Genomic DNA, 54,611 nt, shown 5'->3' with positions numbered 1-54,611 from the left:
TGGCGCAGGCACGACGTATGTCGCACCGGCCGAGGGTATCGTGACGCTTGCCGCGCAGAGCCCGTTCAGCCTCGAAGGCCGACTGCTGATGCTCGACCATGGCATGGGCCTCAACAGTGCCTTTCTCCATGCCTCCGAACTTCTGGTGCGCGAAGGGGACAAGGTTGCCCAGGGCACGCCGCTGGGCCGAATCGGTGCCACCGGTCGTGCGACCGGCCCGCACCTGCATTGGTCGATGAAATGGCAGGCCAGTCGGATCGACCCGCTGCTTTTTCTTCCTGACCAGACGTAGGCCGCATTCACGGCCCTTTGCGCAGGTAGCCCTCATCACCGGCGGTTCGTTTTCCTTTTATGCCCGGTTGCCGATGGAACGAAACCGCCATCGGGATTCTGGTATCAGCTGCAACGCCTTTATCCCTATGTTCGCAGCGTTGTTTCACCCGAAACCGTCACCTTTGAAATTAATGGCAAGTGAATGGGGTGGGAGTGTAATTTCTGTGCATCACCCGTAAGTTACGGAAATCCGGCCTTACCTTACCTGACCCAAAGGCGGTGTGGCAGTTTCGCTACACATGTTTCGGATTCATTTCGTAACTGACAATCGTGTTTTGATGGTCCCGATCATTTCAGCCAAACAGATGCATCTTGCCCGTTTGCCAAGGGGGCCCAAGCTTCGCTCCAAAGCGCGTTGTTAGGGTTTTGGCGATACGGGAAAGGGCCTGCACAGCTCTTGCTGGCTGTGCAGGATTCAGGACAAAAGGGACTGGACACGTGAACATCAAAACCTTCTCTGCGCTCCGTGCGAGCGCCGCGCCCTTGGCGCTGGTCGTCGCCGGTTTCGCCGGCTCGGCCGCCTTCGTCGCGCCCGCCATGGCGCAGGACTTTACGTACGCTACCGCCAGCGGCCAGATCGTCGGTGAAGACGATGCCCCGCTCGCCGGTGCAACGGTAGAAATCAAGTCGAACGATCAGGGCTTTACCCGTTCGGTGACCACCGACTCCGCCGGTGGCTATCGCATCCCGACCCTGCCGCAAGGCACCTACACGTTCACGATCACCGCTGACGGGTACCAGACCTTCACCGATCCCGCCGTCCGCATCACTCAGTCGGAAGGCGGCAACTCCTTCCGCCTGGTCCGCGTCGGTGCCGCCACGGCTTCTGCCGACGGATCGATCGTCGTCACCGGCCAGCGCATCCGCGTTTCGGACTTTGACCGCACCACCACCGGCCAGGTCATCTCGGTCGCAGACGTCGCGGCGCGCGTCCCCGTCGCTCGTGATCTGACCTCGATCATCCTGCTTGCTCCCGGCACCAGCCAAGGTGACAGCGCGTTCGGCAACCTGCCGAGCATCTCGGGCGGTTCGGTTTCGGAAAACACCTTCTTCATCAACGGCCTCAACGTCACGGACTTCCGCGAGGGACTCGGCTCGGTCGAAGTGCCGTTTGAGTTCTACCAGACGGTCGAAGTCAAGAACGGCGGTGTCCCCGCAGAGTTCGGTCGCTTTACCGGCGGCTTCGTCAACGCGATCACTAAGTCGGGTTCGAACCAGTTCCACGGCGGCTTGCTCGTCAACTGGGAACCCGATGGGCTGTTCGAAGACCGCAAGAACACCCTGATCGACCGTAACGATCAAGACACCCGCGAGACGATCCAGACGATCTTCAACCTGTCGGGTCCGATCATCAAGGACAAGTTGTTCTTCTACGGCTTCTACCAGCACAACTACATCAAGTCGGGCGACACGCTGCTGACGGTCAACCCGAACCAGACCGAGCCCGATCCCAACAACCCCAATGCACGTCGCGCAATCGCGCCGTACAGCACGGGTCTGCGTCGCGAGCAGCGCAGCATGCGTTCGCCCTTCTACGGCGGCAAGATCGACTTCCTGCCGTTCGAAGGCCATCGCCTCGAGTTCACCTACTTCAACTCGAGTTTTGACCGCACGCTCGACAGCTACAGCATCGTCGACGCAAACGGTGGCACCTATGACAGCCGCACTGATGGCGTGCCGCAGCGTGGCGCGTTCCAGAGCCGCGCACTTCTTCAGGGCGGTGGTGAAAACTACATCGGTCGTTACACCGGCCAGCTGACCGACTTCCTCACTATTTCGGGTGCCTACGGCAAGAACAAGCGTCGTGACGTCGTCGGTTCGACCACGCCGGACGCTCCGGGCATCGCCGACACCGCCGGTCTTGGCGCAGTGGGCAATGCGGTCAACGCGCTCGACGAGAACTACGATACCCGAGAGTTCTACCGTGCCGACGCGGAAGTCTTCGTGAACCTGCTCGGCGAACACCACTTCAAGGCTGGCTACGACCGCGAAAACCTGACGACGGACGCGACAACCAGCTACACCGGCAACGTTTTCTATACCTACGTCCGCACGCCCGCAGACTCGGGTGACATTTACGTTCCTACCCCGAACACGCTCTATGTCACTGCGCGTACATTCGTGAACGGCGGCGTGTTCAAGTCGCGCAACGAAGCGTTCTACCTGCAGGACAGCTGGTCGCTGCTCGACAACCGCCTGCAGCTCAACCTCGGCATCCGCAACGATCGCTTCGAGAACAAGAACGTGGTGGGTGCAACCTACTACAAGTCGGGCAACCAGTGGGCACCGCGCCTTGCGTTCACTGCCGACCCGTTCGGTGACAAGCGCACCAAGGTTTACGGTTCGTATGGCCGGTACTTCCTGCCGATCGTCGCCAACACCAACATCCGCCTTGCCGGTGCAGAACTCGACTACACCCGCTACAACCTGCTCAACGGGTTGAACGCGGATGGCACGCCGATCGTCGGCGCGCCGGTTCTTGGCTTCGAAGATGCGGTTGCTTGCCCGGATACCGGGATCAAGAACTGCGACATCATCTCCGATGGCGAGGCGACCCCGACGGAGGCCACCGTTTCGAAGAGCCTTAAGCCGCAGTCGGTTGACGAGTTCGTTCTCGGTATCGAACAACAGCTCGGCAGCGGCGTCCGCGTCGGCCTGTTCGGTCAGTATCGCAAGCTCAACGACTCGCTTGAAGACATCGCGATCGACGCCGCCGTTCTCAAGTACTGCGCCGACAACAAGCTGACCGGCTGTGGCAGCACCTGGACTGGCTTCCACCAGTACGTGCTGGCAAACCCGGGCCGCGACGCCACGATCACCCTGTCCGATCCGGTCAACGGTGAATCGACGCTGCGCACAGTGAACTTCACGGCTGCCCAGCTCGGCTATCCGAAGGCCAAGCGCACCTACAAGGCGATCACGGCCACCTTCGACCGCGATTTCGACGGCGTATGGAGCCTCTCGGCTTCGTATACCTGGTCCGAATCGAAGGGGAATATCGAAGGCGGCATCCGTTCGGACAACGGGCAGACTGACTCGGGCCTGACCACCGCGTTCGACCAGCCGGGCCTTACCGACGGTACTTTCGGCTTCCTGCCAAGCCACAATGCCCACAAGTTCAAGGTATTTGGTTCGTACCAGATCGGTGACTGGCTTACGCTGGGTGCGCAGTTCCAGGCGATCTCGCCGCGCAAGTTTGGCTGTATCGGCCGCGTGCCACGGGTTCGTGATCCGTTTGCCGGTGCCTATGGTGCAGCAGGCTTCTACTGCAACACCGACGACAGTGGCAACGTGATCACCGATCCGAGCAAGGCTGCGGTTAATACAACCAGCGCGACAACCCTGAAGCTGACCCCGCGTGGTTCGCAGCTTCAGTCGGACTGGAACGTCTTCACCAACCTGTCGGCCGTGTTCAAGCTGCCGACCGACGCGGTGGATGCCAGCTTCCGTGTGGACGTGTTCAACGTGTTCAACCAGAAGGGCGTTCTCGACCTCCGCGAATTGGGCACGCAGAGCAACGGCAATCCGCGTGGCGACTACGGTACTCCCCTGTCGTACCAGCAGCCGCGTTACTTCCGCTTCCAGTTCGGCGTGAACTTCTGATCTGGATTGAAGTATCGATAACACATGGAGGGGTGGCTTCGGCCACCCCTCTTTTTTGTGCCGACACCACGTTTGACTTCGCTTGTTTCCGCCAATCCTGTAGCTACTCCACATGTCGATGAAGCCGATGACCGAAGCTGAAGCCGTCGCTCAGCTGCGCCGCTTTGTGGCAGCGCTTGAAGCAGGGGATCGCCGCACTGCCAACACCGCGGCGTTCGCCCTGATCGCCGCCCGGCCGCCGCTCGGCGACCGCTGGCAGCTCATTGCAAGGGTGATGCAGACCAATGGCGAAATCTCGGCCGCGAGCGCCGCCATGCAGTCCTTTGTCGACCATCATCGCGGGCACCCGCAGGTAGCTTACCTGCAGGCTGCCATGCTGGCGCAGTGCGGCCGGCTCGAACAGGCCTGGTCCGTCATCCGCAACGTGCCACCCTCGGTACCCGATCCTTCGCAGAACGGCTTCCTACGGGGCACCATAGCCCTGAACCTCGGGCTGACCGATCTGGCCGAAAGCATCCTTCAGGCAACGCTCGATGCCAACCCGGCACTCGGCCAAGCCATGCTCGCGCTGGTCTCTGCGCGCAAACGCAACTCGGGCGACCCGGTGGGCGAACGCATCCTCCAGTCCGCCCCTCTCATGCGCAGCGCTCCTGCGATCGAGCAGTCACATTTCCACTTTGCTGCCGGACGGGTCCATTTCGACCGGAACGAAACAGATGCAGCCTTCGACCATTTCGCTCAGGGCGCGGCTATCGCAAGTACCGAACGCCCTTACGAGGCGAAAGCCGATGCGCGAGAAGCTGAAGCCTGCCGCGACGGTTTCGACCGTGCGTTCGTCGCCGACATCAACGCCGGCATCACTATCGACACCAGCCAGCCCATCTTCGTCACCGGCCTGCCGCGCTCGGGCACGACGCTGGTCGAACAGATTCTCGTTAGCCATTCGGAGGTCTCAGGCGGGGAAGAACTGGGCCGCATGGCGATCCTTCAGCGCGATCTGGGTTCACTCGGGGCAGCGGGCCTCAACGCCTATCTCGCGAGAAGCGGCAAGGCTGATGATCTTGCAGCACTCTACCTCCACCTCGGGCAGGAGCGGTTCGGCCAGCAGGGGCGCTTCGTCGACAAGGCGCTCAATACCAGCCGCTTCATGGGCCTGATCGCGGCACTCCTGCCGCAAGCGCCAGTGATCTGGCTGCGCCGCGATCCCGTCGATTGCGCATGGTCCGCGTTCCGCACCTACTTCATCCACGGCCTTGACTGGTCATGGAAGCTTGAGGACATCGCCAGCCACTTCGCGCTGGAAGACCAGTTGTTCCAGCACTGGTCGGAGATGTTCCCGGAGAGGATTCTCGTCGTCGATTACCAGACCCTTGTCCGTTCCCCGAAAACCGAGATCCCGCGCATCCTGCAGCATTGTCGGCTCGCCGCAGAGCCGCAGGTGTTCCGCCCACACGAGACCAAACGCGTTGTTTCAACGGCCAGCGCTATGCAGGTGCGCGAACCGATGAATACAGGCGCAATCGGCGCGGCGGATCCTTACCGCGCTCACTTGGCGCCGTTCATCAAGCGTTATTCCGCGATCACCGCGGCAGCACCCGCCACGCCTTGACCCCGCCAGCGGCCGGCATGGGCACCGGCTGGAGCCAGGGCGGAGTCCTGCCGGACATGAGGTGGGCAATGAACCCGTCAGGTGCCTTCTCCGCATAGAACCGCGCCTCGCTACCGCCGGGGCAAATCACCACCATGGCCGCCCCGCGTCGCGCCATGATCAGCCGCGCCGCTTCGTCCGGTCCCAGAAAAGCCTCGATCACATCGCGAATGGCGGTGTCTGCACGGTGGTGGGCCGTCGCGATGACCTTGTGCCGGGTCATGACCAGCAGGGTCGGCCCGATGTCGAGCCCCGTGAGCAGCGTCTGCGGGGGAATTGCTTCCAGTGCTGGCACGGCCTTGGAGAAATCGCAGCCAAGGGCCACCTCGCCCTGCGCCCGGCCTGCTGAAGCCTGTCCTACCGGGGCAAGCAGCCGCGCCGCCTGATCCACCAGCACGCCCGGCAAGAGCAGCGTGACCATTACCACCACCCTGCCCATGCGGCGGACCAGCAGGGAATCCTGCCGCCAGCGGGCGAACTGCTCTGCAACCTGCCAAGCCGCAGGCACGGTCGCAAAAAGACACGATACTCCCGATGCGCGCGCCACCAGCAGGCCGACCGGCGTCGCGCCAAGCAGCAGCAGCGCGTAGTCGAGCCAGAACAGCTGCGCCGCGCGGTCCGCCGCGCGCCTGAAAAGCCGCAGGCAGGCAATCAGGCCAAACAGCGGCAGCAGGATGATGGTTGCCGCAAAACCCGGCTCCTGCCGCCACACCGGCAGGCCCTCGAGCACGGAATCGAGCCATACCTTGCGCACCAGCGGATCGACCGAAGCGAAAGCGTCTCCGGCAAGGCAACGGGGAGCCCAGACCGCAGCAATGCCGATAGCCCCTGCTCCGATCAGGCACACGGCAAGCAGGCTAACCAACGGCGGGCGGTCGCGTAGCTGCCGCAGGACGATCGCTACGCCGCCCCCCATCCACAACAGCGCCGCGACATGGACAGGCGAAACGGCATCGCAATGCTGCGCCTGATCGGCAAGGCCCCGCGTTGCCAGGAACAGGGCAAGGCTCGCCACGGACAGGCTCAGCAGATACTTAATCAGCCACTCGCCCTGGCCTCGCCACAGGCGCAAGGTGCAAAGCCCGCCGACGATCACGGCCAGAGGCAGCGATTCGAGCGATATCGCCAGTGCCAATGCCAGCGCCGCTCCGGCCACGGCCGCGCCCATCCGGGGCGTAGAGGCGAACAGGCCGTTCAATGCAACCAGCGCAAGCACGAACTGCATGGCGTGGTGATCTATCCGCAACGGCATCATGCGGAAGGACGCCGGCACAACCGCTGCCACCAGCAGGGCTGCGACGATACCGATGCGCGGGCCAAACTGTCTTGCCGCCAGCCGCGCGGCGAGCGCCATTGCCGCCAGAAGGTTCAGCAGCGGCACAATGACGATCGCTATGCTCTCTGCCAGCCCCTGCCCCAACAGCGGACGCAACAGCAGGATCATTGCCGCGATCGGGATGTCGACAACGCGGGTCCAGTGCATCGCCACGCCATCGGGCGGCGCAATGCGGTATTGGCGAAGGTCGAACCAGGCCTGCCCGCCCAGCAGGTCGCGGACCTGCTGCAGGCGCAGCGCATCATCGCCGTCGACGAAATTCGCCGGCGACAGCCTGCCACCGCTACCAACCAGCATCAGCAGGCTGATCGCAACCCAAGCCAGCAACACGCCGCGCCAGGGAATCGCAACGCTGCGCTCTCCCGGCGATTGGCCGGAATTGCGGTAGCTCACTGGAAGACAACCCGCTTTCTGAGCAGCCATGTCGTCATGAAGCTTGCCCCCACGGCGATAAGCTTCGACAAGCGCGAATCAAGACCGAGCGCGGCACCGGCTCCGACGATCAGGGTCGTCAGCGCCAGCCCGACAAGGGCCGAGCCAACGAACAGCGCTTTCTGCCGCGTGCGCGCGCCGCGCTCTGCGGCCACCGTATCGGTAAAGACCGTGCGACTCGAAAGCAGCCAGTGCGCTACTATGCCTAGCGAATAGCCGCTCGCCGAAGCGATCACCGGTGCAATCCCCACCGCCAGCAGGGCAAGGAACGAGCCGACGTCCACGGCCAGCGCCCCGACGCTGGCGAGCAGGTAGCGCAGGAGCACCACGCGGCGCAGGCGATCGATCATCGGCAGGATCGTCCCGGTCATCTGTGGCGGCACCGTTCGGTTCAGGCGGCCTTCGCCGCAGCCTTTTCAGGCACGATCCGCGCAGGAACGTCGCGAACCGATGCCAGTGCCGCTGCCTGGTCTTCGCTGGGTGCCACGCGCGCCGGCAGGGTTCCCTGCGATCCCTCGTTGCCCGCCTCGTGGTACTCGGCATCCTCGTTCACGCACCAGGTATCATAGATCCGCGCGCCCGCCGCAATATTTTCCACGGTCAGCATCGCGGTCATCATCGCGTGGTCCTGGTTGTTGTAGCGGTGCATGCCATTGCGGCCCACCATGTGCAGTGTGGGATGGGCAGCTTCCAGTTCGGTGCGCATGGCGGCCACGTTGGCGGCATATTCGTCGTCATAGACCGGATAGGCCTTCTCCTGACGCACGACCACGCCGCCGATCACCTTTTCCGGGCTGACAAGTCCGAGGATCGCCATTTCCTGCTTGGCCAGTTCGATGAGTTCCTCGTCCGAGGAGTCCCACAGCGCGTCGCCCTCGAAACAGAAGTATTCCAGTCCGACGCAGGCCACGCTCTCGTCGGGCACCATTTCCGGCGACCACGAACGGAAGTTCTGGATGCGGCCGACCTTCACCTTGCTGTCGTGGATGTAGATCCAGTTGTCGGGGAACAGCTCCTCGGAACGGATCTTGAGCGCCACCGTCAGGAAGTCGCGATACTTGAGGCGACTGGCCTGGAGGGTCGTGGCGGGCAGTGGATGCAGGCGCGCGGCCAGCTCGCGCATCGGCGCCGAGCTGATGGCGTGGGCCGCCTCGATCACCAAATCGCCATCTGGCCCCTTCGCAGACAGGCGCCATCCGCCCGCGCCATCCGCAGCAAGCTGCTTGAAGGCATGGCCCATCAGCACTTCACCCTTGCCACTGCCCACGATCCTGTCACGCGCGGCATCCCACATCATGCCGGGGCCCAGACGCGGATAGCGGAAGGTTTCGAGCAGGGTCTTGGTCTGCATGCCGTCGTTCGGGCGCCTGTTCAGGCCGAGACTGCGCTTCAGCCCGTCGATGACCGCCCCCCACAGCGACAGTCCCTTGATCCGCTGGGCAGCCCAGTCTGCGCTCATCTCGTCGCAGGGCATGCCCCAGACCTTCTCGGTGTAGGTCTTGAAGAAGATCGAATAGAGCTTCTGCCCGAACTGATTCACGGTCCAGTCCTCGAAGCTCTTTACATTGCGGTTCGGAAAGGCCTTGGCTTTTGCAAAGCTCGCCATGCACAGCGTCGATCGCACCAGGCCAAGGTTCCACAGCGCCTCGAACGCGCGCAGCGGGTACGAGTAGAACTTGCCCTCGTAATAGATCCGGCTCATCCGCGGGCGCTGGATGAAATCATCGGGCAGTATCTCGTTCCACAGATCGACGACCTGCTGGCTCTTGGAGAAGAAGCGGTGCCCGCCGATGTCGAAACGGTAGCCTTCATGCTCGACCGTCCGGCTTATGCCGCCGACATAGGTCTGGTCCTTTTCGATGATGGCGACGCTGAAACCCCGCTTGGTGAGGAGGTAGCCCGCCGTCAGCCCGGCTGGCCCCGCGCCGATGATCGCGACATCCACCTTGCGGCTGCCAGAACCGTTTGCGTGGCCATCGGCCGCCATCGTCCCGTTAACCATCAAAACCCCCGTTTCAACGCTTTTCGCGTGGGTCAGACGTGAAGGAAAATGGATAAGGGATGGTTAATGACGGCCGGTCATTCGGCAAAGATTTGCCGTTCCCAGTCAACCGCTGTCAGACGTTCCGCAGCCGTCCGTCGGAGTTGGGCATCGCAGGATCGCTGCCCTGCAAGGGCGCCGCGATCCGCGCGAGTTCGTCCATCTTGAAGGTCTGTTCGAAGAGAAGCCCGTAACGCGGGTGGCTGCGCCAGCGCACTTTGGCGTAGATCGGGGGCAGAACTTCCGTTTCCAGCCGGACGAGCTCGTTCATGAGAAGCCACTTGTCGCACTCGATGCACGCGCCCTGCTGCGAAATGTCCTGGAATGCGACATGTACTGCATCGCCTCCGGAATGCAGGATTGCATCAAGATGGATGCGCAGTCGGACCTGTCGCTTGGGGAAAGTTCCGTGGCTTTCGTCAAGCAGACGCTCGATCTCGATGTCGTTCAGGAAACGGAAGCCCGCGTATTCGCCTTCACTCCAGATCTGCTCGATCGGATAGCGATCGCCGTTGCTCATTTCGATGGCCAGCGATCCACAAGGGGGCAGCGGGTTGAACAAGCGGATCTTGAGGCCGCTCGTCGAAGCATCGCGGATGACACAGAGGAATTCGCGTTCGCCATCCAGAATCAACTTGGCGGCACGGATCAGCAGGGTGAAACGCGGCGCGGCGCGTTGTTCCGCTCCGGCTTCCGCGTCCTTAGGCACTTGATCGTCGTCTGCCTGGGCCAAGCCCGATCCCCCGTGCACGTGAAGCCGCGCCGGAGCGCACGCATGCCCCGGCAAGAATCAGTATTAGCACGTAATTCCTACCGCGGAGTTACCAAGCAAATTACGGAATGACTTGGATTTTTACAGACATGTAAACAAACGCTATAAATGTGTAGCCAGACTCGTCATCAAGTCCGGGCAAACAATTACAAAGCAAAGGATCATGGTGCGGACGGCGGGACTCGAACCCGCACGATCAAGGATCAAGGGATTTTAAGTCCCCGGCGTCTACCATTCCGCCACGTCCGCAACTGTTGGCAGGTCAGGTTAAGGCCCTGAATGCTGCAACTCGTGCAAGTCGCGCCTGCCACAGCACAAAGGGCGCGGCAACGCCTGTTGCCGCGCCCTTGCTGAATTTCCGGTCGAAAGCTCAGTCGGCGTTGAGCCGTTGCCGCATTTCCTTGCCTGCCTTGAAATAGGGCACGCGCTTGCCCGGTACTTCGACGGTCTCGCCGGTTCGCGGGTTGCGGCCCTTCCGGGCATCGCGTTCGCGCGTGGAGAACGCGCCGAAACCACGAAGTTCGACACGCCCACCATCGGCCAGTCGCTTGGCAATCTCATCGAAGAAAACGTCGACAACCCGTTCGATTTCTTCGCTGCGCATGCCAGGACTTTCCTTGGCGAGAGCCTGCAGCAGCTCCGATCTTATCATTCTTTCCCTCCGCCGAGCGACCATGCGGCCACCCCCCGATTTTCTACGATCCCTGTGCCCAAACCCCCGTATGAGCACATTCTAACATCCTGCCACGCCCAACCGGTCATGACAATCGTTTCATATTACTCAAAGTGGCCAAAAATGGACCGTTTCAGGCGATTTCCGCTACGTCGGCCAGGCTGAGGCCGAGCAGGCGCATCCGCGCCGCGACTGCGGGCCATTCATCTTGCAGGAAAGATTCGCGCTCCCGCTGGCGCAAGGCTTCAACGGCACCGGGTGCTACGAACATCCCAACGCCGCGCTGGACAATCACCAAGCCTTCATCCTGAAACTGCTGATAGGCCTTGGCCACGGTCAGGGGATTGGCGCCCTGTTCGGCCGCATAGGCTCGTACCGACGGCAGCATGGCGCCCTCCGCATAGCGACCGTCAAGGATCGCCGCACAGATTTCGTCGCGAAGGCGGAGGTAGACCGGGCGGCTTGCCTGGCTGGTGTTCATGCCCATGGTGCCATAGTGCCATAATACAGCGCAGCACACAACGGCTCGTTGCGGCAGGGCTCCGGGCACGCTCCTGCCGCTTTGCGACATTGGTTGCGATTGAAAATAGTTTCTTGCCATCGCGACACGTGGCACTAAGGCGGAAATTTGCCGTGCGGGACAGGCGCGGCAGTGCAAAAAGCTCACACAGCAACGACGGGATCGCTCGCCGGCATGGCCCAAGAAGACACGAACTTCGCACGAACCACGACAACTGGCGAGTGGTTCGGCCATCCACCGCAATTGAAGCGCCTGTTCACGACCGAAATGTGGGAACGCTTCGGCTATTACGGCATGAGAGCGATCCTCACGCTCTATCTCGCCAAGCACTTCCTCTTCAACGATACCACCAGCACCGGAATATACGGTGGCTTCACCGCACTCGTCTATCTGACCCCGCTGATCGGCGGACTGATTGCCGATCGTTACCTGGGCTCCAAACGCTCGGTGAAATTCGGCGCGATCCTGATGGCGGTCGGCTACTTCATGCTCTGCTTCGGGGGCGAGGCGGCCAAGCCTTACGCGACGGTCGAAGGCCAGCGCTATGAGGTGACCGTCACAGAGACCGCCGGCAGCGAAGTGCGTTCGGTCGAAATGAGCGGCCAACGCCTCGAGATCGTCGGAAACGACGACAAGTCTGTCTCGCTCAAGACGGCTGACGGGGTCGAGGCAAAGCGCATCGCGCCTGGCGGATTCCAGTCGGACGGCGAACGCTCGCAGCTGCACATCGCGATACTGCTCGTCGGCCTCTCGCTGGTCACGGTCGGCAACGGCTTCTTCAAACCCAACATTTCCACAATCGTCGGCTCGCTCTATGCCGATGGTGACCGCCGCCGCGATGCCGGATTCACGATCTTTTACATGGGCATCAACCTGGGCTCGCTGATCTCGCAGTTCTTCTGCCCGATTCTCGCCGAATCCGTGGGCTGGTGGGCAGGATTTGGCCTTGCTGCCATCGGCATGACGTTGTCGTGGGTCCTGTTCCAGTTCGATGGCGGCAGGCTCGATGGCTATGGCGAGCGTCCCGCCGGGGCCGATCCGCGCAAGGACTGGCTCATCTACGGTACCGCGCTGGTCTGCGTGCCGCTGTTCTTCTTCCTGTTCACCAACCTGATGGCCTATGTCGCGCCAGAGCCGGGCAAGGGACTGCTCGGGTATCTCCTCGGCCTGCCGATCATGGGCAAGCTGATGTTCGGCACCTTTCTTCTCGCCGTTCCCGGCATCCTGATCTGGGCGCTGGCATCGGGCAGCCGCGTCGAATTCCAGATGATGGTCGCGGCCATGGTGCTGATCGTTTTCAACACCGTGTTCTGGACCCTGTTCGAGCAGGCCGGCTCTTCGCTGACCCTGTTTGCCGAGCGCAACACCGTGCTCGAAGTGGGCTGGACTCGCGGTCTTTTCGCGTTCTTCAACGCCTATCCGTTCACCTACTACCTGTTCTTCGCGCTCCTGCTGGGCGGACTGGGCTGGCTGCTCACCTGGTTCTTCGGCAATGGTGAACCGGCAGCAACCAGGCGCAAGATGGGTGCTGGCTTCGCCCTGGTGATGACGGCCGGCTTCATCGGCATGGTCTATGCCCGGGCCAGGGGCTTTGCCACCGATGAGGTCTACGTCATGCCCGCGGGCCAGACGCAGATCTTCAATGCCCTGTTCATCGTCGCGCTGGCGCCGGTGTTCGGCGCAATGTGGAATGCGATGGCCCGGCGCGGCGTCGAACCTTCGATCCCGGTCAAGTTCGCCCTGGCGCTAATGGGCGTGGGCGCGGGCTTCCTGCTGCTGGTGTGGGGCGCGCAGTTTGCCGATGCGCAGTTCAAGGTCGGACTCGTCTGGCTTGCTGGCCTGTACCTGGTCCACTCGATGGCCGAGCTGTGCATTTCGCCGGTGGGTCTGTCGATGATCACCAAGTTGTCCATGGCCCGCATCGTCGGCATGATGATGGGGGTGTGGTTCCTGTCGATCGCGGTGGCGCAGTACGTTGCCGGGATGGTCGCGCAGGTGGCCAGCGTCGAAACCGTCGGCGGCCAGGTCACCAATCTCAAGGTCAGCCTCGATACCTACGTGGGTGTCTTCACGACGATCGGCTGGATATCGATCGGCATCGGCGCCGTGCTTCTCGTCGTCGCGGTGCCGCTCAGGAAGCTGATGCACGGGGTGGCTTGATATTCTCCCTTATGGCGGGAACCGTTCGAACGTGAGAATGTTTCTGCAGGGGTTTGCTTTGGCCAACTTGAGAGTATCATCAGGGTAACGCGGGCGTTGGTCGAAAACGGCAACGGGGGCCGCGGATTGGGGGACAGTTCATGGATCATGCGTTGATCCAACTGATTGTGGCGACAACTGCTTTCGTTTTTTCGCATTTCGTGATGTCAGGGCCAATTCGTTCGCGCCTTCAGTCGATGATGGGCGCGCAAGGATTCCTGTTGTTCTATTCCTTGGTCTCGCTCTGCGCACTGGCCTGGGCGATCGTCACCTTTGACCGCGTCAAGGCGGGAACGCCGCTATGGGATGGCATGGCCGCCGGTCCCTGGGTGGTGGCCAGCCTGCTCACGATAACCGGCACAGCGTTCCTGCTGCCATCGTTCGTGCGCAATCCTGCGCTGGTCGGCAAGAATGCCGCCGGTGTCGGCACGTGGATTCCGGTCGGCGTATTCAGGATCACCCGGCATCCGATGATGTGGGGCATTGCGCTATGGGCGCTCGGTCACATCGTCGCTTCGCCGACGCCTCGTGTCCTTGTCTTCATGTCAGGCCTGATCGTGCTGGCGCTGCTCGGCTCGCACTTCCAGGACAAGCGCAAGGTCGCCCAGAACAAGCGCGAATTCCTGCCATGGCAGCGCCGCACCAGCTTCTGGCCCCGTCTGCAGGAACTCGGCGGCCTGCGCCTTGCCTGGGTCCTTGCCTTCTTCGTCTGGTTCATCGCCACGTGGCTGCACTACCACCTGTTCGGCATTCCTGCCGGACTGTGGATGTGGATCGGCTGAACGTGCGATAATCCGCCGGCACGATGTGGTCGTGCCGGCCGCAACTCCTGCGTCAGGCCCGCGCTTCGTTCACGCCGGCAGAGTTGTGCCGCAGTGCCTTGAGCACGGTATCGACGATATGCGGCGCATTGAGGCCCGCGGTGTCGTACTGCTTGTCCGGCGCATCGTGGTCCTGGAATACGTCGGGAAGGCGCATCGTGCGGATCTTGAGGCCGCCATCGGTCAGCCCTTCGTCGCTCGCCATCGTCAGCACGTGTGCGCCAAGGCCGCCGACCGCGCCTTCCTCGATCGTCACGACAACCTCGTGCGTGGCCATCAACTGGCGGATCAGATCGGTGTCGAGCGGCTTGGCAAAGCGCAAGTCTGCAACCGTCGTCGAGAGCCCCTTGGCCTCGAGCTGGTCCGCGGCCTTCAATGCCTCGGCCAGACGGGTGCCGAGCGAAAGCAGCGCCACCTTCGAGCCCGAGCGCACGATGCGCCCCTTGCCGATCTCGAGCAGCTCCGGCTCGTCCGGCAGCGCCACGCCCGTGCCATTGCCGCGCGGATAGCGGAACGCGATCGGGCCGCTGTCATGGCGGGCGGCGGTATAGGTCATGTGGACCAGTTCCGCCTCGTCCGCCGCCGCCATCACCACCATGTTCGGCAGGGTGGCGAGGTAGGTGATGTCGAACGATCCGGCATGGGTAGCGCCGTCGGCACCCACCAGCCCGGCGCGGTCGATGGCAAAGCGGACCGGCAGATTCTGGATCGCCACGTCATGCACGACCTGGTCGAAAGCACGCTGCAGGAAGGTCGAATAGATCGCGCAGAACGGGCGCATGCCTTCTGCCGCCAGACCTGCCGCGAAAGTCACGGCGTGCTGCTCGGCAATGCCGACGTCGAAGGTGCGCGTCGGGTGCGCCTTGGCAAACTTGTCGACGCCCGTGCCGCTCGGCATGGCCGCCGTGATCGCGCAGATCGTCGGGTCGGTTTCCGCAAGCTTCGCCAGCGTCTCGCCGAACACGTTCTGGTAGGCCGGAGCACCGGGCTTGGCCTTGACCTGCTCGCCGGTGACCACGTCGAACTTCTGCACCCCGTGGTACTTGTCCGCCGCCTGTTCGGCCGGCGCATAGCCCTTGCCCTTCTGCGTCACGACATGGACGAGGCATGGCCCTTCGGCCGCATCGCGCACGTTCTCCAGCACCGGGATCAGCTGGTCGATGTTGTGCCCGTCAAGCGGGCCGACATAGTAGAAGCCCAGCTCCTCGAACAGCGTCCCGCCCATGGCCATGCCCCGCGCGAACTCGTCGGTCTTGCGCGCGGCGGTGTGCAGCGGGCGCGGCAGCTTGCGCGAAAGCTTGCGCGCGATCTCGCGCAGGCCCAGGAACTGGCGCGAGGATACCAACCGCGCCAGATAGGCCGAAAGCCCGCCAACCGGCGGCGCGATCGACATGTCGTTGTCATTGAGGATGACGACAAGCCTGTTCCCCGCCTCGCCGGCGTTGTTCATCGCCTCGTAGGCCATCCCTGCGCTCATCGCGCCGTCGCCGATCACGGCAATGCCCTTGCCCGGACGGTTGCTCAGCTTGTTGGCAATAGCAAAGCCCAGCGCCGCCGAGATCGAGGTACTCGAGTGTGCAGTGCCGAACGGGTCGTATTCGCTTTCGCTGCGCTTGGTGAAGCCCGAAAGCCCGCCACCCTGCCGCAAGGTGCGGATGCGGTCGCGCCGGCCGGTGATGATCTTGTGCGGATAGGCCTGGTGGCCCACGTCCCACACCAGCTTGTCCTGCGGCGTGTTGAACACATAGTGGATCGCCACGGTCAGTTCGACAACGCCAAGGCCCGATCCGAGATGTCCGCCGGTGGTGCCCACGGCAGAAACCATCTCGGTCCGCAATTCGTCCGAAAGCTGGCGAAGCTGCGAAGGTGCGAGCTTGCGTAGATCGTCTGGTGTCTTGACCGTGTCGAGCAGCGGCGTTGCCGGTTCTGAATTCATCCCTCCGCCCTTACACCGATGCTTTGGCGCTGTCGAACGGGATCATGTTGCCACGGCCTTCCCGAAGGTCCGTGGCGCGCGGCGCCCCAGCATGAGCGAGGATGCGATCAGCGCCACCGCCGCAATCACGAAGGCATAGCCCGGCGCTGCAAGATCCCCGCTTTGCCCGATGTACCGGGTGAGCAGCACGGGAGTCAGCCCGAAAGTCACCGCCACCACCAGGCCATAGCCGATGCCGACCAGCCCGGCGCGATGCCGCTTGGGCGTGATCTCGACAAACGCGGCATAGGCAACCGCTGCCGAAACCGTCGCCATCAGCAGGAGCAAAGCCGCTGCAAGGGCAAGTTGTCCAAGCGACCCGCCCGCTATGCCCCAGCGGAACAGCGGCAGCGAAACCAGCGCCGCCAGCACTGCGGTGACAAAGTTCACCTTCTGCCGCCCGATCCTGTCACCCAGCCAGCCACCGGCCAGCAGCCCGACGATCTGCGTGCCCGCCGCCGCCATCTGCAGCAGATAGCCGTTCGTCACCGGAATCTTGAGGAACGTCACTGCATAGACGAACAGGAAATCCCCGGTCGCGCCCGCCAGCAGGAATCCGAACACGCCAAGCAGCGCCGCCGCATAGGCCGCAACGTCAAGTTCGGTCACCACGTTCGGCCCGGTCTCCGGCAAGTGCAGCGTCTCGTCCAGCCGCCGCCGCAGAATGAAGGCCAGCGGCACTATCCCTGCACCGATCGCAAAGGCGATGCGCCAGCCATAGGCATCAAGCTCGGCCGGCGTCAGCGCGCTCGCCAGCACCAGCCCGACAAGGCCGCTGCCCAGGACGCCGATGCGCATGGCGACCAGTTGCAGCGCCACCAGCATCCCGCGGCGCTCGGGCGGGGAGCTTTCGGCGAGGAACGCCGTGGTCGGCCCCACATCGCCGCCTGCCGCAAGCCCCTGCAGCAGCCGGAATGCCACCACGAGAATTGGCGCCCAGATGCCGATGCTCGCATAGCTTGGCGTCAGTGCCAGTCCGATTGCGCTGAAGCCCATCAGCGCGAATGTCGCCAGCATCGTCGGTCGGCGTCCCACCTTGTCACCGAGCAGTCCGAACAGGATCGCGCCCAGCGGCCGAGCGCCAAAACCGGCACCGGCCGTCATCAGCGTCAACAGCAGCGCACTGCCCGGCGCACCTGCGGGGAACATCACCCGCGAGACATTCACCGCGAAGAAGCTAAAGCTCAGGAAATCGTAGAATTCCAGCGCATTTCCGGAAATGACGGCGGCGAACTGCTTCCGCGTCGGCAGGTGCCGTGGCTCTCTCGCCTGATCGTCCATGTCGCCCTCTCCCCCAATCAGGCAAACCAGCTTTCGCCGATCAATCCTCGCTGGCGCACTCCGCGCAATGGCCGCGAATCTCCACGACCGGTCGCACTTCGGCAAAGCCTGCTGCCTGCGCCGCTAGGCGCAGCGCGCCCGTGAGCGCATCGTCATCGCTGTGCACGGCCTTGCCGCACAAGTCGCAGATCAGGAAGATGCAGTCATGCCGGCAGCCCGGATGCGTGTTGGCAACATAGGCATTGGCGCTTTCCACCCTGCGCGCCAGATTGGTGCGCACGAACAGGTCGAGAATGCGATAGACCGAATTGGCCGCCACGCGCTTGCCCCGCCGCGTGCCGACGCTCTCGGCGATGTCATAGGCCGACGCCGGCTTTTCGTGCGCCGCCAGCGCCTCGAACACGTCGGCGCGCATTTCGGTCCACTGCTCTCCTGAGGCTGTCAGCGCTTCACGCGCGGCCTCGATCAGCTTGTCGCCTGCGAAATCGTGATGATGGTGCCCGGACATCGGTCCTAGATAGGCACGACCGCGCGCTCGCGCAAATCAGTTCCGCGTGAAGCCGACCTTGTAAAGATCAGGGAACAGTCGCTTGAGGTTGGCCACCTTCGGCGCGTCCCACCGCTTGATATAGCCGTGGTCGGGATTGTTGGCGGCAAAGTCCTGATGATAGCCTTCCGCCGGGTAGAACGCCTTGTAGGGCTCGATCGTGGTGACGATCGGCTGCTTCCACAGGCCGGACTTCTTCAACTGACCAAGATAGGCCGCAGCAACGCGCGCCTGTTCCTTGTCCATCGGCACCAGCGCATTGCGATACTGCGAGCCGTGGTCCGGCCCCTGGTAATTGAGCTGCGTCGGATCTGCCCCCACGGCAAAGAATACCCGCAAGAGCTGGTCGTAGCGGATCTTCGCGGGGTCATAGGTCACGCGCACCGCCTCCGCGTGGCCGGTCCGTCCTGAGCCGACGACGTCGTAGATCGCCGTGTTCTTCGCGCCGCCGTGATAGCCCGAGACCACGCTGCTGACGCCCTTGAGATGGCTGAAAACCGCTTCGATTCCCCAGAAGCACCCGCCTGCGAAAACGGCGGTCTTCTTGCCCGCCGGCTCGTTTGCCTGCACCGTCGCCGCAGGCGTCGCCACCGCGCCTTCGGCCTGTGCGGGTTGCTGGCACGATGCGGTAAAGATCCCCACCGCCAGTGCTGCGGAGAGGATCGGGCGGCGCATCTTAATGCGAAGCCTGTTCGCTGGCGTGTTCAAGATCCGGCGTCGCCAGTGCGGTGGTTCCGGCCGAAATGCCCATGACAGCGGCACCCATCAGGAACCCGAAGGCAAGCGAACGGAAGAAATCAGGCTTGAACAGGCCCATGGCATTCGGCTTTCACAAATCGTCTTGGCGTCCCGAACGCGATGCCTCGAGTCGCCTGAATCTCTGGTGACGCCCTGCACAGGGTTTCGTTCAGGTGATGTGACAATCTATGAACCGTTCACCAGCTGCGACGAACCGTTAGTCGCGCAACTGCACCCATACCGGAGCGTGGTCGCTGGCCTTCTCGCGGCCACGGTATTCCTTGTCGACGCCTGCTGCCACGAGTCGGTCGGCCAGTTCGGGCGAGAGCAGGGCGTGATCGATGCGGAAGCCATGGTCGCGCTGCCAAGCACCGGCCTGGTAATCCCAGAACGTCCACACCCCGCCCTGCGGATTGAAGGTGTCGATCGCGTCGGTCCAGCCGTCGTTGAGCAGGCGGCGGTAGGCATCGCGTGATTCGGGCTGCATCAGCGCATCGCTGGCCATCGCCTTGACCGAGAAGGTGTCCTTGTCCTCGGGGATCACGTTGTAATCGCCGATCACCACTGCAGGCACGTCCTCCGCCATGATCTCGGCCATGCGCCTGCGCAGGCGCTCCATCCAGCGGAGCTTGTAATCGAACTTCGGGCCTGGCTGCGGATTGCCGTTGGGCAAGTAGATGCACACCACGCGAATGCCGAAGACATCGGCCTCAAGATAGCGTGAATGCTCGTCCTCGGGCTCTCCGGCAAGACCGCGCTGCACTTCCACGGGCGCCTGCCCATCGGCGAGGATCGCCACGCCGTTGAAGCCCTTCTGCCCGTGCCAGATCGCGTGATAGCCGATCTTCTCGAACTCGGCGGCGGGAAAGCCTTCGTCCTGCGTCTTGATTTCCTGAAGGCAGGCAACCGAGGGCCGCGTTTCCTCCAGCCATTCGAGCAGGCGGGGAAGGCGGGCCTTGATCCCGTTGATGTTGAACGATGCGACCTTGATCATATCGCGAAGCTGGCGCCACAGCCGCATCCCGAAGCTGCTTGGGGATTGCTCACCCGGAACGCCGCGCCGCCAAGCGATTCCACGTATTCCACGACGCTGCCTTCCAGCAGCCCCAGGCTGACCTCGTCGACCACCAGCCGCACGCCGTCGGTCTCGGCGATCAGGTCGCCATCCTCTGGCGCCTCGGCCAGGCCGAACTTGTACTGGAAGCCCGAACAGCCCCCGCCTTCGACCGAAAGCCGCAGGATCGCGGGCTTGCCCTGCTTTTGCGCAATGGTGGCAACGCGAGCGGCGGCGCTCGGGGCGAGGGTGACCTGTGTTTCGCTCATGGCGCCAAGATAGGGGCGCAATGCCCAAACCTCAACGCCAGAAACCCAAGGTTAGGACCCTAGCGGTTCCGCTCGTCCTCGAGCCGGTCCTCGATCGATTCATCGTGGCCGGTCCCGCTGGACAGGAACACCAGCCCCATCAATGCCGCCATCAGCATGATCGTCAGCCAGACTCCCAATGCCGAGGCGATATAGAGGTGGATCGAGACGAAGCCGATCTGGATGTAGAGCACCGTGAGCACCACGCCGACGACGGCCGTGCTGAACAGCGCCATCCAGTTCATGATCTGCCGGTAACGGGCCCAGGCAAATCGTGCATTTTCAGGATCATCGAGCGGGGAATGTCCAGCCATGGCAAAGTCCTTTGGCGATCGAAGATGGTGCGCGCAACGGCTTTGACAATGGCCACCAAGATGGCATGATCCTTATGGGAGACCAGGCGGCCCGAAAAGACGCCCGAAGGCGCAAGTCGGCCGCATCACGCAGGAGGATGCCATGACGATTGCGCAAGTCATTCAGGGAAGAGGGGAAGTCTGGAGCGTGTCGGCCGACGCGCAGGTCTCCGACGCGATCGACATGCTCGCCCACCACCGCATCGGCGCCCTTCCGGTCAGCGATGGCGAGAGCGGCGTGGCGGGAATCTTTTCCGAACGCGACATGATCCGCTGCCTGCACAAGCATGGCGAGGCGGCGCTGCACATGAAGGTGCGCGACATGATGACGGCGCCCGTAGTCACCGTTTCGCCGCAGACGTCGGTGATGGAGGCGCTGGCCCTGATGACCCAGCGCCGCTTCCGCCATCTGCCTGTCGTGGAAGGAAATCGCATGGTCGCCTTCGTCTCGATCGGAGACCTCGTGAAGCACCGGCTCGACAAGATCGAGGCTGAGGCGGACGCGATGCGGGTCTATATCCAGCAGGCCTGAAGCATTTCCAACTCACGGGGGCAGAACGGCAACTCCCCCCGAACTCACCCCCATCTCCCCCCTGACTCCTGGGCACTTTCGCCCTGCAAACGGGCATCTCGTATTTCACGTGAAACACTCTAGGCTTCCCTGATTGATAGGGAAATCCGACATGCACCTGACCCGCCGTTCGCTCCTCGCCGGAGCCGCCGCCGCGACTGCCTCGCTCTCGATCTCGATCCGCGCGCAAGTCCTCCCGCCCCCAGGCTTCGCCACGCCGACTGGCACCTTCCCGTTCGCACCGGAAGTCTATCGCGAGCGCCGGGCGAAGCTCATGGCCACGCTCAAGGATGGCGTGGCAGTGATCCATGGGGCAGAGCGCGAACGGACCAGCGGGCCGGTAAGCCCGCCGTTCTATCAGTCCGGTGATTTTGCGTGGCTGACCGGCATCGTCGACGAACCCGGCGCGGTGCTGGTGCTTGCCCCGGCAGAGCGGACCTACAGGGAATTCCTGTTGCTGCCCTCGCGCGACGTGGAGACCGAGCGCTGGGATGTCGAGCGCCTGCCGCTGGGCTCGCTGATCGAACAACGCACGGGAATTCAGCGGGTCAGACGCACTTCGGGGCTGGACGGCCTCGTCACGCAGCTAGCGGCACGGAGCCGGACGCTGCATTTCATGGGGCCGATCACCAGCGCTTCGGCCCCGGTGCCGCCGGCGATGGAACTCTATGGCCGGGTGATGAGCCACGTTCCCGGCTGCACGATGAAGGACCAGAGTGCGCTGCTTCCTGCCCTGCGCACCGTCAAGGAACCGCGTGAGCTGGAGCTGATGCGCAAGGCGCTTGCCGCGACGCAGGCCGGGCATCTCGCCGCGATGAAGGCGGTGCGCCCCGGCATGACCGAGCGCCAGCTGACCGCGGTGCTGGAAGACGGCTTCCGTCAGAGCGGGGGCGAGGGGCTGTCCTACGATTCGATCGTGGCGACCGGCCGCAATGCCGCTTCGCTGCACTATGCCCACGGCAATGCCCTGATCGGTGCGCAGGACCTGGTGCTGATCGACGCCGCCGCCTCGGTCGGCAGTTACGCCTGCGATATCACGCGCACCTTCCCGGCCTCGGGCAGGTTCACCACGCCGCAGCGCGCGGATTACGAACTGGTCATGGCGGCGCAGGACGCGGCGGCCAGGCTGTTGAAACCCGGCGTGATTCACGAGGACATGACCGAGGCCGTCTATGCCCTGTTCCGCAAAGCCGGGCGGATTGACGAGTTCACGCATGGCCTTGGCCATTTCGTCGGCCTCGATGTCCATGACGCGGGCGACTATGCCAAGCCGATCCCGGCGGGCGCGGTCATCACCATCGAACCGGGGCTCTACAACCAGCAGATGAACCAGGGCATCCGCATCGAGGACCTCTACCTCGTCACCCCCACCGGCTGCGAACGCCTGAGCACCGGCATCCCGCGCACCGTGGCCGAGATCGAAGCATTCATGGCGCGGTAGGCCCCGACCGTTCCGGCGCAAAAATCGGCACTCCCATTGTCCGATTCCGCTTGCGCCGCCCGCCCCTGTTGCCATGATCTGCGGTCAATAGGGGAGTTCCTGGGATGGGTGGGCTGCTGGCCCCCGAGAATCTGCCGTTTGCCGTGGCGCTGGCCCTGCTGGTGCTGCTGGTCATCGTGCAAGTTACGGGTATATCGGACTTTCTTGGCGACGCGGATGGGCATGATGCGGACCTTGACGCAGGTTCGGCGCTGGCCAGCGTGACGGGCTTGGGCGCGCTGCCGTTCATCGTCTGGCTATCGTTCTTCCTCGCGACCTTCGGGCTCGTCGGCCTGTCGCTGCAGGAACTGGTGGCCTCGTTTTTCGGCGCTCCCTTCGGCCCCGGCGCGGCGACCGCGATGGGTCTTGTGGCGGCCTCGCCGGTCAACACCGTGGTGACCCGGCTGGCTGGCCGCGTCTGGCCGCATGACGAGACAACCGCCGTTCCGGTCGATGCGCTGCTCGGGCGCAAGGGCATCATCCACATCGGCCGCGCCACCCGTGGCAGCGCGGCGCGGGCGCAGGTGCGCGACGTGCACGGACAGCTCCACCTCGTCATGGTCGAACCGCACGAGGACAGCGCGATGCTCGGCGAGGGCTGCGAGGTGCTGCTCGTCCACCGCGAGGGCGAGACGTTCTACGCCGTGCCGGTCGATGGCCCGCTGCGCCTTGCCGACTGACCTTCCTTCAGGATTTCTTCCTCTTCGGAGACTGACATGAACCAGCTTGTTCCCATCGGCATCTATGCGGGCACCGGCCTTGCGCTCCTGCTGGTGATCGCTTTCACGCTGACCCGGCTCTATCGCCGCGCGACCAAGGAAGTGGGCTTCGTGCGCACCGGCTTCGGCGGTGAGAAGGTGGTGATCAACGGCGGCGCGCTGGTGCTGCCGGTGCTGCACGAAACGATGCCGGTGAACATGAACACCGTGCGCCTTGCCGTGGAGCGCAAGAACACCGATGCGCTGATCACGCTCGACCGGTTGCGGATCGATGTGAAGGCCGAGTTCTACGTGCGCGTCCGCCCCGATGCCGGTGCCATCGCCATGGCCGCGCAGACGCTGGGCATGCGCACGATGCAGCCCGAAGCCTTGAAGGATCTGGTCGAAGGGAAGTTCGTCGACGCGCTGCGCTCGGTCGCGGCGGGCATGACGATGAACCAGTTGCACGAACAGCGCGCCGACTTCGTCCAGAAGGTGCAGCAGGTCTCCTCGAACGACCTCGCCATGAACGGGCTGGAGCTGGAATCGGTCTCACTGACCGGGCTCGACCAGACCAGCATCGAACACTTCAACGCCAACAATGCTTTCGACGCCGAGGGCCTGACCAAGCTGACCGAGCAGATCGAACTGCGCAAGAAGGCGCGCAACGACATCGAGCAGGACACGCGGGTGCAGATCGAGATGAAGAATCTCGAAGCCGAGCAGCAGTCCCTGAAGATCAAGCGCGACAACGAATTCGCCCGACTGGAGCAGGAGCGCGAGATCGAGATGCGTCGGGCCGAGCAGGCGGCGGAAGTGGCGCGCGAGCAGTCCTTGCGCAATCAGGAAGCGGAAGCTGCGCGGATCGAGGCGAAGAAGCTGGTCGACAGCCAGCAGATCGAGGCCGATCGTGCGGTGCAGCAGGCGCGGATCGCGCAGCAGCAGGCCATCGAGATCGCCCGGCAGGAGCAGCAGATCGCGATCCAGAACAAGAGCCGCCAGGAAAGCCAGGCCAAGGCCGAAGCCGACGAGGCCCGCGCCAAGGCCGTTGCCGCCGAGGAACAGGTCGTCACTTCGCGCGAGACCGAAGTTGCCGAGCGCGGCAAGCGCATCGAGCTGATCGAAGCGGCCAAGGCGGCGGAACGCGATGCCATCCGCGTGAAGGTGGAAGCCGAGGCCGAGAAGGCCGCTGCCGCCAATCGCGCCGAAGCCGCCCGGCTTGAAGCCGAGGGCGAGGCCGAGGCCGAGAAGCTCCGCGCCGACGCTGCCCGGGTACGCTTCGAAGTGGAAGCGGCGGGCCAGCGTGCGATCAACGAGGCAGCGAACCTGCTCTCGTCCGACCAGATCTCGCTGCAGACCAAGCTGGCGCTGCTGAAAGTGCTGCCAGAGCTGGTGCGGGAATCAGCCAAGCCGCTGGAAGCGATCGATTCGATCAAGATCGTGCAGGTCGATGGGCTGACGCGCTCATCCGGTGGGGCAGGCGCCAATGGAGAAGGGGGCAGCGCGCCTTCGGCCAACGGCAACCTTGCCAGCGATGCGCTGACGGCTGCACTCAGCTATCGCGCGCAGGCGCCGATCATCGATGGCCTGATGAAGGAGCTGGGGCTCGACGGCGGATCGCTGGAGGGGCTGGTGAAGGCCGCGCCGGTAGTGGCGGCACCGGAGGCTTCATTTACTGTGAATGCAGGTGAAGCGGATCAGGCCTGACCAGCAAACCGTGTTACCCCGGCGCAGGCCGGGGTCCATGACCTCACCGTCGAGCCGGACATCGGCGTTATAGGCCCCGGCCTGCGCCAGGGCGACGGGTGATGTAAGTCGGGCGGGTTTCAGCCCAACCGCTTGGTCACCAGGTCCTGCAGGTTGGCTTCGGGCCGTGCGCCGTAGTGGGAGATGATCTCGGCGGCGCAGATGGCACCGAGGGTGAGGCTTTCGGCGAGCGGTTTATTGCGAACGTAGCCGTAGAGGAAGCCGGCGGCGAAGAGGTCTCCGGCGCCGGTGGTGTCGATGACCTTGTCGATCGGCTCGGCCGGGACGTGGGCGTGTTCACCGTCGCTTATCGCATGGGCGCCGTTCTCGCTGCGGGTGACCACGACCGTCGGGACCTTGGCGGCGAGCTGTTCCAGCCCCGCGTGGAAGTCCTCGACGCCGGTGAGGGCGGCAAGTTCGTGTTCGTTGGCGAAAAGGATGTCGATCTGGCCGTCAGCGATCAGGGCGCGGAAATCGTCGCCGTGGCGCGAGATGACGAAGGCGTCTGACAGGGTGAAGGCGACCTTGCGGCCGGCGCTGCGCGCGGCGGCAATGGCGCGGCGCATGGCCTTGCGCGGCTCTTCCGGGTCCCACAGGTAGCCTTCGAGATAGAGCACGCTGGCAGACGCGATCTGGGCATCGTCCAAGGCTTCGGCGGGCAGGAACTGCGAGGCGCCAAGGAAGGTGTTCATCGTGCGCTGGCCATCGGGAGAGACGAAGATCAGGCAGCGCGCCGTCGGCGGCTCGTCAGCGCGGGTCGGCGTCTGGAAATCGATGCCGCCGGCGCGGATATCGTGGGCGAAGACTTCGCCGAGCTGGTCATCGGCGACCTGGCCGATGAAGGCGCACTTCGCTCCCAGTGCGGCAAGGCCGGCCAGCGTGTTGGCAGCAGAACCGCCGGAAATTTCGCGCGCCGGGCCCATGGCGTCGTAAAGCTCCTGGGCACGGGCGGTATCGACCAGGGTCATGCCGCCCTTGGCGAGGCCGAGCCGTTCGATGTCCGCATCCTCGCAAGGAGCCATGACATCGACGATGGCGTTGCCGATGGCGATGACGTCGTAAACCGGTTCGGACATTCAGGCAGGCTCCGTGATTTCGGGAATGGCGATGGCCTAGCCGCTATGCCGCGTTGCAGCAATAGCGGGGGGCAGCAAGCGCGCGAACGCGCCGGTCTGGACGGCCCGCGCGCCAGTCCGCCGAAGCCACGGTTGACGATGGCCGGGGAGCGCGGCATCCCGCACCGGTGACGTTCCCCAAGTTCCTCTCCGTCTCCGCTCTGGCCCTGCTGCTCGCATCATGCGGCGGAAGCGGTGCGCCGTCTGGCGGCAAGACTCCGGTGGTGCGGTCGGCATCATCGGCGCCGGTGCGGACCACGGTTCCACGGCCGGCTCCGGTCGGCAAGCCAATTGCGCAAGTGCAGATGATCCCCGGCCTTGAAGGCGTGATCGGATCGGACGCGCTGCAGCTTGGCCGCGTCTTCGGCACGCCGCGGCTCGACGTGATCGAGGATGACGCCCGCAAGATGCAGTGGTCGGGCACGGCCTGCATTCTCGACGTCTATCTCTATCCGCCGGCGAATGGCGGCAAGCCGACGGCGACTTATGTCGACGCGCGGCGCGGCGATGGACGCGACGTGGATCGTGCAGCCTGCGTGGCTGCGCTCAGGAAGGCGCCGTAACCGCGCACGACGGTGCAGCCGGGATCGCTGCCCACGGCGCGAATGCGGCGACGCCCTCGCGCGAGACATCGGCCAGAGTGTAGCGATCGAGCACGGCGAGGAAGGCTTCCAGCGCCTCGGCCAGAACGCTGCTGAGCGCGCAGTTGGTCCGCAAGGCGCAGGTGGCGCAATCGGCGAGGCGCATGCCCTTTTCAAGTTTGCGGACCGCTTCGCCGACCGTGATTTCCGCTGCCGGGCGAGCCAGCGTGATGCCGCCGCTGCGGCCACGCTGCGATTGCGCGAGGCCCGCCTGCACCAGTCCTTGCGCGACCTTGGCGACATGGTGGTAGCTGAGGCCCTGTTCGGCGGAGAAGGCCGGCAGGCTGACCGCCGTGCCCTTGCGCGCGAGCACGATCAGCAGGCGCAGGCCGAAGTCGGTGTGCTGGGTAAGTTGCATTCCGTGAGAATCGTTTTTCCGCTTGCCTAAATCAAGCAGATAAAATACCGGTTTTTTCAATACCTGATTGGAGATCCCGAGATGCGCACCGCTTCCGAACATGCAAAGACCATCGTCAAGGCCACCGCACCGGTTATCGAGAAGCATGGCGTGGATATCACCACTGCAATGTACAAGCGCTTGTTCCAGAACGAAGATGTGAAGGCCATGTTCGATCAGGCCGCGCAGGAAAGCGGCGAGCAGCCGCGCCGTCTCGCTGCGGCGATCCTTGCCTACTCGAAGAACATCGACAAGCTGGAGAACCTCGGGAGCGCGGTGACGCGGATGGTGCAGCGCCACGTCGAAACCGGCGTGAAGGCCGAGCATTACCCTTATGTGGCCGAGGCCCTGCTGCCGGCGATTCGCGACGTGCTGGGTGCCGAAGTTGCCACCGATGAGGTGCTGGCAGCCTGGGGCGAGGCCTACTGGATGCTCGCCGACATCCTGATCGCCGCCGAGGCAGAGGCCTACGCCGCCGCGGCCTGAGCCCACAGATTGAGGGCTGCTGCTGCAACGAGCCCGCCTGCCGTGGATCCCCTCCGAAGCGGCAGGCGGGCTTTGTTGTGTGTATGCTACTCTGCCCCGAAGCTGATTTCGGCGTGGGTGCGCAGGCGCTCGACGAGGGTTTCCCCGAGGATGGCGCCGGGGGTCCCGATCATGCCGGGCGCCCTGGATGACAGCAGGGCGATGCCAGTTTCGGCGATCATGCGGCTGGTGGAGCCATAGCCTGGATCGTAGCGGCCCTTGACGCCATAGCGGATGGTCTGGCCGTCGGGCATCTCGCCCAGGAACAGCACGTCGTAAAAGCCGGTCTCGCGCTCTTCCTTCGAGGGGCCTTCACCCGGCTGGGGATCGTCGGGACGGCCGATCATCGGCGTTTTCGCCATGTGCTCGGCAATCGCCTTGCCCTGATCGCCGGGGCCGGTGAGCACCATCTCGTCATAGACGAAATCGGTGCCCCAGACGTGGCCGAGAAGGGCGTTGGTGCGGTGGACGTTCTTGGTGTTGATCGCCGCCATGATGAACGGCGTTTCCCACGAATCCAGCGTATCGTCGTGCTGGACCTTGTCGCCCGCAGGCTGGGCCGGGCCTTCGAATCCGGGGGTGAGGCAGAAGCTGCTCTGCATCAGCGGGATCAGCGAGGGGTCCTTGGCCAGCGCGGCGAGCGTGGCCTTGAGGCTGGCGGCGGTCCCTCCCGAAGCGCCGCCCTTCATGCCGCGCACGCGCCCTTTCACGCGCGGAGCAGGGCGGCCGAACCGGGCCACCGCTTCCTTCTGCAGCATCAGTACGCCGAGATCGAACGGGATCGAATCGAAACCGCTAGAGAAGCAGATGCGCGCGCCGGTGCGCGTGGCCTCTTCGCCATACTTGTCGATCATCTGGCGCATCCACACGGGTTCGCCGCACAAATCGGCGTAGTCCGTGCCGGCCGCGATGCAGGCGGCGAGCAGCGGTTCGCCATAAAGCTGGTAGGGGCCGACCGTGGTGACGACGACTTTCGCTTGGGCTGCCATGGCCTTGAGGCTGGCCGGATCGGCAGCGTCGGCAACGATCAGCGGCGTGTTCTTGGGCGCCTCGATCAGGGCGCGAACCTCTGCCAGCTTTGCCGCCGAGCGTCCAGCCATGGCCCAGCGCGGGCCTTCCTGCCCGTAATGGCGTGCAAGATATTCTGCTACCAGCCGCCCGGTGAACCCTGTCGCCCCGTACACGACGATGTCATAGGGCCTCTCCGACTTCTCCATCAGCCTCTCCGCCTGTTGTGCTTATGGCGGTCAGCTTGGCGAGTTCGGTGACGATTGCAACCGGATTTAAGCGCCGGGTTAAGGGGTGCTTACAACCTGGGCAGGGTGACGCCGCGCTGGCCCATGTATTTGCCCGCGCGGTCGGCATAGCTGACTTCGCACGGTTCGTTGCCCTGCAGGAACAGGAACTGGCAGGCACCTTCGTTGGCATAGATCTTGGCCGGGAGCGGCGTGGTGTTCGAGAACTCCAACGTGACGTGGCCTTCCCAACCCGGTTCCAGCGGGGTGACGTTCACGATGATGCCGCAGCGTGCATAAGTGCTCTTGCCAAGGCAGATCACCAGCACGTCGCGCGGCACGCGGAAGTATTCGACCGTGCGGGCCAGCGCGAAGGAATTGGGCGGGATCACGCAGACGTCGGTCTCGCGGTCGACCAGGCTGGCGCCGTCGAAGTTCTTGGGGTCGACCACAGCAGAATCGACATTGGTGAAGATCTTGAACTCGGGCGCGACGCGGGCATCGTAGCCGTAGGACGAGAGGCCGTAGCTGATGCAGCCATCACGGCGCTGGTTCTCGACGAACGGCTCGATCATGCCTTCGTTGAGCGCCTTGTCGCGGATCCACTTGTCGGAAAGAATGGCCAACTGGCTCTCCCATGTGAAGCTTGTGCGGGAATGCCCACCCCCGGCCCCTCCCGCTTTCGGGAGGGGGGAATGGCCCGAAATGTCTAAGCCAGATTGGCGGGGCCGAAGGCGTTGGGCAAGAGCACCGACAGGCGCATTTCCACGGTTTCCTGCGCGCCGACGCAGATCACCAGCGGATCGGTGCGGCCCAGCGCGGCCAATTCGTTCAATATCTGGCGGCAGCGGCCACATGGGCTGATCGCGGCATCGATTGCGCCGCCCATGCCGCCAAGCACCGCCACGGCAAGCAGGCCACCGCGCCGACCGGCGTGCGAGGCAATCGAGGCGGCGACGGTCTCGGCGCAGAGCGAGAGGCCGTAACTGGCATTCTCGAAATTCGCGCCGGTGACGATCGCGCCATCATCGAACAGCAGCGCCGCGCCGACGTGGAAGCCGGAGTAGGGGGCATAGGCGCTGTCCATCGCGCGCCGGGCGGCGGCGATCAGGTCTTCGCGGGAATCGGCCAGAACGTCGCTCACACCGGTAACCTCATTGTTGCACCACCACCCAATGCACCGGCCTTGTGCTGGCATCCAGACGCAAGCGGTCGCTCGCCGTCCACATCACCCACGGCCGGCCGGCATAGGTCGGCGCGAGAAAATCCTGCGCGACCCAGATGTTACGGTCAATCCGCGCGGCGAGGTGGTACTCCTTCTCGAGACCGCGCGAGACCATCAGGATAACCGGCTTTTCGGCGTGCTTTTCCACCTGGTTGAGGAAGGTCGTCAGCTCGCTCTGCATCTGTGCTTCGCCGGGCACCTGCGGGCAAGTGCGCGAATCGATGTCGAGCCGGATGGCGGGCGGGAGCAGGTCCTTGTCGCGCGGGACGATAGTGACGAAGTTCGCCGCCTGGGCATCGGCAGGCGCGCACAGATCGTAGACGTGGACCGCGCCGACCTGCATGCCCCGCTGCCGCGCGGCGATCACGCCATCGGCAAAGGCGGCGTCGCGCGTCGAAGTGCCTTCGCTTGCGGTCAGGTAAGCGAAATCGGCCCCTGCGGCGCGCAGCAGGCGCCAGTCGATCGGACCGTCATCGTCGCTCAGCCAGACGCCTTGCACCGCATAGTCGCGCCGGTCCGGCATCCATGTGCGGGCCTTCCACCACGCAAGGCCGCCTGCGACCAGGGCCACCAGCAGCAGGACGCCAAGAATGCGCCTTCGTGCCGCACCGGGGCGGCGAGTATTCCGTTTTTTCGGCATATGGAGAGTTGCGCGCGCCCCGAGTCTCAGATCAGCCCCTGATATGCAGCACGCAGATCAGGGTAAAGAGCCGACGGGCCGTGGGAAAATCCGTATCGATCTTGCCTTCGAGCCGTTCGAGCAAGGTGTCGGCAGCATCGTTGTGGATGCCGCGCCGGGCCATGTCGATCGTCTCGATCTCTGACGCCGTAGCCTTGCGAATCGCCTGATAGTAGCTGTCGCAGATCGCGAAATATTCGCGGATCGGGCGGCGGAAACGGCCCAGGCCGAGGATGATCGTCTCGAGCGGGGTGCCATCATTGTCGGCGATGGCGAGGACCAGCCGCCCGTCATCGACCGAAAGCTTGAGCCGATAGGGCCCGGTGTGCCCGGCTTCAAACGCGCGCAGCGGCTTGAAGGTGTTTTCCTCGATCAGATCGAAGATCGCGATGCGCCGCTCCTGCTCGATATCGGCGTTGCGCCAGATGATCGTCGCTTCGTCCAGCTCGATATGCGAGATGCGCGGGTCGGCCATAGAGGTCACCTGTGTTGCAGACGCGTTGGGCTCGGGCAAGGGTTTTGACCTGGTGCTCCCCGCTATCCACAGGGTCCGTCCATTGCCGGATCGGGCCGGTTCGGGCACTATGGGCAAATGTCCGCCAGCGAAGCCATCCTCACCCGCGAACCTTCGGAAATCCGCGCGCTCCCCTCCAACGTCGAGGCGGAAGCGGCCTTTCTGGGGGCGGTGCTGATCGACAATCGCATCCTGGAGGAACTGCAGACCCCGCTGAAATCCGAGCATTTCTTTGCCGCCGTCCATGGCCGGGTGTTCGAGCGCATCCAGGCGCTGATCGATCGCAAGGCGGTGGTCACCCCGGTAACGTTGAAGCCCTATTTCGAGAGCGACGAGGGGCTGAAGGAACTCGGCGGCGTTGCCTATCTGGCGCGGCTGACCTCGGACGGGCAGGGCCTGCTCAATCCGCGCGAACTGGCCGAGCAGATCTATGACCTCGCCCTGCTGCGCGAGCTGATCTCGGTAGGGCGCAACCTTGTCGAAGGCGCATTGGATACCAGCGATTCGGTCGCCCCGCTGGAGCAGGTGGAGAAGGCCGAAGCCGCGCTTTATGCCGTGGCCGAAGGCGCGCAGACCGGGAGCGAGGCGCAGAGCTTTGCGCAGGCGACGCGCGCATCGCTGGAGATGATCGAGAAGGCGCTGCTTTCGGGCGGCCATATCTCGGGCAAGACCACGGGCCTGACCTCGGTCAACGAGAAGATCGGCGGCCTGCACGATTCCGACCTCATCATCCTTGCCGGACGCCCCGGCATGGGCAAGACCTCGCTCGTCACCAACATCGCATTCAACGCGGCCGACCGGCTGCGCCGCGACATGGCCGATGGCATTGCGCTCAAGGATTCGGTTGGGGCAGGGGTCGCCTTCTTCAGCCTCGAAATGAGCGCCGACCAGCTCGCCACGCGTATCCTGGCCGAACAGTCAGGCATCAGTTCCGAAGCGCTGCGCATGGGCCGAATCAGCCGCGAGGACTTCCAGCAGCTGTCGTTCGCCAGCCAGCGTCTGGCCGAACTGCCCCTCTATATCGACGATACCCCAGCGCTGACGATCGGCTCGCTTCGCGCGCGTGCCCGCCGTCTGAAGCGCCGCCACGATATCGGGCTGATCATCGTCGACTACCTGCAGCTGCTGCAGGGATCGGGCCGCAGCGACAACCGCGTGAACGAAATCTCGGAAATCTCGCGCGGTTTGAAAACGCTGGCCAAGGAACTCTCGGTTCCGGTGATCGCGCTTTCGCAGCTTTCCCGTGCGGTGGAACAGCGCGACGACAAGCGCCCGATGCTGTCGGACCTGCGCGAATCCGGCTCGATCGAGCAGGACGCCGACATGGTGTGGTTCGTGTTCCGCGAGGACTACTATGTCGCCGCCAAGGAGCCGAAGCAGCCGCAGGGCAATGATGACGCCAAGGTGCAGGAAGCTCACGCCGCCTGGCAGGCGGAAATGGAGCGCGTCTATGGCCTGGCAGAACTGATCGTGGCCAAGCAGCGCCACGGCTCCACCGGCAAGGTGCGCCTGCGCTTCGAATCACGCATCACCCGCTTCAGCGACCTTGCGCCGGATGACCTGCGCGCCGCTTACGCGAGTGACGACGAGTAGACCCGTTACGGCGCCTGATGCATCAGCGCCCGGGCATCAAGGATCGGCTGTGGCGAGATGGTAATTCCGCCAGACCATGGCCGATCGAGATCGAGAATCAGCACCATTGCCAGCGACAGCAGCAGGAATAGCGCATGACTGGCAGCGAGATGCCGCCGATCCTGCCAGCGCCCTAGCACATAGCCCACCATGCCGGCAGCCATGAGCGCATAAAGGCTGACCATGTCGAGCACCCGCCCGGGAATGCGCGCCTCTCGCTCCGCCTTGCGGCTGGACGCGGCATCGAACATCTCATTGGTCGCGCCGACCAGCGAGGCAGCCATCGGCGGGTCGAGCCGGGCAAGGGCGGGGCCAAGTGCTTTCCAGACCGTGCCCTGTGCGACGGCGGATCGTGCCTCGACGGCGCTGCGGTCAGTCGCGTCGTGCAAGCTCGCCCGGATATCGCCGTAACTGCGCATCGCCGTGCGCAGACCATCGCCCTCGGGCCCCGGAACGAGCGTTGCCCGCAGCCAGGCAGTGCCGATGGCATTGCCTTCCGCCACCACCATCTCTCGCCGGGAATCGTAGCGGGAGAGCGAAAGCGAGAAGGTGAAGCCGATGAGCAGGCCAAGCAGGGCGAGCACCGCCGAAAGCAGGTAGCCATCGCCGCTTTCACCACGATCGACCTCGCCGCGCAGACGCCCGAGCCGCATGCCGAGGTGACAGAGCAGGGCCATCAACAGGAAGAAGGCAACGCCCAGCGCCAAGAGCGGGGCTCCCGCCATGACATTCTCCAGCATCGCCATCTGCATCCCTCCCATGCCGAGGCGCAATGATGGACGATTCGACGCGACGCCGGAAGTGGTCCATGCGAATCCTTGACTTTTCCACACCTCCGGCCTAGCTGCCGTCCTTTCCGTATCCTTTGATTGATTGGAGTGCCTGATGGCGCGCGTTACCGTCGAAGATTGCGTCGACAAGGTCCCCAACCGTTTCGATCTCGTCCTGCTGGCTGCCGAGCGCGCACGCGCGATTTCGGGCGGCGCCGAACTTACCGTCGATCGTGACCGCGACAAGAACCCGGTCGTCGCCCTGCGCGAGATCGCCGAAGAGACCGTGCGTCCCGCCGTGCTCAAGGAAAACGTGATCCAGTCGCTGCAGCGCGTGCTGCCCGATGACGACGATGAAGTCGATGAAATCGGCTCGCTGTCGCAGTCGGCCGAAGCGCTGCGCATCACCGCCGCGGCACCGGTGCGCAACACCTCGCTGGGTGCTGACTACGACGGCTGATTTGAGTTCAGATCAATGACTTGAAAAAGGCCCGCAGTTCGCGCTGCGGGCTTTTTTCATGTGTTTTCCAGTCTTTCAGCCATCAGCTGCCAGACTTTGTTGATCGCCTTCAGCGGGCGGACCATCACCTTGAAATCGGCGATGCGGCCTTCGAGGTCGAAGCGGATCAGGTCGATGCCATTGACCTTGATCCCGTCCATCTCGCATTCGAACTCGAGGCAGGCTTCGGCCCCATCCACGAGCTCGCGCACATAGCGGAAGGTGCCGTTGCCGAAGACCTGGCCGGCAGCGGTGAGGTACATCAGCACCTTTTCGCGGCCCTCCTGCGGCGTGTGGACAACGGGGGAGTGGAACACGGCATCGTCGGCGACAAGTTCGTCGAGCAGCGCAATGTCGCCGCTGACCATATATCGGTGCCAGGCTGCAAGGCCGAGTTTCATGTGCTTCTCCCGTTGTTCTGTTTCTGGTTAGGGCAGGGGCGTTGAGCCGGCATTGATCGGGCGCAACGCTGGCGCCTCAACCGAGATGCTGCGCGAAGAAATCGCGGGTGCGGCGATCGGCGAGAGCCGCGCCATCCTCGTCACGGCGGCTGCCCATCTCGGCAGCAAAGCCGTGGTCCAGCCCTTCGTAATCGTGCAGCGTGACCCGGGGATGCGGATCGAGCGCATCATGGATCGCCTTCTGCGCATCCGGACCAACGAAATGGTCAGCAGTCGGGATGTGCAGCATGAGCGGGTTGGCAATGGCGTGTGCTTCGTTCAGCATCTGGTCGATCATCACGCCGTAGTAGCCAACCGAGGCGTCGATATCGGTGCGCGCCGCCGCCATGTAGGCCATGCGCCCGCCAAGGCAGAAGCCGACGAGGCCGACCTTGTCGATGCCTTCGTAGCCGCGCAGGAAGCGGATCGCCGCTTCGATGTCCTTCACGCCCGCATCCGGATCGTACTGGCCGAAATAGCCGAGGGCTTCCTGGAACTGCTCGGGCACGTCGGCATCGAGCTCTACGCCGGGTGCAAAGCGCCAGAAGATGTCAGGCGCCAGCGCCATGTAGCCCAGATCGGCCCAGGCCTCGCACTTGTGGCGGATGCCGGGATTCAAGCCGAAGATCTCGGGGATGACGATGATGGCGGCGCGGATGGGGCCATCGGGCGTTGCCAGATAGCCCGGAATTTCGCCTTCGCCATCGAGCGCTGCAAACGTGATCTTTTCACCCATTGTCGTTCATCCTGCGATTCAAAGGAGTTGGTCGGATACCATGTTGGCCCCCGCGGTGGACTTTGCCAAGCGTGCATGACAATCTCTGCCGAACAGCGGATGCCGAAAGGGCGCACATGAAAGTCACCGTCGAAGTCGATTGCACGCCCGAAGAAGCCCGCCGGTTCCTCGGCTTGCCCGATGTCTCGAAAGCGAATGACGTCTATGTCGAGAGCGTCGCCAAGGCGATGCAGGGGGCGGGCAGCCTCGACCAGTTGCAGAGCTTCGCCAAGCAGGTCGCGCCGATGGGCGAGATCGGGCTGAAGCTCTTCCAGAACTTCATGGAGCAGGGCGGACTTGGCGCCATGAGCGGAAGTTCGAAGAAGCCGAAGGACTGACGTTTCACGTGGAACAGTGTAGGGCGGAGCGGTGACCGACACCATCTTCGCCCTCTCTTCCGGCCCGCCGCCCGCGGGCATTGCTGTCATTCGGATCAGTGGTCCGCGAGCCGGCCCTGCCCTGAGCGCACTCACAGGCAAGCTACCCGCGCCGCGCCGCGCAGCTTTGGCAACTCTCGCCGATCCCGCAGACGGTACCCACCTCGACCGCACAATGGTGCTCTGGCTGCCCGGCCCCGGAACGGCCACCGGTGAGGACAGTGCCGAACTGCATCTCCATGGCGGCCGGGCTGTCGTGGCTGCCGTGGAAGCAGCGCTCGAGCGCCTGCCGGGCTTGCGCAGGGCGCAGGCGGGCGAGTTCACCCGCCGTGCCTTTGCCAATGGCCGGATCGATCTGGCGGAGGCAGAGGGCCTTGCCGATCTGCTTTCTGCCGAGACCGAACTGCAGCGACGCGTCGCACTGGCCATGGCCGAAGGCGCGCTTTCGCGTGACGTTGAAGGCTGGCGCGCGGAACTCCTGGACATTTCGGCAAAGCTGGAAGCGGCGCTGGACTTTTCGGATGAAGACGATGTCGCGGAAGGGGAGTGTGCGCTACCGACAGGGTTTGCCGGTGACTGCCTTGCACTGGCAGGAAAGATCGCCGCGTGGCTCGATCGGCCCCGCGCAGAGCCGCTGAAGGAGGGCTTCCGCGTCGTACTTGCCGGACCTCCCAACGCAGGCAAGTCAACCCTGTTCAATGCACTGGTAGAGCAGGAGGCTGCGATCACGGCGGCCGAGCCCGGCACCACCCGTGATGTGCTGACGTTCGCGGCGTCGCTCGATGGCGTGCCGTTCACCTTTGTCGATACCGCCGGCCTGCGCGATGAAGGCGCGGGCGAGATCGAACGGATCGGCATCGCAAGAGCGAGGGCGGCCGCAGAGAAGGCCGACCTGATCCTGTGGCTGGGTCCAGAAGGAAAGGGACCAGAAGGACGGACCCTGTGGGAAGTTTCTGCGCGGGCGGACGATCCGGCCGCTGCCAGGAAGTCAGGGGACGCGCTGATCGTCTCTGCACGGACAGGTGAGGGAATGATGGCGCTTCGCGCAGCACTGGTCGCTCATGCACAGGGCGCGCTGCCTGCGCCGGGAGACGCAGCACTCAATCAACGACAGCATGACCGGTTGAGCGAGGTGGCCGCAGCGCTTCGATTTGCGGCAGTGGAGCGCGATAGTCTGCTGGCGGCCGAGAACCTTCGCCTCGCGCGGCGGGCGCTGGATGCACTCGTTGGCCGGACCGGCACCGAGGACATGCTTGATGCGCTGTTCGGGCGGTTCTGCATCGGCAAGTAGTGTTTCACGTGAAACAGTGCACCTGATGCTTTGACGCGAATCCACAAGTCGCGTATCGCGCCACTCATGCAGCAATTCGACATCATCGTGGTCGGCGGCGGACATGCCGGCGTCGAGGCGGCCGCCGTTGCGGCGCGAATGGGTGCACGCACCGCTCTGGTCTCGTTCGATCCTGCAACGGTTGGCGCAATGAGCTGCAACCCGGCGATTGGCGGCCTAGGCAAGGGCCACTTGGTTCGCGAGGTCGATGCCTTTGACGGCCTGATCGCGCGCGCAGCCGACGCGGGCGCCATCCACTACCGCATGCTGAACAGGTCGAAGGGCAGCGCGGTGCAGGGACCGCGCGTGCAGGCGGACCGCAAGCGCTTCAAAGCGGCAATCCAGATGATGATCGCCGCACAGCCGAACCTGACGCTTGTCGGGGGCGAGGCTGCAGCGCTCCATCTCGAAAACGGGCGAGTTGCCGGCGTAGACCTGGCCGACGGCTCGCGACTGCATGGCAGGGCGGTCGTCCTGTGCACCGGCACGTTCCTGGGCGGGCGCCTGTTCCGCGGCGAGGAGCGCATGGACGGCGGCCGGATCGGGGAAAGTTCGGCGCATCGCCTCGCTCAGCAGTTGCGGGCAGCCGACCTGCCGATGGCGCGCCTGAAGACCGGGACGCCGCCACGTATCGACGGTCGGACCATCGATTGGGCACGCCTGCCTGAGCAGCCGAGCGATGCCGACCCGTGGACGATGTCGCCGCTGACCAAGGCCCGTCCGCTGCCGCAGGTGTTCTGCGCCATCGCCCGGACCAACGAACGGACGCACGACATCATCCGGGCAGGGCTGGATCGGTCTCCGCTCTTCACCGGTGCCATCGGCGCACAGGGTCCGCGCTATTGCCCGTCGATCGAGGACAAGATCCATCGCTTCGGCGACCGTGACGGGCATCAGGTCTTCCTGGAACCAGAAGGGCTGGACGACCCGACCGTCTATCCAAATGGAGTCTCCACCTCGCTGCCGACGGATGTGCAGGTGGCGATGATCCGTTCGATGGAAGGGCTGGAGCAGGCCGAGATCACCGTGCCCGGCTACGCTGTCGAGTACGACCACATCGATCCGCGCGCGCTGCGCCGGAGCCTTGAGGTCAAGGCGATTCCAGGCCTCTACTGCGCCGGCCAGATCAACGGCACGACCGGGTACGAGGAAGCCGCGGCGCAGGGGCTCGTCGCCGGAATGCATGCCGCCGCGGCGGTGCTGGGACGTGAAGCTCCGGAGCTCGATCGCGCCAACAGCTACATGGCAGTGATGGTCGATGACCTGACCCTGCACGGCGTGAGCGAGCCCTACCGGATGCTGACGGCACGGGCCGAGTATCGCCTCCGCCTGCGGGCCAACAATGCGAGTTCGCGGCTGACGCCGATCGGCCTGGCGGTCGGGTGCATCGCTGATGAGCGAGCCCAGTGGTTCGAAGCGCGACAGGCGATGCGGGGACGGCTGGAAGAGGCGCTGGCGCAGACAGCAACGCCTACTGAACTCGGCCGCGTCGGCATTACGGTTGGCGCGGATGGAGCGCGACGCTCACTGACAGAATGGCTGCGCTTTCCTGAAGTGACGCTCGAAACCTTGCGGCCTTGGATAGGCGATGAGACCTTCGATCCATTCCTTGCCGAGGAGATTGAGGAGGACGCAGCTTACGCGCCGTACCTCGCACGGCAGGAGGCTGAGCTGCGTGACCTGCGTGCGTCGGAACATGTCCCCTTGGGGGAGGGCTTCCCCTTCGCTGAAGTGCCCGGCCTGTCGCGCGAGATGGTCGAGCGACTGGAGAAGGCTCAGCCTGACACCCTTGCTGCTGCCGGTCGCATTGCCGGAATCACCCCGGCAGCGCTCGCCAGTCTGCTGGTTCACGCGCGGCGGAGGATTCTGGCATGACGATCGCAACCGAAGCTGAAGCGCAGGCATGGTTGCGCGATGGGCTGGAGGTAGACGCTGCCACCATGGAGCGATTGGCCCATCTGGTGTCGCTGCTGCTGGAAGAGAACGAGCGGCAGAACCTCGTGGCGAGAGGAACGTTGCCGCACGTGTGGGTGCGCCATATTGTTGATTCCGCCCAGTTGCTGCATGTTTCACGTGAAACACTTCCAGCGGGGGAGTGGCTCGATCTTGGCACCGGTGCGGGCTTTCCGGGCCTCGCCATCGCTGCGCTGCAACCTCAACGGCCGGTGACACTGGTAGATTCCCGGCGCCTTCGCACCGAGTGGCTTCAGCGCGCAGCAGATGTACTGGGGCTAGGCAATGTCCGCGTTGTGCTGTCGCGGGTAGAGGACCTTCCATCCGGTCCGCATGCGGTCATTTCTGCTCGGGCATTTGCGCCTCTGGACAAGCTGGTCACTCTTTCCGCACGCTTTTCCACACCGGACACGGTCTGGCTGTTGCCGAAAGGGGCAGGGGCAGCGCAAGAATTGCAGATGCTCCCCGAATCATGGAATCACATGTTCCACGTGGAACAATCGCTGACGGATGCGAACGCTGGTGTGATCTGCGGCCGGCTTCTCGGCGGCAGTCCACCGCGCCCCTCGAACGCCAAGGGCAAACGCAAATGATCACGATCGCGGTCGCAAACCAGAAGGGCGGAGTGGGCAAGACCACTACGGCGATCAACATCGCCACCGCACTCGCGGCAACGGGGTGGAAGACGCTGCTGGTCGATCTCGATCCGCAGGGCAACTGCTCGACGGGCATCGGTATCGCGGCGGGTGAACGTGAGCGATCTTCCTATGACTTGCTGATCGATCAGGCTTCGGTCGCCGATTGCCTGATGGCGACACGCATCCCGGGCCTGGATATCGTACCTGCGACGGTCGATCTGTCCGGCGCGGAAGTGGAGCTGGTCAGTGTCGAGGACCGCACCCATCGCCTGCGCAAGGTGCTCAATGGCGATACCGGGCATGACATCTGCTTGATCGATTGCCCGCCGTCGCTCGGGTTGCTGACGCTCAATGCCCTTACCGCGGCGGACACGATCCTGGTGCCGCTGCAATGCGAGTTCTTCGCGCTCGAAGGGTTGAGTCAATTGTTGCAGACGGTGGAGCGGGTGCAGGAGCGGTTCAATCCGGACCTGGGCATCCTTGGCATCGTGCTGACCATGTATGACCGGCGCAACCGCCTGACCGACCAGGTCGCCGATGACGTGCGTTCGTGCCTGCGCGATCTGGTGTTCGAGAGCGTGATTCCGCGCAACGTGCGCTTGTCGGAAGCGCCGAGCCACGGGTTGCCGGCGCTGATCTATGACCATGCCTGCCCCGGATCGCAGGCCTACATGAAACTGGCGCGCGAACTGATCGGTCGCCTGCCCGAGAGGAGACAAGCGGCATGAGCGGCGAAGACGCAGTGAAAGCACCGGCACGCCGGACCGGGCTTGGCCGTGGCCTTGGCGCACTGATGGGTGAAGTGCGGCGCGAGGAGCCAATCGCGCGCATCTCGGTTTCGCCCGCGGATGTCGCCGAGAGCCGGGACGGCGGGCTGGCGCTGCTGACAGTAGCGTCGATCGAGCCGCATCCGGAACAGCCGCGCCGGCATTTTGATGAAGACGCGCTTGAAGAGCTGGCGCAGTCGATCGCGGCACGCGGCGTGATCCAGCCGGTGGTCGTGCGGCCATTGCCGGGCGGACGATATCAGCTTGTGGCTGGTGAGCGGCGCTGGCGTGCGGCGCAGAAGGCGCAGGTTCACGAGATTCCAGCGATCGTGCGCAAGCTGGATGACCGCGATGTTGCCGCGCTGGCGCTGATCGAGAACCTGCAGCGCGAGGATCTCAACCCGGTCGAAGAAGCTCGGGCCTATCAGCGCCTGGCCGACAGCGAGGGCCTGACGCAGAACGATATCGCCAAGTTCGTGGACAAGTCACGCAGCCACGTCGCCAACATGATGCGCCTGCTCGGGCTGCCCGATGAAGTGCTCGACATGGTGGTGCGCAGCGAACTGTCGATGGGCCATGCCCGCGCGCTGATCAACGCACCCGATCCGATCGGGCTGGCACGCGAAGTGGTGGCCAAGGACCTTTCGGTTCGCGATGTCGAGAAGCTGGCGCGCAAGGCGTCGCGGCCCGAAGGCCAGCGTCGCCAGGCTCGCGCAGGCAAGGATCCGGTGGGCGCGGCGGATCTGGCAGCGATCCAGCAGCACCTAGAGGACTTCCTCGGGCTCAAGGTCACGATCCAGCCGGACTCCGATCCGACGACCGGCGCGGTGACGATTCGCTACAAGAACCTCGACCAGCTGGACCTGATCTGCCAGCGCCTGACGGGCGGTGAGTTCTAAATATCTGAAATTGTTGGCCTGTGATGACGTCACGGCGTCAGCACTGCCTGGACCATCGGACATTAATTGGTCGATTAATTCTCGTTGACCGGGATGGGGCTGTGCGCATAGGCTGCGTGCAAACAACCAGAACCGGAGAGATTGGCCATGTCGCTCGACCTGATCCCGCGCACAGCCTACAACGAAGACCACGAAGCCTTCCGCCAGACCGTCCGCCGCTTTCTGCAGGACGAAGTCGCCCCGCACGCGAACGAATGGGCCGAAGCTGGCATCGTGCCCAAGAGCATCTGGCCCAAGGCAGGTGAGCTTGGCCTGCTGTGCCCGACGGTGCCCGAGGAATACGGCGGGCTCGGCCTCGACTTCGGCTACAACGCCATCGTCGACGAAGAGAGCGCCTACTATGGCCGCGTGGCCACCGGCTTCTCGCTGCAGTCCGACATCGTGGTCAACTACATCGTCTCCTACGGCTCCGAAGAGCAGAAGAAGAAGTGGCTGCCCAAGATGGTCTCGGGCGAGGTGATCACCGCCATCGCCATGACTGAACCGGGCACCGGCTCGGACCTTCAGGGCATGAAGACCACCGCGAAGAAAGACGGCAACCACTATGTGATCAACGGGTCGAAGACCTACATCACCAATGGCCAGAACGCCGACCTGATCCTGGTGTGCTGCAAGACCGACACCGATGTGCAGCCCGCATGGAAGGGCGTTTCGATCGTGCTGGTCGAAGCCGACCGTGAGGGCTTCAAGCGTGGTCGCAACCTCGACAAGATCGGCCAGGACGAAGCCGATACCTCGGAGCTGTTCTTCGAGGACGTGCGCGTTCCGATCACCAACTGCCTTGGTGAGGAGGGCAAGGGCTTCATCTACCTGATGAGCGAACTGCCGCAGGAGCGCCTGTCGATTGCCGTCAGTGCGCAGGCGTCGGCGCAGAAGGCTTTTGACGATACGGTGGAGTTCACCCGCGAGCGCAAGGCATTCGGCAAGCCGATCCTCGACTTCCAGAATACCCGCTTCACGCTGGCCGACATCAAGGCGAAGCTGCAGGTGGGCTGGGCACACCTCGATTGGGCCCTGGCGCGGCATCTGAAGCGCGAACTCACCCCCGAAGAAGGTGCTGCCGCCAAGCTTTGGCACACCGAACTGCAGTGGGAAGTGATGGACAAGTGCCTGCAGCTCCATGGCGGCGCCGGCTACATGAACGAATACGCGATTGCCCGTGCATGGCGCGGCGCGCGCGTGACGCGCATCTTCGGCGGCACCAACGAGATCATGAAGGAGCTGATCGGGCGCAAGCTCTGATCGGTTGTGGGTCTGGCCCCCGCCTGGAAATAGGAAGAGCCCGCTCTCCAAGCCGGAGGGCGGGCCCTTTCGCTTTGAGCACTGCTGGGGTTCAGCCGGTGTAGACGCGCTTTTCCTTGACCCGCTTGTCGCGGACGACCGGACGGCGGGGGACCACGCGGGCGCGCTTTGTCTCGACCCAGGTTTCGGTGACGACGGTTTTCTCGACGCAGGGCTTCTGCGGCGGAAGCATGACCGGGACCATCACATATCCGTAGGGCGCGTAACCGGGATAGTAGCCCGGATAGCCTCCGGGATAAGGCCCGCCGGGATAAGGCTGCGGCGGAAGCGAGGCGAAATAGTCGTCGCATTCGCGGCGCAGGCTCTTGTCCTCGGCCTTGTCGATCACGTTACCCGCCACTGCGCCAACGGCAGCGCCTGCGACAGTGCCGAGCACGCGATCGCCCTTTCCGGCAATGCGGTTGCCCGCCACGCCGCCGATCACGCCGCCTAGCAGCGCGCCGCCGACACCCTTGTCACCATAGACCTTGGCGCAGCGTTCATTCATTTCGGCCCAACGCGGATCTGGCTGCGGGTAGGCGTTGGGATAGTATCCCTGCGGCGGCGGGGGAGGGGGCGGCGCATCGACCACAGGCTGGCTCATCACCACCGTTGGGTAGGGCGCGCCGATCATTGGCGGATAGTAGACGGGGCCTGCCGCACCGCCGTAATAGCCGCCGGTGTAACCGCCCTGCCAGCCACCGCTGACCGGACCGGGATGAGGGTGTTCACCAGCCAGTGCCGGAGATGACACGGCACCCAGCGCAACGGCTGCGATCAAGAGACGACGAAGCATGCGGTTTGCCCCTGAAAAGGTTCGTTAACCGCAAACTTACCATCAGGACCCGCATAAAACCAAGGTTTCCGGCGCGCGAGAGTGCCGCCTGTCCCGAATCGGGGCAGGAATCAGATGCAGGATCAGATACGAGCCGCGATTGCTGCGGCAAGCGCCTCGATCCCGCGCGCGTCGTCCTCGTCGAAACGGTCGGGCGAGGGGCTGTCGAGATCAATCACCGCAATAACCGCGCCATCGCGAATCACCGGCACGACCAGTTCGGAGCGGCTCGCCGCATCGCAGGCAATGTGGCCCGGAAAGGCGTGCACATCCGGCACGAGCTGGGTCGTCGCGGTTGCTGCCGCCGTGCCGCAAACGCCCGAGCCGAGCGCGATGCGGATGCAGGCGGGCTTGCCGATGAAGGGGCCAAGCACAAGCTCCCCGCCGACCATGCGGTAGAAGCCTGCCCAGTTCAGATCCGGCAGGTATTGCCAGATCAGCGCCGCCAGATTGGCCATGTTGGCGATACCGTCGGGCTCGCCTTCAGTGAGGGCCTTGGCGGCTTCGAGAAGATCGGTGTGGAGTTCGGCGCGGCTCTGGCCGTCTGTGGGTGCGAATGTGAACATGGCAAGGTATCTAGCGTAACCGGTCCGAAAAGTCGCGCCGCGCAACTTCGCACAGGTGTGCCATTGCTCTGAGACACGGTCAGGCCTAGATTCCGGGCCATGAAGCTCCTCAAGAAACTGCTGATCGCGCTGCTCGTGATCGTCGCCATCATCGCCGCCTGGGTTGCCTGGTCAATTCACGGGTCCCCGGCCGAGTACACGCTCAACGAAACCTCGGGACCGAAACCCAAGCTGGCGCGACCCGACGGCCAGACAATCCCGACGATCAAGACGGCCGATCCGATTGGCTGGAAGGACGGCGAGGCTCCGGTCGCGGCGCAGGGTCTGCAGGTCACGCGCTTTGCCGACAAGCTCGATCACCCCCGCACCGTGGTGACCCTGCCCAACGGGGACGTGCTGGTTGCCGAGACCAATTCGCCGCCGCGCAAGGTCGAAGGCATCACCGGAGTCGTGATGGGGTATCTGTTCAAGAAGGTTGGCGCTGGCGGCCCTTCGCCCAACAAGATCGTGCTGCTGCGCGATGGCGATGGCGACGGCAAGGCCGAGCAGCGCTTCGTGATGGAGAATCCGGCGCTGGATTCGCCATTTGGCATGGCCTTCCGCGAAGGTCGCCTGCTGGTGGCAAACCACAACGCAGTGCTCTCGTTCCCGTATGAGCTGGGGCAGACCGCGCTGACGGGCAGCCCCGAGAAGCTGATGGACCTGCCGGGCGGCGGCAACCACTGGGCCCGCAACCTCCTGCTTGCGCCGGACGGTTCCAAGCTGTTCGTCACGGTCGGCTCGGCCTCGAACATTGCCGAAGAGGGCATCGAGACCGAATATCGCCGTGCTTCGATCCACCAGTACGATTTCGCCAAGAAGAAGTCGTTCGAGTACGCAGGCGGGCTGCGCAACCCCAATGGTCTGGACTTCAATCCCTACAGTGAAGAGCTGTGGACCGTGGTCAACGAGCGCGACATGCTCGGGTCGGACCTCGTGCCCGATTATCTCACCAACGTACCGTTTGGCGCGAACTATGGCTGGCCGTGGGTCTACTGGAAGAACAACATCGACCAGCGCGTGACGGCACCGATGCCGGAATACATGCTCGATTACGTGCGCAAGCCTGAATACGGCCTTGGCGCACACACTGCCCCGCTGGGGCTTGCCTTTGCGAAGGGTGGCAACCTGATGGGCGACAAGTTCCAGCAGGGTGCGTTCGTTGCGCGCCACGGGTCATGGAACCGCCGTCCGCTTTCGGGCTACGATGTTGTCTTCGTGAAGTTCGACACGCGCGGCAACGTCCTGCCCAATCCGCCGGTGCCGGTGCTGACCGGCTTCCTGACCGATGACGACAAGGCGCGTGGCCGTCCGACTTGGGTTGCCTTTGCGAAGGACGGCGCGCTGCTGGTCAGCGACGATACCGGTGGCGTGATCTGGCGAGTCTCGGCTCCGGGGGCGAAGCCAGCTGCCGCCATAACGCCGCTCCCGACTCGTACGGCACCGCCGCAGCCCAAGGGCACCGGCAAGTTCATCATGAAACCCAACGCTGATTCGGACCTGATGAAACCTCAGCAGTAAGCGCTTTTGCCCACCCCGCCCCCTCCTGCCTGCGGAAGGGCCGCGAGACTTTCTGAACGCAGTGAAGTCAGTCGCGGCGGGGTGGGCTCGTCAGAGCGACCGACCAGCTCGGCCCGCCAGCTCGTTGACGTACTGCCACGCCACGCGGCCGGAGCGGCCACCCCGGCGCTTTGACCATTCCAGCGCGTCGCCTTCCTCGTAAGCCAGGCCGAAGTGCGCCGCGTAGCCGGCGATGATGGCGAGGTAATCGTCCTGCGTGCAGTTGTGGAAGCCGAGGCTGAGGCCGAAGCGGTCGGCAAGAGCCAGCCGGTCATCCACAACGTCGCGCGGGTTGATCGGATCGTCCTGCTCGGAAAGATGGCGCTCCACAATCGCGCGGCGGTTCGACGTTACTGCCAGGCGCACGTTGGCCGGGCGTGCCTCCACGCCACCCTCCAGCCACGAACGCAACTTGCGCGCGCCATCGCTGTCGGAGGCGTCAAATCCGAGATCGTCCAGGAAGACGAGGAAGCGACGATCGACCTTGCGCAGGATGGCGAAGAGATCGGCGAGGCCAGCGTCCGGGCTCGCCTGCACCAGCGCGATGGATCCGGGCAGAGCGGTCTGCGCTGCCAGCGTCGCCGCCCGCAGCAGGGCCGATTTGCCCATGCCGCGCGCGCCCCACAGCAACATGTCGTGCGATGCAGCGCCGCGCGAAAGCCGTGCGACGTTTTCGACCACTGCCGCCTTCTGCTTGTCGATTCCCTGCATCAGGTCGAGCGCCGGCGCTTCCAGCGGATCGATCCCCCGCGCCGCCTTGCCGTCCCAGACATAGGCGGGGAAGGCCAGCCAATCGGCGCTGGCCTCGCGCGGCGGGGCAAGGCGCTCCAGCGCCTCGGCTATGCGGGTGAGCAGGGCTGCGGTCATGCCCAGCCGATTATCGGGCCGGCGGTTATCCCGCAAGCGCCTCGCTGTCGAGATCGTAGAGCAGCGCTGCACCCGCCATGGCGGAGGAGCCGAGGCCTCGCGCTTCGGGCACGATCACGCGGTTGAAGAACTTGGTGACCGCGATCTTGCCGTGCAGGTCGGACGCGCGCGACTGGCGTGCCAGCTGCCAACCGGCGACGGCGACGGCGCACATCGTGGTGAAGGGCACCGAGCCCGCCAGCTTGTCGTCCAGCGAGGCAGTAGTGCTCATCCATTGGCCAATGGCCGCCGCGTCCCTGGCGAGCGCGGCGACTTCGGGGACGTCTTCCATTTCCGACGCGATCTCGGCCATCAGCGCCTGCAGCACGCCGCCGTTTTCGTATCCGAGCTTGCGCGTGACGAGATCCGCCGCCTGGATGCCGTTGGTGCCCTCGTAGATCGGAGCAATCCGTGAATCGCGCAGGTGCTGGGCAGCGCCAGTCTCCTCGATGAAGCCCATGCCGCCGTGGACCTGAATGCCGAGGCTGGCGACTTCGCATCCGATATCGGTGCCCCACGCCTTGAGCATCGGCACGAGCAGTTCCGCGCGCTTCTGCGCCGCGTCGTTGCCGAGCGCACCGCGATCGACCTGGCCTGCGGTGTAGTAGAGCAGGGCACGACTGCCTTCGGTCAGCGCCCGCATGCGCATCAGCATGCGGCGGACGTCGGGATGCTCGATGATCGCGACCGGGGCCTTGTCGGCCGAACCGGCGCGGGCCGACTGCACACGGTCACGCGCATAGGCCCGCGCCTGCTGGAAGGCGCGCTCGGCGATCTGCACGCCCTGGCTGCCGACATTGATGCGGGCCGAGTTCATCATCGTGAACATGGCCCGCAAGCCGCCGTTCTCGTGGCCGACCATCTCGCCGATGCATTCGCCATCGTCGCCATAGCTCATGACACAGGTGGGCGAGGCGTGGATGCCGAGCTTGTGCTCGATCGAGACGCAGCGGACATCGTTGCGGGCACCGAGCGATCCGTCCTGTTCCACGTGAAACTTCGGAACGATGAACAGCGAAATGCCGCGTGAACCCTCGGGCGCGCCCGGCGTGCGGGCGAGAACGAGGTGGACCACGTTGGCGGCGGCATCATGCTCGCCGAAAGTGATGTAGATCTTGGTCCCGGCGATGCGCCACTTGCCGGCGTGAGGCCCTTCGGTGATCGGCGTGGCGGTGGTACGCAGCGCGCCAACATCGGAGCCGGCCTGCGGCTCGGTCAGGTTCATCGTGCCCGACCACTCGCCGCTGATCAGCTTGGGCAGGTACATGGCCTTTTGCGCGTCGCTGCCGTGATGTTCCAGCGCCTCGATCGCGCCAACGGTGAGCATCGGTAGCAGGGTGAAGCCCATGTTGGCCGCGCCCAGCGTTTCGAGAGTGGCAGTGGCCAGCGTGAACGGCAGTCCCTGACCGCCAAATTCCGTGGACCCCGCGATCGAGTTCCAGCCCTGCTCGACGAAGGCCTTGTAAGCGTCGACATAGCCGGGGGGCAGTGTCACCTCGCCATCGCGCCACTTCGCGCCGATCTGGTCGCCCGCGCGGTGCAGCGGCGCCCATTCGCCCGCAGCGAATGCGCCAATGCCTTCGACGATCGCCTCGACCAGATCGGGCGTGGCAGCGGCAAAGCGTTCGCTCTGGGCCAGTTCGTCGATCCCGGCGCTCACGCGGATGGCGAGAAGCTGGTCGGCGGTGGGCGGCGTGAAAGTCATCGTCCTCTCCTGTCTCGCGCAATTTCAGGCGCAGGGCATGTGCGCTTGGCGCGGAGCCTGGGTCTCCCTATAGCGAGCCTGATGGAGCCGACAAAGCCTTCCAAAGTGCATCTGTCCGACGCCCGAGGACTCGAGCTCGCCGCGCAGGTCATCACGCGCGGCGGGACGGTCGCCGTGCCGACCGAGACGGTCTATGGCTTGGCCGCCCGCGCCGACGACGATGCGGCGGTGGCCGGGATCTACCGCGCCAAGGGCCGGCCCGATTTCAACCCGCTGATCGTGCACGTGCCCGACGTTACGGCCGCCGAAGCTCTTGCTCTGTTTGACAGGCGCGCGACGAGCCTGGCGAAGGCCTTCTGGCCCGGTGCGCTGACCATTGTCCTGCCCTTGCGCGAGGGTGCACGATTGGCGCCCGCCGTCAGCGCCGGATTGCCCACCGTGGCCCTGCGTTGTCCGGCACATCCGGTAATGCAGGCCCTGTTGAAAACCTGTGGATTGCCACTCGCCGCACCATCGGCGAATCGCTCGGGCGGGGTGAGCCCGACCAGCGCAGCCCATGTCGCGGCATCTCTGGGTGACCGCGTCGAACTGATTCTCGATGGCGGCGAGACGCGGCAGGGAATCGAATCCACGATCGTCGGCCTGCGCGCGGATGGGTCATGGACCGTCCTGCGTCCGGGCCCGATCACCGAAGCCGAAATTGCCGGGGTTCTGGGCGGACAGAGCGCCGCCATGACGTCAGCAAAGATCGAGGCTCCGGGGCAGCTGGCGAGCCACTACGCCCCGGGCAAGCCCGTGCGGCTGAACGCGGTGGAGCCGCGGGCAGGGGAGTTCATGATCGGCTTCGGCGATATCGCGGGAGACGTGACGCTGTCGGCAGCTGGCGATCTGGCGGAGGCGGCTGCGCGGCTCTACGCCTGCCTGCATCAAGGCTCGACGGCGCCGCAACCGCTTATCGCCGTGGCACCGATTCCCGACGAAGGCATCGGCGTGGCGATCAACGACCGCCTGCGCCGTGCTGCGGCCTAGAGCGCTTTAGTCGCGTGCCTCATAGGGCACGCTGGCCCGCATCGCGTCCATCTCGGCATAGATGCTGCGGGCGTCACTGCAGGCCTCATCATCACCACGGCTGCAATCGCGGCGCGCCTCTTCGTATTGCCGCGCAAGCTTGCCATAGCGCTCTTCACGGCGGCGGATTTCGCGGCCGCGCTTCTGGTCCCGCTCGGAATCGCTGACCGTGATGCGATCGTAGACGCCAGCCGTCGTGTTGACGGCCTTCGCGCCCACCCGCACCGGCGCTGTCGCCAGGTCGAACGCGCTTTTGGCGACGCAGCCGGAAAGCGCGAACGCCAGAATGGAAAGCCCTGTCAGGCGACGGCGCATGAACTTCTCCCTCAAGGGAAAAATCCCACTATCCTAGCCACTTGGCAAGCAGGACCTGCACCAGTTTGGTTCTCGCGGAGTCAATCCGGTGCAGGTTGCACTGCAGGTCACTGGCCGTCGGCATCTTCGCTGGCGTCAGCCGCGCCTGCCGTATCCTTATCGCTGTTCGGCGTGACGCCATTCTCGCAGACCAGCTTGCCCGAGCCCATGGCGCTGACCTTGCAGGTAGCGCGGCCGAAAACACGCACTTCGCCCGAACCCATGATGTTGGCGTTGACGTGTCCGTTGGAGGCAAAGCGGGCATTGCCCGAACCGGCAACGTCGACCTTGACATCGTCGACCGTCAGCCCGTCCATTTCGGCATCGCCGCTGCCGGCGACAGTCATCTTCAATTCCCTGGCCTTGCCCGCCGCGCGCAGCTTGCCCGAACCGACCACGTCGATGCCGAGCTTCTGCGCGTCGATCGCGCGCGCCTCGACCACGCCTGACCCGGCGACGGTGATCTTGGCATCGCTGCCGCCGAGCTGGTCTGTTGTAAGATTGCCGGATCCGGCCAGCACGACCTCGCTCAACGCCGGAAGCGTGACGTTGACCGTAGCCGCGCGGGTTGACTGGCCGAGCTTCCAATCCTCGCGCGTGATGCCAAGCTGGCCTTCGGACAGGGCAAAGCGCAGCTTGTCGGCGCCTTCGCCCTCGACCGTGATCGCCAGCTTGTCGCCCCGGGTGATGCGCACGTTGTCGGGACCGAGCAGGGCAATGCCGGTCGGCGCCGCACCGCTTAGATCGAGATCGGCAAGCGGAACGCCCTTCTTGCCATTGAACGAGATATTGCCGCCGTCACAACCAGCGAGCGCAGTGGCCAGACCCATGACGGCAACACCAGCAAGCGCGCGAGCAAAATTCTTTAACATGACTTGGTCACTCCTGACGCTATTTCTGACTGTATTGCCGATATAACACGGTGATACGATCTCGACCAAGTCGTTGGTGGAGCCGGGCCATAAGTTGGTCGCAAAAGTGGCAACGAAAAAGGCCCCCGGTTTCCCGGAGGCCTCTTTTCATGCGCAAGTGCGTGAAACGGATCAGGCCGTTTCGTAGTACTTCGGCGCGTGTTCGTTGAGGATCGCGAGGATCTTCTTGAGCGCAGCAGGCTCGTCGGTCTTTTCCATTGCCGCGAGTTCGCGGGCGAGGCGCGAGGAAGCCGCTTCGAAGATCTGGCGTTCCGAGTAGGACTGCTCCGGCTGATCGTCGGCGCGGAACAGGTCGCGCGTCACTTCGGCGATCGACACGAGGTCACCTGAGTTGATCTTCGCTTCGTATTCCTGGGCGCGGCGCGACCACATGGTGCGCTTGACCTTGGGCTTGCCCTTGAGAGTATCGAGCGCTTCGCGCAGCGTCTTGTCGGACGACAGCTTGCGCATTCCGATCGCTTCGACCTTGTTGACAGGAACGCGCAAAGTCATGCGTTCCTTTTCGAAGCGCAGCACGTAGAGCTGCAGCTTCATGCCGGCAATTTCTTCGTCCTGAAGTTCGACCACCCGGCCGACACCATGCTTCGGGTAAACGACGTAGTCCCCAACATCGAAGGCGAGAGCCTTACCTGCCATTGGTAATCCTTTCGACGCGGGCAGGACCGGCAAACGGAGATCAGCGAAGCCTTGGGGGAAATGGACATGAGCCCGCCGGATCGACGGTCATGCGAGGCTTGCGATCCGGTTGCTGTTCTTGTCCTGCCGTTTTTCGTGGTGAAAGACGCCGGACGGGCATGAACCCACCGGCGCTTGGCGGCCTACATAACATCTCGGCAACAAAATTACCACCCCTGAACGCACTGCAGCGCAGCGGAAATCGTTTGCTGTCTCCGTTGCGGAGACAACAAACGCCTTACGCTGCGCAGGCGGAGGGTCGGAAGCGCAAGGGCGGCAGGAGCCACCGGCCCTTGCAACGTGCTGAAATCAGTCGCCTTCGCCGGGCTCGGCGGAGAAGTACTTGTCGAACTTGCCTTCTTCGCCCTTGTGCTCGTCGGCATCGGCCGGAGCGTCCTTCTTGGCGGTGATGTTCGGCCACTCTGCCGAATACTTGGCGTTCAGTTCAAGCCACTGCTCGAGCCCGGATTCGGTATCGGGCAGAATCGCTTCGGCCGGGCATTCCGGTTCGCACACGCCGCAGTCGATGCACTCGCTGGGGTTGATCACCAGCATGTTCTCGCCCTCGTAAAAGCAATCAACGGGGCACACTTCGACGCAATCCATGAACTTGCAGCGGATACAGGCGTCGGTGACGACGTAGGTCATGGCGATTTGATCCCTCAGGTCTTCGTTTGAGGCCGTGCTAGAGGCCTTTATGCCGTGGCGTCAAGCGGGGCCATCAAACCGGCAACCCGTCTGGCGAGGATTGGTCAGGAATTTCGAGCACACGGTAGCAGGATTGTGCTTCGCTGGCCGGGCCGCGCCGTCCGGGGATCGCCAGAACCTCGATAACGGTCACCCGGCTGCGCATCGGCAGGACGAGCACGTCGCCCATCTTCACGCCCGCGCTGCATCGCTCGATCCGGCGGCCGTTGAGGCGGATGTGGCCCGCGGAAACCCAATCCTGGGCAAGGCCGCGGCTGCCGGCGAAACGGGTGAACCAGAGGAACTTGTCGATCCGCAAGCAGGCTGTCTCCTCTCCTATCGCGCCACCAGTTCGGCGAGCGCGGCAAATGCTCCTGTTGGTGGTGGCTTCGGTCTTTCCGGCTCGGTCGCAGGTTCGCGACGGAAAGGCCGCCAGTCCCACAATGGCGGATGTGGGGGGCCGAATGCCTTTTCGGGCAGGCTGCGCCCCATGTGCACGCGAAAGCCTCCGGCACGCAGCAAGGCGGCATAAGCGGCGGTCGAAAGATTCATCGAGCGGGCAATCGCAGGGTCCAGGAAGACGCGCCTTGCCTTCGTGGCCATGCGGGTTGCATGCGCCGCCTGGAGCAGCTTCTCGGCAAGATCGACCCGAAGACTTTCGTTGCCGAGCCTGCGGTATCCGGCAGGGGCAATCTTCGCGTGGACAACCGGCTGCATTGTCTCGGGCGGCAGGGGCGCAGGCTTGCCCCAGATGCGCGCCAGCCGGTGCCACGCCTGCATCGCACCAGGGCGCAAGGCATTGGGCAGGAACAGGTCGAGCGCACCAATGCGCACGCCCAGCTTCTTCAGGCGCTGGCGCTGCGCTGCGTCGAGCCGGTCCAGTCCCGAGCCTTCCCGCACCAGCACCCCGCCCGCTTCCACGAGATGGAGCAGCAGCGCGCGCAGTTCAGGCCCGGAAGCGGGATCGCGGCTGGCTTCGTCGAGCGCAAGCAGGGGTTTGAGATGGCGCTGGTGCTGCGTCTGCAGCCAGCCGTCCAGCGCCGCGACGACTTCCGCCTTGTCGGTGGGAGCAAGCCTGTCCAGCGCGACGTCGGGCTTGAGCCGAGGGGCCAGCATGGTTCGCCCGCGCTCGAGCTTGGCGACCACGGTGTCCTGCCAGACCAGCGCGGTGTCCTCGAACTCGATGCCCCTGGATTCGCGCGTGGCTTTGGCCAGCGCCTTGGCGCGATCGTGCAGGAGGCCCGGCAAGTGGCGCTCGGCGGCAGCCAGCAGCAGTCGGCGATCCTCGGCACGGGCGAGGGGATCGACTACGAAGCGGAAGCCCTCAAGATGTCCGATCGGCTCGTCATCCACGAGTACCGCGCCCTCGTCCGACAGATGCACCGGCAGCAGCGATGCGTCAGCCCCGGCCTTGCGCATCAGCACGGCAGTGCGGCGATTGACGAAGCGTTCGGTCAGCCGCGCGTGCAGCGCATCGGAAAGGCGCGCCTCTACGGCGCGGGCGCGGGCGGACATTTCGTCCTTGGCCAGCACCCAGTCAGGCCGCTGCGCGATGTAAGCCCACGAACGGATTGCGGAAATTCGAGCCTGCAGCGTGTCGATATCGCCCGAAGGATTGTCGAGCTGGGCGATCGCCTGCGCCACGTAGTCCGCGCCGAGATAGCCATGGCGCAGATCCTGCCACAGGCGGGCGACGAAGCGGCTGTGCGTTTCCTCCCCCTGCGAGCGGAAATCAGGCAGGCGGCAGACGTCCCAGAACCGTTCGACCGCACGCTTGCCACGAACGCTCGATGCCGTATCCGCATCTTCGGCCAAGCGTTTGAGCACAGCAAGGTCGATAGCCTGCGGAGGCGTCGCCAGTTCGGGGCGAGGGGGAAGGCTTTCGAGGTCCTCGATCAATGTTGCAATGCTGTCGAAACGTGGCTCCGCCTCGCGCCAGAACAGGCGGGTGAGGGGCGGGAAGCGGTGTTCCTCGATCGCGTAGATTTCCTCGTCGGTGAATTCAGGATTGGTGCCGCCCGCGCCTGCCAACGTGCCGAAAGTGCCATCGCGCTGGTGCCGCCCGGCGCGGCCGGCGATCTGTGCCATTTCCGCTGTCGTCAGGCGGCGCTGGCGATGGCCGTCGAACTTGGACAAACCGGCGAAGGCGACATGATGGACATCGAGATTGAGCCCCATGCCCACGGCATCGGTGGCGACGAGATAGTCGACCTCGCCCGCCTGGTACATCGCCACCTGGGCATTGCGGGTCTGCGGGCTGAGCGCCCCCATGACCACCGCCGCACCGCCGCGGAAGCGCCGCAGCATCTCGGCCATGACATAGACCTGCTCGGCACTGAAGGCGACAATCGCGCTGCGCGGCGGAATGCGCGAAAGCTTCTTGGCACCGACATGCGTGAGCGT

The 54,611-nt window shown here is 64.3% G+C and carries 56 protein-coding genes and 1 tRNA gene (2 of these 57 only partly in view); 22 read left to right on the top strand and 35 right to left on the bottom strand.

Features of this window, described 5'->3' with window-relative positions; genetic code table 11:
• From AC1Q5P_RS09035 to AC1Q5P_RS09025, 3 genes are all read left to right on the top strand, one after another.
• Nucleotides 1–292, top strand: the 3' portion of a protein-coding gene (locus tag AC1Q5P_RS09035) for a M23 family metallopeptidase (protein ID WP_039333114.1). 551 nt of this gene lie to the left of the window's left edge; the window shows 292 of its 843 coding nt (coding positions 552–843); its start codon lies beyond the left edge, outside the window; it ends in the stop codon at nucleotides 290–292.
• 479 nt (nucleotides 293–771) lie between these two features.
• The gene (locus AC1Q5P_RS09030; RefSeq protein WP_492477152.1) at nucleotides 772–3,936 is read left to right on the top strand and encodes a TonB-dependent receptor; all 3,165 of its coding nucleotides are present in this window, start codon (nucleotides 772–774) and stop codon (nucleotides 3,934–3,936) included.
• Between the two features lie 118 nt (nucleotides 3,937–4,054).
• The gene (locus AC1Q5P_RS09025) at nucleotides 4,055–5,545 is read left to right on the top strand and encodes a tetratricopeptide repeat-containing sulfotransferase family protein (protein WP_492518747.1); all 1,491 of its coding nucleotides are present in this window, start codon (nucleotides 4,055–4,057) and stop codon (nucleotides 5,543–5,545) included.
• Here AC1Q5P_RS09025 and AC1Q5P_RS09020 read toward each other — a convergent pair.
• The 7 genes from AC1Q5P_RS09020 to AC1Q5P_RS08990 all read right to left on the bottom strand — a co-directional run bounded on the left by AC1Q5P_RS09020 (nucleotide 5,517) and on the right by AC1Q5P_RS08990 (nucleotide 11,319).
• Nucleotides 5,517–7,313, bottom strand: a complete 1,797-nt coding sequence (locus AC1Q5P_RS09020) for a hypothetical protein (RefSeq protein ID WP_492518746.1) — start codon at nucleotides 7,311–7,313, stop codon at nucleotides 5,517–5,519. The two genes, AC1Q5P_RS09025 and AC1Q5P_RS09020, sit on opposite strands and share 29 nt — an antisense overlap.
• Nucleotides 7,310–7,723 (bottom strand): GtrA family protein, encoded by a 414-nt coding sequence (locus AC1Q5P_RS09015; RefSeq protein ID WP_492477149.1) that lies wholly within the window; start codon nucleotides 7,721–7,723, stop codon nucleotides 7,310–7,312. The genes AC1Q5P_RS09020 and AC1Q5P_RS09015 overlap by 4 nt, the downstream gene beginning before the upstream one ends.
• 20 nt (nucleotides 7,724–7,743) lie before the next feature.
• Nucleotides 7,744–9,354 (bottom strand): NAD(P)/FAD-dependent oxidoreductase, encoded by a 1,611-nt coding sequence (locus AC1Q5P_RS09010; RefSeq protein WP_492518745.1) that lies wholly within the window; start codon nucleotides 9,352–9,354, stop codon nucleotides 7,744–7,746.
• Between the two features lie 115 nt (nucleotides 9,355–9,469).
• Complete coding sequence (locus AC1Q5P_RS09005; RefSeq protein WP_052242186.1) at nucleotides 9,470–10,126, bottom strand: PilZ domain-containing protein; 657 nt, start codon at nucleotides 10,124–10,126, stop codon at nucleotides 9,470–9,472.
• Between the two features lie 203 nt (nucleotides 10,127–10,329).
• Nucleotides 10,330–10,414: transfer RNA gene (locus tag AC1Q5P_RS09000), tRNA-Leu, on the bottom strand.
• Nucleotides 10,415–10,535: 121 nt separating this feature from the next.
• Complete coding sequence (locus AC1Q5P_RS08995) at nucleotides 10,536–10,817, bottom strand: integration host factor subunit beta (RefSeq protein ID WP_039333122.1); 282 nt, start codon at nucleotides 10,815–10,817, stop codon at nucleotides 10,536–10,538.
• Nucleotides 10,818–10,971: 154 nt separating this feature from the next.
• On the bottom strand, nucleotides 10,972–11,319 hold the full coding sequence (locus AC1Q5P_RS08990) for a GntR family transcriptional regulator (RefSeq protein WP_039333345.1): 348 nt from the start codon (nucleotides 11,317–11,319) through the stop codon (nucleotides 10,972–10,974).
• Nucleotides 11,320–11,532: 213 nt separating this feature from the next.
• On the opposite strand from AC1Q5P_RS08990, the gene AC1Q5P_RS08985 reads away from it, so the two are divergent.
• Complete coding sequence (locus AC1Q5P_RS08985; protein ID WP_492518744.1) at nucleotides 11,533–13,518, top strand: peptide MFS transporter; 1,986 nt, start codon at nucleotides 11,533–11,535, stop codon at nucleotides 13,516–13,518.
• A gap of 140 nt (nucleotides 13,519–13,658) precedes the next feature.
• Nucleotides 13,659–14,339, top strand: a complete 681-nt coding sequence (locus tag AC1Q5P_RS08980) for an NnrU family protein (protein WP_492518743.1) — start codon at nucleotides 13,659–13,661, stop codon at nucleotides 14,337–14,339.
• 52 nt (nucleotides 14,340–14,391) lie between these two features.
• Here the strand turns inward: AC1Q5P_RS08980 and dxs are convergent, their stop codons facing one another.
• The 8 genes from dxs to AC1Q5P_RS08940 all read right to left on the bottom strand — a co-directional run bounded on the left by dxs (nucleotide 14,392) and on the right by AC1Q5P_RS08940 (nucleotide 20,595).
• Entirely contained in the window at nucleotides 14,392–16,314 is a 1,923-nt protein-coding gene (gene dxs / locus AC1Q5P_RS08975; protein WP_492518742.1) for a 1-deoxy-D-xylulose-5-phosphate synthase, read from the bottom strand.
• A 42-nt stretch (nucleotides 16,315–16,356) separates the two neighbouring features.
• Nucleotides 16,357–17,634, bottom strand: coding sequence for an MFS transporter (locus AC1Q5P_RS08970; RefSeq protein WP_039333129.1), 1,278 nt, complete (start codon nucleotides 17,632–17,634; stop codon nucleotides 16,357–16,359).
• Between the two features lie 40 nt (nucleotides 17,635–17,674).
• On the bottom strand, nucleotides 17,675–18,142 hold the full coding sequence (locus AC1Q5P_RS08965; RefSeq protein ID WP_039333131.1) for a Fur family transcriptional regulator: 468 nt from the start codon (nucleotides 18,140–18,142) through the stop codon (nucleotides 17,675–17,677).
• Between the two features lie 36 nt (nucleotides 18,143–18,178).
• Complete coding sequence (gene msrA / locus AC1Q5P_RS08960) at nucleotides 18,179–18,856, bottom strand: peptide-methionine (S)-S-oxide reductase MsrA (protein ID WP_492477143.1); 678 nt, start codon at nucleotides 18,854–18,856, stop codon at nucleotides 18,179–18,181.
• A 1-nt stretch (nucleotide 18,857) separates the two neighbouring features.
• On the bottom strand, nucleotides 18,858–18,998 hold the full coding sequence (locus AC1Q5P_RS08955) for a hypothetical protein (RefSeq protein ID WP_156135735.1): 141 nt from the start codon (nucleotides 18,996–18,998) through the stop codon (nucleotides 18,858–18,860).
• 138 nt (nucleotides 18,999–19,136) lie between these two features.
• Nucleotides 19,137–19,913 carry an exodeoxyribonuclease III gene (gene xth / locus AC1Q5P_RS08950; RefSeq protein WP_492518741.1) on the bottom strand — a complete coding sequence of 259 codons (777 nt, stop codon included), beginning with the start codon at nucleotides 19,911–19,913 and terminating at the stop codon, nucleotides 19,137–19,139.
• Complete coding sequence (locus AC1Q5P_RS08945) at nucleotides 19,910–20,242, bottom strand: HesB/IscA family protein (RefSeq protein WP_039333137.1); 333 nt, start codon at nucleotides 20,240–20,242, stop codon at nucleotides 19,910–19,912. The genes xth and AC1Q5P_RS08945 overlap by 4 nt, the downstream gene beginning before the upstream one ends.
• Nucleotides 20,243–20,301: 59 nt before the next feature.
• Nucleotides 20,302–20,595 carry a hypothetical protein gene (locus AC1Q5P_RS08940; protein WP_039333139.1) on the bottom strand — a complete coding sequence of 98 codons (294 nt, stop codon included), beginning with the start codon at nucleotides 20,593–20,595 and terminating at the stop codon, nucleotides 20,302–20,304.
• A 142-nt stretch (nucleotides 20,596–20,737) separates the two neighbouring features.
• Here AC1Q5P_RS08940 and AC1Q5P_RS08935 point away from each other — a divergent pair, with 142 nt between their 5' ends.
• The 4 genes from AC1Q5P_RS08935 (at nucleotide 20,738) to AC1Q5P_RS08920 (ending at nucleotide 25,090) form a co-directional block, all read left to right on the top strand.
• Nucleotides 20,738–21,166, top strand: coding sequence for a CBS domain-containing protein (locus tag AC1Q5P_RS08935; protein WP_039333141.1), 429 nt, complete (start codon nucleotides 20,738–20,740; stop codon nucleotides 21,164–21,166).
• 151 nt (nucleotides 21,167–21,317) lie between these two features.
• Nucleotides 21,318–22,646 carry an aminopeptidase P family protein gene (locus tag AC1Q5P_RS08930; protein WP_492518740.1) on the top strand — a complete coding sequence of 443 codons (1,329 nt, stop codon included), beginning with the start codon at nucleotides 21,318–21,320 and terminating at the stop codon, nucleotides 22,644–22,646.
• 104 nt (nucleotides 22,647–22,750) lie between these two features.
• Nucleotides 22,751–23,365: an OB-fold-containig protein gene (locus tag AC1Q5P_RS08925; protein WP_492518739.1), complete on the top strand. Its 615-nt coding sequence runs from the start codon at nucleotides 22,751–22,753 to the stop codon at nucleotides 23,363–23,365.
• Nucleotides 23,366–23,401: 36 nt separating this feature from the next.
• On the top strand, nucleotides 23,402–25,090 hold the full coding sequence (locus AC1Q5P_RS08920; RefSeq protein WP_052242188.1) for a flotillin family protein: 1,689 nt from the start codon (nucleotides 23,402–23,404) through the stop codon (nucleotides 25,088–25,090).
• A 119-nt stretch (nucleotides 25,091–25,209) separates the two neighbouring features.
• Here the strand turns inward: AC1Q5P_RS08920 and AC1Q5P_RS08915 are convergent, their stop codons facing one another.
• Nucleotides 25,210–26,205, bottom strand: a complete 996-nt coding sequence (locus AC1Q5P_RS08915) for an adenosine kinase (RefSeq protein WP_039333148.1) — start codon at nucleotides 26,203–26,205, stop codon at nucleotides 25,210–25,212.
• A 167-nt stretch (nucleotides 26,206–26,372) separates the two neighbouring features.
• On the opposite strand from AC1Q5P_RS08915, the gene AC1Q5P_RS08910 reads away from it, so the two are divergent.
• Nucleotides 26,373–26,807 carry a hypothetical protein gene (locus tag AC1Q5P_RS08910; RefSeq protein ID WP_039333349.1) on the top strand — a complete coding sequence of 145 codons (435 nt, stop codon included), beginning with the start codon at nucleotides 26,373–26,375 and terminating at the stop codon, nucleotides 26,805–26,807.
• Here the strand turns inward: AC1Q5P_RS08910 and AC1Q5P_RS08905 are convergent.
• Nucleotides 26,791–27,243, bottom strand: coding sequence for an RrF2 family transcriptional regulator (locus tag AC1Q5P_RS08905; RefSeq protein ID WP_039333150.1), 453 nt, complete (start codon nucleotides 27,241–27,243; stop codon nucleotides 26,791–26,793). The two genes, AC1Q5P_RS08910 and AC1Q5P_RS08905, sit on opposite strands and share 17 nt — an antisense overlap.
• 81 nt (nucleotides 27,244–27,324) lie before the next feature.
• Between AC1Q5P_RS08905 and AC1Q5P_RS08900 the strand changes: the two genes are divergently transcribed.
• Entirely contained in the window at nucleotides 27,325–27,768 is a 444-nt protein-coding gene (locus AC1Q5P_RS08900) for a globin domain-containing protein (protein WP_039333152.1), read from the top strand.
• Between the two features lie 86 nt (nucleotides 27,769–27,854).
• On the opposite strand, the gene AC1Q5P_RS08895 is transcribed toward AC1Q5P_RS08900, so the two are convergent.
• The 5 genes from AC1Q5P_RS08895 to AC1Q5P_RS08875 all read right to left on the bottom strand — a co-directional run bounded on the left by AC1Q5P_RS08895 (nucleotide 27,855) and on the right by AC1Q5P_RS08875 (nucleotide 31,421).
• Complete coding sequence (locus tag AC1Q5P_RS08895) at nucleotides 27,855–29,024, bottom strand: saccharopine dehydrogenase family protein (protein ID WP_039333154.1); 1,170 nt, start codon at nucleotides 29,022–29,024, stop codon at nucleotides 27,855–27,857.
• Nucleotides 29,025–29,113: 89 nt separating this feature from the next.
• Nucleotides 29,114–29,668 (bottom strand): dCTP deaminase, encoded by a 555-nt coding sequence (gene dcd, locus AC1Q5P_RS08890; RefSeq protein WP_039333155.1) that lies wholly within the window; start codon nucleotides 29,666–29,668, stop codon nucleotides 29,114–29,116.
• Between the two features lie 83 nt (nucleotides 29,669–29,751).
• Entirely contained in the window at nucleotides 29,752–30,186 is a 435-nt protein-coding gene (locus tag AC1Q5P_RS08885) for a cytidine deaminase (RefSeq protein WP_492518738.1), read from the bottom strand.
• Between the two features lie 10 nt (nucleotides 30,187–30,196).
• A complete protein-coding gene (locus tag AC1Q5P_RS08880; protein ID WP_492518737.1) occupies nucleotides 30,197–30,907 on the bottom strand; it encodes a glycoside hydrolase family 25 protein in 711 nt (236 codons plus the stop codon).
• A gap of 31 nt (nucleotides 30,908–30,938) precedes the next feature.
• The gene (locus tag AC1Q5P_RS08875) at nucleotides 30,939–31,421 is read right to left on the bottom strand and encodes a UPF0262 family protein (RefSeq protein ID WP_039333161.1); all 483 of its coding nucleotides are present in this window, start codon (nucleotides 31,419–31,421) and stop codon (nucleotides 30,939–30,941) included.
• Between the two features lie 117 nt (nucleotides 31,422–31,538).
• Between AC1Q5P_RS08875 and AC1Q5P_RS08870 the strand changes: the two genes are divergently transcribed.
• Nucleotides 31,539–33,053 carry a replicative DNA helicase gene (locus AC1Q5P_RS08870; protein WP_039333163.1) on the top strand — a complete coding sequence of 505 codons (1,515 nt, stop codon included), beginning with the start codon at nucleotides 31,539–31,541 and terminating at the stop codon, nucleotides 33,051–33,053.
• 5 nt (nucleotides 33,054–33,058) lie between these two features.
• Here AC1Q5P_RS08870 and AC1Q5P_RS08865 read toward each other — a convergent pair whose 3' ends face one another.
• A complete protein-coding gene (locus AC1Q5P_RS08865; protein WP_492518736.1) occupies nucleotides 33,059–33,853 on the bottom strand; it encodes a bestrophin-like domain in 795 nt (264 codons plus the stop codon).
• A 124-nt stretch (nucleotides 33,854–33,977) separates the two neighbouring features.
• Here AC1Q5P_RS08865 and rpoZ point away from each other — a divergent pair, with 124 nt between their 5' ends.
• Complete coding sequence (gene rpoZ / locus AC1Q5P_RS08860; protein ID WP_039333165.1) at nucleotides 33,978–34,322, top strand: DNA-directed RNA polymerase subunit omega; 345 nt, start codon at nucleotides 33,978–33,980, stop codon at nucleotides 34,320–34,322.
• 56 nt (nucleotides 34,323–34,378) lie between these two features.
• Here rpoZ and AC1Q5P_RS08855 read toward each other — a convergent pair whose 3' ends face one another.
• Nucleotides 34,379–34,762: a nuclear transport factor 2 family protein gene (locus AC1Q5P_RS08855; RefSeq protein ID WP_492518735.1), complete on the bottom strand. Its 384-nt coding sequence runs from the start codon at nucleotides 34,760–34,762 to the stop codon at nucleotides 34,379–34,381.
• Nucleotides 34,763–34,838: 76 nt separating this feature from the next.
• Complete coding sequence (locus tag AC1Q5P_RS08850; RefSeq protein WP_492518734.1) at nucleotides 34,839–35,537, bottom strand: dienelactone hydrolase family protein; 699 nt, start codon at nucleotides 35,535–35,537, stop codon at nucleotides 34,839–34,841.
• A 116-nt stretch (nucleotides 35,538–35,653) separates the two neighbouring features.
• Here AC1Q5P_RS08850 and AC1Q5P_RS08845 point away from each other — a divergent pair, with 116 nt between their 5' ends.
• The 7 genes from AC1Q5P_RS08845 to AC1Q5P_RS08815 all read left to right on the top strand — a co-directional run bounded on the left by AC1Q5P_RS08845 (nucleotide 35,654) and on the right by AC1Q5P_RS08815 (nucleotide 42,842).
• Nucleotides 35,654–35,914: a DUF6489 family protein gene (locus AC1Q5P_RS08845; protein WP_039333172.1), complete on the top strand. Its 261-nt coding sequence runs from the start codon at nucleotides 35,654–35,656 to the stop codon at nucleotides 35,912–35,914.
• A 31-nt stretch (nucleotides 35,915–35,945) separates the two neighbouring features.
• Nucleotides 35,946–37,244 (top strand): tRNA uridine-5-carboxymethylaminomethyl(34) synthesis GTPase MnmE, encoded by a 1,299-nt coding sequence (gene mnmE, locus AC1Q5P_RS08840; RefSeq protein WP_492518733.1) that lies wholly within the window; start codon nucleotides 35,946–35,948, stop codon nucleotides 37,242–37,244.
• A 66-nt stretch (nucleotides 37,245–37,310) separates the two neighbouring features.
• Nucleotides 37,311–39,158 (top strand): tRNA uridine-5-carboxymethylaminomethyl(34) synthesis enzyme MnmG, encoded by a 1,848-nt coding sequence (mnmG, locus tag AC1Q5P_RS08835; protein ID WP_492518732.1) that lies wholly within the window; start codon nucleotides 37,311–37,313, stop codon nucleotides 39,156–39,158.
• Nucleotides 39,155–39,829 (top strand): 16S rRNA (guanine(527)-N(7))-methyltransferase RsmG, encoded by a 675-nt coding sequence (gene rsmG, locus AC1Q5P_RS08830; protein WP_039333179.1) that lies wholly within the window; start codon nucleotides 39,155–39,157, stop codon nucleotides 39,827–39,829. Before mnmG ends, rsmG begins: the two co-directional genes overlap by 4 nt.
• Nucleotides 39,826–40,602: a ParA family protein gene (locus AC1Q5P_RS08825; RefSeq protein WP_039333181.1), complete on the top strand. Its 777-nt coding sequence runs from the start codon at nucleotides 39,826–39,828 to the stop codon at nucleotides 40,600–40,602. Before rsmG ends, AC1Q5P_RS08825 begins: the two co-directional genes overlap by 4 nt.
• Entirely contained in the window at nucleotides 40,599–41,540 is a 942-nt protein-coding gene (locus AC1Q5P_RS08820) for a ParB/RepB/Spo0J family partition protein (protein WP_039333183.1), read from the top strand. The genes AC1Q5P_RS08825 and AC1Q5P_RS08820 overlap by 4 nt, the downstream gene beginning before the upstream one ends.
• 147 nt (nucleotides 41,541–41,687) lie before the next feature.
• Nucleotides 41,688–42,842: an acyl-CoA dehydrogenase family protein gene (locus AC1Q5P_RS08815; RefSeq protein ID WP_039333185.1), complete on the top strand. Its 1,155-nt coding sequence runs from the start codon at nucleotides 41,688–41,690 to the stop codon at nucleotides 42,840–42,842.
• A gap of 91 nt (nucleotides 42,843–42,933) precedes the next feature.
• Here the strand turns inward: AC1Q5P_RS08815 and AC1Q5P_RS08810 are convergent, their stop codons facing one another.
• On the bottom strand, nucleotides 42,934–43,677 hold the full coding sequence (locus tag AC1Q5P_RS08810) for a glycine zipper 2TM domain-containing protein (RefSeq protein WP_492518731.1): 744 nt from the start codon (nucleotides 43,675–43,677) through the stop codon (nucleotides 42,934–42,936).
• 122 nt (nucleotides 43,678–43,799) lie between these two features.
• Nucleotides 43,800–44,282, bottom strand: coding sequence for a GAF domain-containing protein (locus tag AC1Q5P_RS08805; protein WP_193827389.1), 483 nt, complete (start codon nucleotides 44,280–44,282; stop codon nucleotides 43,800–43,802).
• A 99-nt stretch (nucleotides 44,283–44,381) separates the two neighbouring features.
• On the opposite strand from AC1Q5P_RS08805, the gene AC1Q5P_RS08800 reads away from it, so the two are divergent.
• On the top strand, nucleotides 44,382–45,842 hold the full coding sequence (locus AC1Q5P_RS08800) for a PQQ-dependent sugar dehydrogenase (RefSeq protein ID WP_492518730.1): 1,461 nt from the start codon (nucleotides 44,382–44,384) through the stop codon (nucleotides 45,840–45,842).
• A 90-nt stretch (nucleotides 45,843–45,932) separates the two neighbouring features.
• Here the strand turns inward: AC1Q5P_RS08800 and AC1Q5P_RS08795 are convergent, their stop codons facing one another.
• Entirely contained in the window at nucleotides 45,933–46,748 is an 816-nt protein-coding gene (locus AC1Q5P_RS08795) for a DUF815 domain-containing protein (protein ID WP_039333191.1), read from the bottom strand.
• A gap of 25 nt (nucleotides 46,749–46,773) precedes the next feature.
• Nucleotides 46,774–48,492: an acyl-CoA dehydrogenase family protein gene (locus AC1Q5P_RS08790; protein ID WP_492518729.1), complete on the bottom strand. Its 1,719-nt coding sequence runs from the start codon at nucleotides 48,490–48,492 to the stop codon at nucleotides 46,774–46,776.
• 81 nt (nucleotides 48,493–48,573) lie between these two features.
• On the opposite strand from AC1Q5P_RS08790, the gene AC1Q5P_RS08785 reads away from it, so the two are divergent.
• Nucleotides 48,574–49,521 carry an L-threonylcarbamoyladenylate synthase gene (locus AC1Q5P_RS08785; RefSeq protein ID WP_492518728.1) on the top strand — a complete coding sequence of 316 codons (948 nt, stop codon included), beginning with the start codon at nucleotides 48,574–48,576 and terminating at the stop codon, nucleotides 49,519–49,521.
• A 6-nt stretch (nucleotides 49,522–49,527) separates the two neighbouring features.
• Here AC1Q5P_RS08785 and AC1Q5P_RS08780 read toward each other — a convergent pair whose 3' ends face one another.
• From AC1Q5P_RS08780 to AC1Q5P_RS08755, 6 genes are all read right to left on the bottom strand, one after another.
• Nucleotides 49,528–49,875, bottom strand: coding sequence for a hypothetical protein (locus AC1Q5P_RS08780; protein ID WP_039333198.1), 348 nt, complete (start codon nucleotides 49,873–49,875; stop codon nucleotides 49,528–49,530).
• Between the two features lie 107 nt (nucleotides 49,876–49,982).
• Nucleotides 49,983–50,786, bottom strand: coding sequence for a head GIN domain-containing protein (locus AC1Q5P_RS08775; protein ID WP_231735384.1), 804 nt, complete (start codon nucleotides 50,784–50,786; stop codon nucleotides 49,983–49,985).
• Nucleotides 50,787–50,957: 171 nt separating this feature from the next.
• Complete coding sequence (locus AC1Q5P_RS08770; protein WP_011443787.1) at nucleotides 50,958–51,482, bottom strand: CarD family transcriptional regulator; 525 nt, start codon at nucleotides 51,480–51,482, stop codon at nucleotides 50,958–50,960.
• A 348-nt stretch (nucleotides 51,483–51,830) separates the two neighbouring features.
• On the bottom strand, nucleotides 51,831–52,169 hold the full coding sequence (fdxA, locus tag AC1Q5P_RS08765; protein WP_011443786.1) for a ferredoxin FdxA: 339 nt from the start codon (nucleotides 52,167–52,169) through the stop codon (nucleotides 51,831–51,833).
• Nucleotides 52,170–52,242: 73 nt separating this feature from the next.
• Complete coding sequence (locus AC1Q5P_RS08760; protein ID WP_230487733.1) at nucleotides 52,243–52,527, bottom strand: RNA-binding S4 domain-containing protein; 285 nt, start codon at nucleotides 52,525–52,527, stop codon at nucleotides 52,243–52,245.
• Nucleotides 52,528–52,544: 17 nt separating this feature from the next.
• A protein-coding gene (locus AC1Q5P_RS08755) for a helicase-related protein (protein ID WP_492518727.1) crosses the window boundary here: on the bottom strand, nucleotides 52,545–54,611 show its 3' portion. The gene runs 495 nt beyond the window's last position; only the last 2,067 of its 2,562 coding nucleotides appear in the window; its start codon lies off the right edge, out of view; it ends in the stop codon at nucleotides 52,545–52,547.

The sequence above is a fragment of the Novosphingobium sp. GW835-FHT14H07 genome, from assembly GCF_058793515.1.
The sequence above is the reverse complement of the archived record's forward strand: the minus strand, read 5'-3'. Positions and strand labels throughout refer to the sequence as shown.

Excerpts from the sequence above, each read along its gene's own strand:
- AC1Q5P_RS09025 (WP_492518747.1), top strand. The coding sequence starts at position 4,055 with ATGAAGCCGATGACCGAAGCTGAAGCCGTCGCTCAGCTGCGCCGCTTT.
- AC1Q5P_RS09015 (WP_492477149.1), bottom strand. The coding sequence starts at position 7,723 with ATGACCGGGACGATCCTGCCGATGATCGATCGCCTGCGCCGCGTGGTG.
- AC1Q5P_RS09010 (WP_492518745.1), bottom strand. The coding sequence starts at position 9,354 with ATGGTTAACGGGACGATGGCGGCCGATGGCCACGCAAACGGTTCTGGC.
- AC1Q5P_RS08995 (WP_039333122.1), bottom strand. The coding sequence starts at position 10,817 with ATGATAAGATCGGAGCTGCTGCAGGCTCTCGCCAAGGAAAGTCCTGGC.
- AC1Q5P_RS08990 (WP_039333345.1), bottom strand. The coding sequence starts at position 11,319 with ATGAACACCAGCCAGGCAAGCCGCCCGGTCTACCTCCGCCTTCGCGAC.
- AC1Q5P_RS08985 (WP_492518744.1), top strand. The coding sequence starts at position 11,533 with ATGGCCCAAGAAGACACGAACTTCGCACGAACCACGACAACTGGCGAG.
- AC1Q5P_RS08980 (WP_492518743.1), top strand. The coding sequence starts at position 13,659 with ATGGATCATGCGTTGATCCAACTGATTGTGGCGACAACTGCTTTCGTT.
- dxs (WP_492518742.1), bottom strand. The coding sequence starts at position 16,314 with ATGAATTCAGAACCGGCAACGCCGCTGCTCGACACGGTCAAGACACCA.
- AC1Q5P_RS08970 (WP_039333129.1), bottom strand. The coding sequence starts at position 17,634 with ATGGACGATCAGGCGAGAGAGCCACGGCACCTGCCGACGCGGAAGCAG.
- AC1Q5P_RS08965 (WP_039333131.1), bottom strand. The coding sequence starts at position 18,142 with ATGTCCGGGCACCATCATCACGATTTCGCAGGCGACAAGCTGATCGAG.
- msrA (WP_492477143.1), bottom strand. The coding sequence starts at position 18,856 with ATGCGCCGCCCGATCCTCTCCGCAGCACTGGCGGTGGGGATCTTTACC.
- AC1Q5P_RS08955 (WP_156135735.1), bottom strand. The coding sequence starts at position 18,998 with ATGGGCCTGTTCAAGCCTGATTTCTTCCGTTCGCTTGCCTTCGGGTTC.
- xth (WP_492518741.1), bottom strand. The coding sequence starts at position 19,913 with ATGATCAAGGTCGCATCGTTCAACATCAACGGGATCAAGGCCCGCCTT.
- AC1Q5P_RS08945 (WP_039333137.1), bottom strand. The coding sequence starts at position 20,242 with ATGAGCGAAACACAGGTCACCCTCGCCCCGAGCGCCGCCGCTCGCGTT.
- AC1Q5P_RS08940 (WP_039333139.1), bottom strand. The coding sequence starts at position 20,595 with ATGGCTGGACATTCCCCGCTCGATGATCCTGAAAATGCACGATTTGCC.
- AC1Q5P_RS08935 (WP_039333141.1), top strand. The coding sequence starts at position 20,738 with ATGACGATTGCGCAAGTCATTCAGGGAAGAGGGGAAGTCTGGAGCGTG.
- AC1Q5P_RS08930 (WP_492518740.1), top strand. The coding sequence starts at position 21,318 with ATGCACCTGACCCGCCGTTCGCTCCTCGCCGGAGCCGCCGCCGCGACT.
- AC1Q5P_RS08925 (WP_492518739.1), top strand. The coding sequence starts at position 22,751 with ATGGGTGGGCTGCTGGCCCCCGAGAATCTGCCGTTTGCCGTGGCGCTG.
- AC1Q5P_RS08920 (WP_052242188.1), top strand. The coding sequence starts at position 23,402 with ATGAACCAGCTTGTTCCCATCGGCATCTATGCGGGCACCGGCCTTGCG.
- AC1Q5P_RS08915 (WP_039333148.1), bottom strand. The coding sequence starts at position 26,205 with ATGTCCGAACCGGTTTACGACGTCATCGCCATCGGCAACGCCATCGTC.
- AC1Q5P_RS08905 (WP_039333150.1), bottom strand. The coding sequence starts at position 27,243 with ATGCAACTTACCCAGCACACCGACTTCGGCCTGCGCCTGCTGATCGTG.
- AC1Q5P_RS08900 (WP_039333152.1), top strand. The coding sequence starts at position 27,325 with ATGCGCACCGCTTCCGAACATGCAAAGACCATCGTCAAGGCCACCGCA.
- AC1Q5P_RS08895 (WP_039333154.1), bottom strand. The coding sequence starts at position 29,024 with ATGGAGAAGTCGGAGAGGCCCTATGACATCGTCGTGTACGGGGCGACA.
- AC1Q5P_RS08880 (WP_492518737.1), bottom strand. The coding sequence starts at position 30,907 with ATGCCGAAAAAACGGAATACTCGCCGCCCCGGTGCGGCACGAAGGCGC.
- AC1Q5P_RS08875 (WP_039333161.1), bottom strand. The coding sequence starts at position 31,421 with ATGGCCGACCCGCGCATCTCGCATATCGAGCTGGACGAAGCGACGATC.
- AC1Q5P_RS08870 (WP_039333163.1), top strand. The coding sequence starts at position 31,539 with ATGTCCGCCAGCGAAGCCATCCTCACCCGCGAACCTTCGGAAATCCGC.
- AC1Q5P_RS08865 (WP_492518736.1), bottom strand. The coding sequence starts at position 33,853 with ATGGGAGGGATGCAGATGGCGATGCTGGAGAATGTCATGGCGGGAGCC.
- rpoZ (WP_039333165.1), top strand. The coding sequence starts at position 33,978 with ATGGCGCGCGTTACCGTCGAAGATTGCGTCGACAAGGTCCCCAACCGT.
- AC1Q5P_RS08855 (WP_492518735.1), bottom strand. The coding sequence starts at position 34,762 with ATGAAACTCGGCCTTGCAGCCTGGCACCGATATATGGTCAGCGGCGAC.
- AC1Q5P_RS08850 (WP_492518734.1), bottom strand. The coding sequence starts at position 35,537 with ATGGGTGAAAAGATCACGTTTGCAGCGCTCGATGGCGAAGGCGAAATT.
- AC1Q5P_RS08845 (WP_039333172.1), top strand. The coding sequence starts at position 35,654 with ATGAAAGTCACCGTCGAAGTCGATTGCACGCCCGAAGAAGCCCGCCGG.
- mnmG (WP_492518732.1), top strand. The coding sequence starts at position 37,311 with ATGCAGCAATTCGACATCATCGTGGTCGGCGGCGGACATGCCGGCGTC.
- rsmG (WP_039333179.1), top strand. The coding sequence starts at position 39,155 with ATGACGATCGCAACCGAAGCTGAAGCGCAGGCATGGTTGCGCGATGGG.
- AC1Q5P_RS08825 (WP_039333181.1), top strand. The coding sequence starts at position 39,826 with ATGATCACGATCGCGGTCGCAAACCAGAAGGGCGGAGTGGGCAAGACC.
- AC1Q5P_RS08820 (WP_039333183.1), top strand. The coding sequence starts at position 40,599 with ATGAGCGGCGAAGACGCAGTGAAAGCACCGGCACGCCGGACCGGGCTT.
- AC1Q5P_RS08815 (WP_039333185.1), top strand. The coding sequence starts at position 41,688 with ATGTCGCTCGACCTGATCCCGCGCACAGCCTACAACGAAGACCACGAA.
- AC1Q5P_RS08810 (WP_492518731.1), bottom strand. The coding sequence starts at position 43,677 with ATGCTTCGTCGTCTCTTGATCGCAGCCGTTGCGCTGGGTGCCGTGTCA.
- AC1Q5P_RS08805 (WP_193827389.1), bottom strand. The coding sequence starts at position 44,282 with ATGTTCACATTCGCACCCACAGACGGCCAGAGCCGCGCCGAACTCCAC.
- AC1Q5P_RS08800 (WP_492518730.1), top strand. The coding sequence starts at position 44,382 with ATGAAGCTCCTCAAGAAACTGCTGATCGCGCTGCTCGTGATCGTCGCC.
- AC1Q5P_RS08795 (WP_039333191.1), bottom strand. The coding sequence starts at position 46,748 with ATGACCGCAGCCCTGCTCACCCGCATAGCCGAGGCGCTGGAGCGCCTT.
- AC1Q5P_RS08790 (WP_492518729.1), bottom strand. The coding sequence starts at position 48,492 with ATGACTTTCACGCCGCCCACCGCCGACCAGCTTCTCGCCATCCGCGTG.
- AC1Q5P_RS08785 (WP_492518728.1), top strand. The coding sequence starts at position 48,574 with ATGGAGCCGACAAAGCCTTCCAAAGTGCATCTGTCCGACGCCCGAGGA.
- AC1Q5P_RS08780 (WP_039333198.1), bottom strand. The coding sequence starts at position 49,875 with ATGCGCCGTCGCCTGACAGGGCTTTCCATTCTGGCGTTCGCGCTTTCC.
- AC1Q5P_RS08775 (WP_231735384.1), bottom strand. The coding sequence starts at position 50,786 with ATGTTAAAGAATTTTGCTCGCGCGCTTGCTGGTGTTGCCGTCATGGGT.
- AC1Q5P_RS08770 (WP_011443787.1), bottom strand. The coding sequence starts at position 51,482 with ATGGCAGGTAAGGCTCTCGCCTTCGATGTTGGGGACTACGTCGTTTAC.
- fdxA (WP_011443786.1), bottom strand. The coding sequence starts at position 52,169 with ATGACCTACGTCGTCACCGACGCCTGTATCCGCTGCAAGTTCATGGAT.